Genomic DNA, 57671 nt, shown 5'->3' with positions numbered 1-57671 from the left:
CGGGCAGCTCAGGTGGGACGACTGGTGCTGGAGAGCCACTGGGATAGCTTTAGCGCCGGGGTGTTTACCTACGCCCTGACCCAAAGCCTATGGGAAGCCGAACCTGACCCTACCAGCCAGCTTTTGCTGCAGCGCACCGGGCAGCGACTGCAGCGGTGGGTAGGAGCCGACCAGCAGCCCAATCTTAGCGATCGCCTGCCGCCGCGCGGCGGCCCGGCCGCCTACAACCTGGCTCCCCAGCTACCGCCGGCGGCGGGGGTTGTGTTGCCCGGCGGCGACAGCCGACCCCTGACGGCATGGCTAGGGGGCGTTCCCCCCCAGGTGCTGCGCTACCTGCAGCCCGGCACTCGTCTGGTAGCCGAGCTGGATCAGGAGCGGTTGGTGCCGCTGGGGTTAGAATCGCGTACAGGCCTAAAAGCCCTGGTTAGACTCCTTGAGGACGACCTTGAAGACACAGAGGCGTTGCCCCCCTCGGCCCTGGCCCGACGGCCAATCTTTGAGCAGGTGCGACGTCTGCCCCAAAATATTGATTTGGTTGTGGCCCTCGACAGCCAGCTCAAGCGGGTAGAACGGGTTGATGCCACCAGCGCCCTGGCCGGGATTCCGCTGGTTTCGTCGGTAACGGCGGGTGAAAAGGCCGCCGACTGCCTGTTTGGCCGCCTGCCGATTGGGCCAACCTCCACCCTGACGGCCGCGCTGCCGGGGGGGACAGAAACGCTGCCGGGATCGGGGGGCGATGCTCGGGGAGCTTCCCAGGGAGGAGAACGCCCCGCCGAGAGCAGCTACGGGCTATTTGCGCCTAACCGCACCCTGCTGCCGGGCACCATGCTGTCCCGCGACGAAGCGGTCAAAACAGCGGTCAATCGATTGACCCCCACCCTCAAAACCCTGCTGGCCCTCAAGCTGGTGCGGCTGACCGAAAACCACGCCGCTTCTCAGGTGGGGGCGGCGGCGGTACTGGAGGCCGTGCAGCCTAAGCCCAAGCCCCTGCTAGTGCAGACGACCGAGCGCAGCCGTACCCTAACCTGGCCGGTGACTATTCGACAGGCTCAGAAGGCGGCTGTCACCGACCCCATTATGCTGCCCCGCGACTGCCGCATTAGTTACCACCTGGCCAATACCTCAACCCAGCCCCTGCACTTGCTCTGGATTAGCTTTGACAGCCGAGGCGAATGCACAGCGCTGATGACCCTTCCCGATGCGATCGCTGAGGATGGCGCAGAGGTACCCCCAGTAGCGACGCCGCTGGATCCAGGCCAAATATTTACCTTTCCCGCCGATGGAGCTGGCTGGGCCATGCCGGGGGCGGCTGTTTGGGTAGAGGCCCATATTATTTTTAGTACGCAACCCCTAGAGCGGTGTCTGGCGGCGTTGGGCAACAACCCACCCTCTTTGGCCACAGGCTTTCGTCCCGTGCGTCAGCCGCTGCGGCTGGCCCAGGCGCTACTGCAGGATCTCAGCGCCAGCACTGACGCTGACAGCAAGTCTGCCGCCAACGACTACTACGCCCTGCACCACGATCGCTGGGCCACTCTAAGCTTCCGCTACGACATTGCTTAGCCAGCATAGTTTGGCCAAACCTAGGCAATCAGCAGCCCGATGCCGCCGCCCACGGCCAGCCCGACCAGGGCGGTGATAACCAAAAGGAAGCTGGTTTTACCGCCCTTATTGCGGCGCAGCAGGCGATCGCCCAGGGTGGCCGTAGCTAAACTGCACAGCACCGCCAGCCCCACTGCCAGCAGGCTGTAGAGCATGATCTCTGCTATCGCTCGACCGAGGGTGAGGTCGTCGAGGTTGTCGGTGCCCAGGTGGTTGAGGGCAATGGAGAGCGCTGCGGCCAGAGCGGTGCCGCCGGCAATGCTGCCCAGCACCAGCAGGTTGGCGGTGAGCCAGCGAAATCGCTGTAGAGCCGCTGGGCCAGCCAGAGCCACGCTCTGAACGACAGCACCGATTGCTGCACCGAGCCACACCCAGGGACCGGCCAGGGCGGTCAAAATCATTCCGGCGGTGGTGTAGAGTAGCCCGCACAGCAGCCACAGCCCGACAATAGGGCGGCGTGAGGCGCGGCCGGAAGGACGCGATCGCGGCTGGCGATTAGGGGTAGAGCGACGACGGCGCTGGGTCGGTGAGTTCATAGCAGACAGACCATTGACCTCTGATATCCTAGGCTCTAGTTTGCCAGGAAGCGGAGCATTGTGCAGTAACCTGGTCATAATGCCCTGTCATTTCGGTAATGAGCGTTCCTTTTACTGCGCTACTTCAAGGGTTGTTGGGTGCCTCTAGTCTGCTGGTCGGAGCGGTTTTAGGAATTGCCTGGCGACCCGCGCGATCGCTGACAGCGGCGATCATGGCCTTTGGCAGCGGCACCCTCCTCTCAGCCATTGCCTACGACATTACCCTGCCCGCCTTTCAGAGCAGCGGTTTTTTGCCGCTGGTGCTCGGGTTTGCCCTGGGCGGCACCCTGTTTACCGTCATCGTTACCTACATCGACAACCAGGGCGGCTTTATTCGCCACCCGTCGTCGTCGCGGCGCTTTCTCTACCACCACCGCCAAGACGAAGCCTCCGAGGTGCTCGATCGCATCGGTCACATTGAGATGCTCCACAGCCTCTCTCCGGCTGAAATGCAGGCCATTATTCCTTTGCTAAAGCCCCTTCAGGTTGAGCCCGGCACGGTGCTGTGTTTGGAGGGGGCTCCTGGCAACTCTATGTTCTTGATTGTGGAAGGTGAGGCCGAAATTTTTAAGGGGCCGCAGCGACTCGCCGCTCTGGGCGCGGGCGAAATGTTTGGCGAAATGGCCTTGCTGACGGGCGAGGAGCGATCGGCCACGGTGCGAGCCAAAACCCCGATGGAGCTGTACGAGCTCGACAAAACCGACTTCGACGCCATGCTCACCTACGCTCCTCAGCTCTCCAGCGGGTTGAGCCGCATTTTGGCCCGACGGCTGCGCGAAACCACCCAGTCGACCGCCAAACCCGTTCTAGTCGATGACGACCAGTGGCGGCGACAGGTGCTCGACAGCGTTGAGGTCGACATTCCCATCTCTGAGCAGCAGTTCAAAGAGCTGGCCCAGAGTTCGGCCCCGCTGGCCATTTTGATTGGCACCCTGATCGACAACATCCCTGAGGCGTTGGTGATCGGCTTTCACGCGGGCACGGGCCATACCGGCGCGTCGTTTCTGATGGCCGTATTTATCTCCAACATCCCTGAGGCTATGACCAGCTCCATTGGCATGCGCCAGGCGGGCACCTCCGCGCAGCGAATTTTGGCGCTGTGGGGTGGGGCGGTGCTGCTCAGCGGGCTGATGGCGCTGGTGGGCGGTCTGATGGTCAACGTCGCCACCGACTGGATGCTGGCGGTGGCCCAGGCGACAGCGGGGGGTGCCATTCTGGCAATGATCGCCAGCACAATGATGCCTGAAGCCTACGAAATGGGCGGCGGCTCGGTAACGTTTTCCACCATTGCCGGCTTTTTGATCAGCTTCTATCTGGCCTCAGCGGCGTTTTAATACCAGCCACACCGCCTCATCCCAAAGCTGAATGGCATAACTCGATTGCATTTGGACCAAACTGTGGGAGCCAAATGGCACCTGCCCTGCCGGATGGAGAGTCACCACGCAGGACTTGGGATCAACTGCCAAAAGAGGCCCTAAACCACGCGTGGGCTGGTCTGGGGTCTGACACTCTATCGGCTTGTCGTGCTGGCTGCTGCTTACTCTGGCGGTAGCTCTGGCGGCAGCTCTGGCGGTATAGCGTCAATCAGGTTGGCCTTAGATTGTTTGAGGTCTTTCCACAGCCGCTTAATTTCGTCGTAGGCTTCGTCGGCAGACATTTTGCCGCCGGTCTCCAGATTGCACACAAAGGAAACTCGTTGGGCAAACTCCTGCAGATTAGCGTTAAAGGCTAGCTGCTGCGGAGTAAATTCGCCCCAGTACTTGCTGCGCGGGAAGAGAAAATTTTCCTTTGGGGAGGGTTGGTTGTCTGTCATGGCACCAGCGGGTGAGGGGCGTAGCTCTAACCTTACATTAAAGAAGTTTTGGCCGATTGTCGGCGAATTGGTGGCAAAGGAGACAAGTTATGTTGTCTGCAACACCAGACCCTGCCTGGAAGTAGGCCTTTTGGGCTGATAGCGGTGAATACAACGTTCTGAGTGGTGGGTCTAGGGGGTCAGCCACTGGTTTATCTGGGCTACGGCAGCCTCAACGGTATTGGCGATCGCGATCGGCCCCGTCGCTAAGCTCTGCCACAGATCGCTGGCACCAGGGGGCATCGCCATCAAAATGACGGGCCGCCGGGCCTTGAGAGCCAGGGCAATTTCGGCGGCGGTGCCTGGCCCCAGCCCGCAAGCTACAACCACCCGACTCGACAGCACATTCACCACGTTGCGGCCGTCACCCAGCCCAGTCAGAATAGGAATGTCAACCGCCGTTGACATATCGGCTCCGTCTGCCGAGGGCAGAATGCCAACGGTTAGGCCACCAGCGGCCTGAGCCCCGCGACAGGCCGCTTCCATCACGCCCACCGCCCGCCCGCCGGTGAGTACCACCCATCCGGTAGAGGCGATCGCCTTACCAAGGGCGTAGGCTAGCTCTAGCTGGAGGGGGGTGGCCGTGGCCCCTGGCCCCATGATGCCGACAACAGTTTGAGTCATTGGGTCACAGCGTTGGGAATGTCACAGGGTCTGGCACCTCCGCAAAAAAACTTGACGATCGATCCCCACCGTCGCGGGGTGGTGTCGTTTAGATTAAGTTAACCCACAGCGAAAATTTGGGTACGGTAAACCCATTCTTGTCAGATTTGGCCGCTGCCTGTTTTAGTCCGCTGCTCCTGCATTTCTATGTTTTGCCGTGCAATTTAACTTGTTACGCCTAGGTCGTTGCCGTTCTGCGCTGGGGCGCTGGGGCGGGCGGCTACTGATTACAGGTAGCCTTTTGACGGGCGGCTTTGTCTTGAGTTTGCCCCTGACGCCAGCAATGGCGGCAGAGTCGGTGACGGTGCGCCTGGGGCGACTGTCGCAAACCGTGAGCCTAGACGATCTGGAGGCGTTTGCGACCACGGGGGAGGTGCCCCAGGCGCTGCGGTTGTATCGTCCGTTGCTCAACGCCAGCCTGCGGCAGGCTCTGGAGGGCGAAATCACCCTGGAACCCGAAGTGGGCCAGGTGATTTTGGACGAAATTCTGCACACCCCCGGCGGCGCGCAGCTGCTCGATACCCTGCGGGCCATTGCTCCCAATCTAGCGGCGACCGATCTGCGCATTACCCTAGAGCAGGTGTCGACATCAGAGTCGGGGCTGACCCTGCTGAGCATTTTGCGAGCCATGCCCCAGGACACCCTGGAAATCAACGTTGGCACTCTGCTCACCCTGGCCTCGCAGTTTCGGCTGGCCCAGATGGAGAGCAAGGCCCTCAGCCGCGTGTTGCGCAAAGACCCCGCCGCCGAAACCGCTGAGCCGTTACCGCTGTTGGGCACCGATCCTTTCTCCACCGGCCCCGCTGAGGTCGAGCGGTGGGAACTGGTGCTGCGTGACCACAACCGCGATCGCAGTATTCCCATCGACATTTACTGGAGTCAGGACAGCCACGGCCCGCTGGTGATGATCTCCCACGGGTTTGGAGCCGATCGCCGCTTCTTTGCCTATCTGGCTGAGCATTTGGCCTCCCACGGGCTGACGGTGGTGTCGGTGGAGCACCCTGGCAGCAACGTGGCCGCCCTGCTATCGCTGCCCGCAGAAGAACTGCCCGAGGCGGCTGTGCACAGCCGCATTTTGCCCGCCACTGAGTTTCTCGATCGCCCCCGCGACATCAGCTTTGTGCTCGATCGATTGGAGAAAATCAACCTCTATTCCTACAGCCTGCGCAATCGCCTCAACACCGAGCAGGTGGCCTTTGTCGGTCATTCGCTCGGGGGGTACACCGGCCTGGCCCTGGCCGGGGCCGCTCTCGATCTGCGCTCGCTAGAGTCCTACTGCCAGACCCTCAATCCTGTCAATGTTTCCCCCTCTGACTGGCTACAGTGTGCGGCCCTCAATCTCCCCGTTAAGTACGCCAACCTGCGCGACGATCGCATCACTCAGCTGATCGTGGCCAACCCCCTGACGGGCCTTTTGTTTGGCGAGGCCGGACTGAGCCGAGTGCGGGTGCCAACCCTAGTGCTAGCCGGTACCCACGACACCGTGACCCCCATGGCCAGCCAGCAACTGCGCCCCTTTATGCAGCTGCCCGCCGACAAACACCTGATTACCGTGGTAGGTGGATCGCACCTGAGCGTTGGCGACCCTAACAACCTCAACGCTGACCTGGGCCGTATTCCGTTTATGCCAGCGCTGCCCGATGTCACCACCGCCCCGCTGCGCATTTTTCTGCAGGGGGTGAGCCTGAGCTTTGTCATGCAGCAAACCCCAGAGGCCGACGCCTATGCCCCGGCCCTCAGCCCGACGGTGGCCCACGCGTTCTCAACCACTACGCTGTCGCTGCGCCTGAGCCAAACCGTGCCCGAAGGGCTGACTACCTGGCCCCGACTGCGCCAAAGCGGGCTGCCCCGTCAGGATCGACTGATTAGCTATCTGCCCTCACTCCTGCATCTAGAGGGCAAGGCTATTCAAGACCAGCTGCAGGTGCTGCAGCGGCAGATGTTAGCCTACCTGCGCCACACGCCACCCTCGCTAACAGCTGTGTACTGGCCTTTCTTGGGGCCGTCAGTGCCTATGCAGGCCAATCAGCCAGGCCAACGCCCAACGGCACCGCAGTAGCGGGGTTAGTCTTGAGACCCCATCGTAAATCCGTCCGGCATAATGGTGCCGTGCACGTCGGTGCGCCGCAGGTTGGTGTAGTCAAGCTTGGCGTTGATCATCACCGCATCGGTGAGGTCGGCCCCGCTCAGGTTGGACCAGCTCAGGCGGGTGCGGTACAGGGTGGCTCCACGCAGGTTGGCCCCGCGCAGCGAACTCCAGCTCAGGTTGGCCCCGCGCAGATTGGCCCGAGACAGGTTGACGTTGACCAGGTTAGTGCTGGATAGTTTGGCCCGGCTCAGGTCAGCGGCCTCAAAATCGGCCCCCTCCAGGGTCGCTCCTGTCAGCACCGCCCCTACCAAAATGGCTTTTTTGAGAATAGCTCGGTTCATCAAGGCGCTGGTCAGGTTAGCGTGCTCTAGATTGGCCTCTTGGAGGTCGGTGGCCAGCATTCGACCACGGCTGAGGCTGGCCTCGCTGAGTACGGCCCTGTGCAGGGTGGCGTGGTCGAGCACGGCTTCGTTGAGGTTGGTTTCGCGTAGGGTGGCCTGGCTGAGGTCGGCTCGCACCAGATTGGCGCTGCGCATACCGGCTTCGCTGAGATCGGCCCCCATCAGGCGAGCATCGGCCAGGTCGGCCCCAATTAGGTTGGCTAACACTAGCGTGGCCTGCTCAAAGCTAACGTCGGTCAGCTTGGCCTCACGAAAATTGGCCCCTGTCAGAATGGCCCCCGAAAAGTTAGTATTTTGCAGATTAGACTGCCGAAAATTGGCACCGCTGAGGGTTTGCTGGCTCAGGTCGGCCCCAATTAGCTGAATACCGCGAAAGTCTCGGTTCCCGGCGGCGTAGCGCTCTAATAGATCGGTGACGGTAATTTCCGCAGGCACATCCAGGGGCTGAGTATTAGAGGGGGGAGTTTCCAAGAGGTTCCTCAACAGTGACGACAATGAGGGGTGGGGGGATATTCAGGAGAGGTACAGCGCCGGGTTGGCCTGGGCAAAACCGCAATGCTACCAGATGTCTTAGGATAACCAGAAGCCTGTTTGGGTAAACGCAAGTGCTGGCAGTATTAAGCCTATCTGAGGCAGCGCGCGCTGGCTAGGGCTTTAGGCCATATGGCGCGGTAGCCGACTGGGGATGAACGGCGGCAAGATCGGCGTCATAGAATTGGAGTTGGGTGCGGTCTCCTTAGCCTGCCCTGGGCCGCGGCAGGAAAGTCGTTAGCAGAGGCAAGGCCTAGCTTTTGGGAGCAAGTTTGAGCCTATGATTTGTTGATTCTGACTGCTTTCCACCCTTTATCTGCTTAAATCTGCTAGGGCATGTCATACATTCCGGCTCAAGTCCTGATGCTATCAACATTGCCACACCCGACCTAGAAAAATGGCTAGGGGCCGTAACCCCTGATTCTTGAAGCATTAGCGACCAATTGATGACAGCCCCTAGAACCGGGTCGGTCTTGACTAGAGAAACCAGCGTCAACTCATCTTTCTTTACTATGCCCCGATCGCTGCTTACGCTCCTGCGCCGCCGCCTGTTTTGGCTGACCCTGCTGCTCACGGTGTGGTTACTGTGCAGTGGCCAGGCCCAGGCCGGACCGATCGCCGATCGCCTGGCCGCCTTTCCAAACTGGGGCAGCAAGCCTACCCTCGCTCCGGCTCAGGGGGATCTGATTTATCCTGACTGGCTGCGGGGCGACTGGCAACTGACCAGCACCCTGGTCGACCTGGCGGCTCCCCTGGCTCCCGAACTGGTGACCCCTGGCTTTGAAGGCAACCGCGACCAGTTGGGACAGCCGGTGACCTGCCCCGTCAGGTTTGTGGCCGCCCTACCGAGGTCAAAGGGGCTGATTCCGATCGCCACAAATACGCCTCAAACCGTGGCCGATCGCGCCTTTAACGGGCTGAGCCTGGCCCGCGCCTACCTGGGCGATGGAGCGGTGAAGGCGGTGAAGGTAGACGCCAAAAACCCCAATCGCCAGCTCACTCTGTTAAACGACAACCGTCAGCTAGAGTCAACCGTAACCGCTCGCAGCGTGGAAACAGCAGACGATCGCTTCATTGCCGTAGAGCGGTTTCAGCAGGTGTTTCGGGGTGGGGCCATTCCCTATTTCAACGAGGTCGAAACCACGACTGCCTATCGTCAGGAAGCCGATCGCGTGCTGGCCGATCAGGTGACGGCGGTTTACCTCTCGCCCCAGGACCCCGACTTTCTCAAGGCGCAGAACCGGCCGGTTGCCCTCTATCGCTACCGGCTAGAGCTGTTGATGCAAACTTAGGTTAACGGTTCTCTAAGGGAGAGCCGAATCGCAGTAGCATAATCGTGGGCTATAAACGGGCCATGACTTTGTGTAAAATCCCTCCAAGCAACCTTGACGCAGTAGATTTGGCGCAGTGAATTTGACGCAATAAATTTGATGCAGTGTGTTCAACACAAACAACGGGCCGCTGCTTTACCAACAAAACCTAGCTGGCCCTGAAAGAATCTGCTCAGTGAGGCGCAGAGGTGTATAGCAACCGCCACCCAGTTAACCATTTTGAGAGACGGTTTAGGCGATAGGTAGCCAGCTAGTAGCCCCAGGTAGGGCAATTGACAACTTGGTTATGCCTCAAACGAGCTGGCTTAAGCTACGTTCTGCCTTTGCAGGAGCTTCTGCCAGCCTGACTGCCCAGCCTTAATTTCCTGAAGCTTTGACTGTTTCAACCTGCTCGAGCAAAAGCGCTGTGGTAGTGGCTGTGATGCTGCGATCGCCCAATTCTCGCCCTATTGTTCGCCTGCCTTTCCCCTGGTCTTGGGCCTGCTCTGCGTGCCCCCTGCCTACTCTATCTACTTTTTACTGGGAGCATCCCTCATGCCCAACCCCCGATCTAAACACCCCCTGCCTGCTGCCGCTAAGCCCTGCCGAGTGGCGATCGCAGGCACCATTACCAACGCCCTAACCGGCGACATTGTGCCCCAGGCTGTGGTGCGCATTACGGCGGCTCCAGCGGCCTTTGCCGAGAGGCTAATGGCGTTTTTGGTCGTTGCGATCGCCCACCGGCCCGATCTGCAGGCCGAATACAGCAACCTAATCGCGGATTGGAACCAAACCCTGGTTCCCCTGGCGACGGCCCAACGGCTGCTCGATCGCCTGGTGCCTGCCCTTGCCCTCACCCGGCCCGACCAAACCACCAGCGGCGGCGACGGCCACTACTGCTTTTTTGATTTACCGCCCGGTCAGTACAGGCTAACGGCTACCTACACGCTGCCTAACCGCTGCCATGGAACGGCCTCAACCCCGGTCGATATCGTTCAGAGCGATCGCCGGCTAACCTTTACCGAGGCCAACATCGCCATTCGACTGGAGCCAGATGCTTGTCCACTAGCGGTGGTTGGCCACACTCTGGGGTCACTGTCGAGTCAGCCGTGGGGGGAGGAGGCCGTCGCTGCAGATCCTGCCTTTGCCGCTTCGTCTAAGGCTGAAACTCGGTTTCATTGAGCAGGGCCAGGGCGGTACGCCATACCATGTAGCCATCCTGGTTGAGGTGCAGCCCATCGGTGGTCAAGTCGGCTCGCAGATAGCCGTCGCCGTTGACAAACAGCGGGTACAAATCGAGAAAGTCAACGCCGGTCTCGATGGCCACCGCCTTGAGCTGGGTGTTGACCGTGCGAATCAGCTCGGGGGGAATGGCCTGTAGGCGATCGCGGCCTTCCCAGGTGGCCGACTCGCCGCCGTGGGGCAAAACCGACTGCACCACCACCCGCGCCTGGGGGTGGGTCTGGCGCAGGTAATTGATCATCATTCGAACGTTGTAGACCAGATCTGCCTCCGAGCCGCCCCAGATCAGGTCGTTGATGCCCACCATAATGAACACCGCCTCGGGGGCCGTTTTGTCTAGCAGGTAGAGGCGATCGCGCAACCCCCCCGAGCTTTCCCCCGAAATGGCCTGATTGATCCAGGTCTTGCGCCCCGGCAGCATGTCAGCCGGAAACCACAGGGTCAGAGAATCGCCCAGCAAAATGTTTTGACGCGGCGCATTGATAGCTACCGCCGCCTCGGCCTCAGCCGCCAATAGAGCCACCCACTGCTCGTAGTCAAGGCTGTGGCGCGGCCCTAGGTCGGGTTCAAAGGGCGCTATGGGCACATACGGATCGGCCGCAAAGGCATTGGCCTGGGGCAGCACCGCATCCCCCGCCGGGCCCGGCTGCCGCAGCATGACCACGACGGTAATAAACAGCAGCCCGTTCATAACCAGCGAGAGCAGCGCCCAGGGGGGTACCCCCTGCAGATGTTGCAGCGCCGAGCGTAGCTGAGGATAGGGTTGAAGCGGTGAGGCCACGGCAATAGTCCTATGAACCTGGAGCGAGACAAGCTATGCCCCTAATGGGTCAAATTGTAGATAGATTTTCTCCTAGGAACCACTATTGCAACGAGTTTTTTTGCACACCCTAACCGGGCCGCGACCACCACTGGCCTTTGTAACTACCCAACCCGGTTTATGGCATTTGGCCAGCGCTACGGGTAGCTACACGTTGAAGCGAAACAGCATCACATCTCCCTCTTGCACCACGTACTCTTTGCCCTCACTGCGCACCTGCCCCTTGTCTTTGGCTGTAGCCATCGACCCTGCCGCTACCAGGTCGTTGTAGGCTACGGTTTCAGCGCGAATAAAGCCGCGCTCAAAGTCGGTGTGAATCACCCCGGCGGCTTGGGGGGCCACCATGCCGGCCTTAATCGTCCAGGCGCGGGTTTCTTTGGGGCCGGTGGTGAAGTAGGTTCGCAGCCCCAGCAGCTCGTAGGTAGCGCGAATCAGCGTCTTGAGGCCTCCCTCTTCAACCCCTAGAGATTCAAGAAAGTCCTTGCGCTCTTCGTCGTTGAGATCCACCAGTTCGGACTCGACCTGGGCGGAAATAACTACTACCTGAGCGTCTTCTGCCGCCGCTACGGCGCGCACCTGCTCCACCCAGGTGTTGCCGCTGGCCAGGTCGTCTTCGGAGACATTGGTGGCGTAGATGACGGGCTTGCGGGTGAGCAGCCCTAGGGGCTTGATGATCGCCTCAGCTTCGTCGTCAAGCTCCACCTGACGAGCTGTTTTGCCCTCGTTGAGCACCGGCAGAATTTTTTCTAGAATTTCTAGCTCGGCCTGGGCCTCTTTGTCGGCGCGGGCCAGCTTGCGCACCCGGTCTATCCGGCGCTCCAGCTGAGCCAGGTCAGACAGGGCCAGCTCCAGGTTAATCACCTCGATGTCGCGCACCGGGTCGACTGAACCCGAGACGTGGATGATATCGTCGTCGTCAAAGCAGCGCACCACGTGGACGATCGCATCGACTTCACGGATATTGGCCAAAAACTGGTTGCCCAGCCCCTCGCCCTGGCTAGCCCCCTGCACCAGGCCCGCAATATCGACAAACTCGACCCGGGCGGGCACGGTCTCAGCCGAACTCGACAGGTCAGCTAGCACCTGCAGCCGAGCGTCGGGTACCGCCACGATGCCCACGTTGGGTTCGATGGTGCAAAAGGGAAAGTTGGCGGCCTGGGCCTTGGCGTTGGCCACCACGGCGTTGAACAGGGTTGATTTGCCAACGTTGGGAAGCCCAACAATGCCAGCTCGTAACATGGGATAACTCTAAATGTGGGGCAACGGGGGAAGTTTGGGATTCTAAAGGTCAAGGGCCATCTCCGGCCTTAAACCCTAATCCCTGCACCTCAAACCCCTATCTAGCATAGGAGAGGATGCGACCATTGCGGAGGGGTTGCTATACCCTTGAAGCTGAGAGCAATAGGTGATTGAACAGAAGGGTGACGCTATGGCTGAAAGCAACGGCTTGGACTGGTGGCAGCGCAGCCTGCCCGCCCTGGCGGCTGGGCTGATAGCGCTGGGGCTTACCGGGTGCAATACCCTGGGGCTGTCGCGATCGCCCGAGAGCGACGAAGACATGGGCAACCAGTACGTCGATAGCGGCTTTCGCGGCAATACGCTGGTCAGCCGCATGAAGCCCGTCCGGCTGCGCCTGCAGAATGGTTGGCAGGCTGCCCCTACCGGCACCCTGCACCCCAACGCCGACCTAGAAGCCTACAACCCCGACCAAGAACTGTTTTTGGTGGTGCTGGGCGAAAGCCGGGCCGCCGTCGGGCAGGGCAACCTCGAAGAGCAGGCCAGCAACTACCTGCAAATTCTCAAAGGGGGCTTTAGTCAGGTAACTGCCAACCAGGAGCGCACGGGTGTCGATCGGGTAAATGGCTTTCCTGCCGTGCAGTATGCGGTGCGGGGCGAGGTGTCCCAGCGCCCGGTGGCCTACCTGCACACCACCGTTGAAATGGGCGAGGAGTATTACCAAGTGGTGGTGTGGGCACCTGACGATTCGCGGATGGCCAATGCCGACGCGATGCGATCGGTGGTGCAAGAATTTAGCAGTACTCAGCAATAAGCGCCGCCATTCTGTGGCCTAATAGAGGCTGTGGCTTTGATCGGCATGACGGTAAGTCTGACTATTCAAGGCCACCGACAACAGGCCCTAGACCAAGGACATCATTGCCATGCTGCGCTGGCTCACCGCCCATCTCTTTCATCGCCCTAGGCCCCAATATCGGCTGGGGCAAGCCCTGGGACTCCTCTGCGCTGCGCTGGTACTGTGGCTGGGGCTAGGCGGGCAGCCCACGGCCCTGGCGGGCCTCACCGACGACAACTATGACGGCAACATTTTTGCGCTCTATGCCGGTAATGGGTCGCTAGTACCTCCCCGCGTCAGTCTGGAGCAGTCGCTTAAGGCCGGTAAGCCTGCCATCGTTGTCATCTACGTGGACGACAGCAGCGATTGCAAAAAGTTTGCCTCGGTGATTTCTCAGCTGCAGGCCCCCTATGGGCGGGTGGCCAACTTTATCCCCACCATGGCCGACTCAATTCCGGTTAAGGCCTCCTACGAGCCGAGCGAACCGGGCTACTACTTCAAAGATGCTGTGCCCCAAACCCTAGTCTTTAACGCCCAGGGAGACCTGGTCTTTAACGAAACCGGTACGGTTTCCTATGAAGCGATCGACGATGTCATGCGTGAGGTGTTTGATCTGCTGCCCCGCAGTGAGTCAGAAGAACTACGCCGCCGCCCCATCAACGAGGTCAATACTGAATTGGTGCCAGAGCAGTAGCCAGAGCCGTGACTTAGGGCGAAGCACTGGCCTTACTTGCTGCTGAAACGTTTGCGGCGGCAAGCGTTTCAAAATTTCGCCGCACCCAGTCCATGCCCACTTCGTTGTTGAGCTTGATTTTCTGAGCTGCATTGGGGTAAATCTTGCCCAAAATATCGGCATCCTGGTCCACCACGACTCGGCCAAAATTGAGATAGGCGCGGCCCATCAGGCTAAAGGCGGGGTGCTTAGCCTGACCGAATAGCAGAATGTAGGTGCGGGTGCGGTGCTCGGCCTCGGGTACAAACAGGTGGCACTGGGCCACCCTGCCCAACGACGACTCGCCATGAAAGATGACCAGCGCTGGAAAGTGGTTTTCCATATGGGCGCTGATGGTGCCGGGCAGCAGAAACAGGTCGGGACGGCGCAGCTTTTCTAGCAGTGAGTAGGGGGCGGTGGGCATGTCGTAGAAGGCGTGCGACTCATACCCCTGGTCGACAAACCGATGAAACTGTACCTCAGCAATGCGAAACAGGTCGCGGTGGGTGCCGTTTTGATGGTTGTAGTCGTGCATGTTGAGCAGCATAAGCAGGTCGGTGTCGATCGAGCAGTCTGCTGTCGAGCCTATGAAGGTGTACTGGGATGCGATCGCATTCATCACCCCCGGAATCGGCAGCTTGGGCTCACAATCACCGTAGGACCAGACAAAATCACCCTCAACAATCAGCTCTAGGGGCTGAATCTGGGGCAGGGTTTGCTTAGCAGAACCGGGCAAGACCGTGCGCCCCTGGGCATCAAACGCCAGGGCGTGGAAGGGACAGACAACCTGGCTCGTACCGTCGTTCGCCGCTTCGCACCAGCCTTCCGACAGCATCGCTCCCATGTGCGGACAGGCGTTGGGCAGGGCGTGAATATCCCCTGCGGCATCTTTCCACATTACATAGTCATTACCGTGTAGGGAAACTTTGCGGGGCTGGTGGGTAGCCAGCATCGACTTGTGCGCCAACAGCCAGGGCGCACCGGGAAGCATGGACTGCATGGAAGCCTCCGGGGAGTATAAGATTGTGAGGAATTCGTCGTGTTTTCAAAATATGACAGATAGCTCACATTCGTCAAGCCCTCTGCGTCGCGAACCCAAGCAGCGGCGAGGCCAGCAGCGGGTCGAAAAAATTCTAGAGGCCGCCGCTCTAGTATTTGACGAGGTGGGCTATGAGGCGGCCACCACCCACCAAATTGCAGAGCGGGCGGGGACGGCGATCGGCTCGCTCTACCAGTTTTTTCCTGACAAAGCGGCGATCTTTAACGCCATGGAGCTGCGCCATATTGAGCGAGTAGAAGCCATGTGGGGCCAAGCCAATGCCCAGGAGTTTTGGCGACTGCCGCTGCTAGAAATGCTGAACCAGCTGACTGCTGGGGTAATGGCACTGTTTGAGCAGCCGGTGTCGCGGGTGCTGTTTATTGAGTTCTACAGGGCCCGCGATCGCTTCCAAACTATTGACGACAGCATGACCCAGGGTGCGATCGCCTTTCTCGCCGCCATCCTGCACCAGCGCAACCCAGACCTGCCCGACGATCGGCATAGTTTGCTGGCAGAAGTCTGCGTTCATAGCTGTAATGCTTTAATTTTGGCTGCCCTGCGCCAGCCAGACTTGGAGAGGCGCGATCGCCTGGTGCAGCAAATTCCAAAGCTGCTGGCCGCGTACCTGAGCCCCCACGTAGGCGATCAGACCCACGACCATGTAATGAATGTAATGATTTGCCCCCACTGCGCCGCTCAAGATTTAGCTAAAAACGGGCGGCGGCGGGGCAAGCAGTGCTACCTGTGCAAAGCCTGCGGCAAGCAGTTTGTAAACCCGCGCCTGGCCCCTGAACCCTATGGTTTGGAGTTATAGCTGTGGTCACTGGGAAAAGTTAGTTTTGCTCGGCTACTGCGACATAAGCTCCCAACCCAATCATGGTGCAGCCCGAAGTGATGCGCTGACCCTGCCTGAAGCGGTAGCTGGTGCGTAGCCTCTGCCCAATCGGCCCGGCGAAGGCGACAACAACGACATCAGCAGATAGGTTCAATAGGTCTGTGATTAAACCTAGAACTAGAAACTGCATGAAAACACTGCCATTTTCAACTGTAATAAACTGCGGAATAAAGGCCAGAAAGAACAAGGCCGTCTTGGGATTCAAAACCTCAGTAATGACGCCTTGGTAAAACACATTTCTTCGGCTCCGATGGCTCACTGCGGTATTAGCCGTATCGGGCATTGTGTCGCGGCTAAACAGCGTTTTGAGCCCGATATAAATCAGGTAGGCTGCCCCTGCATACTTCACCACCATAAAGGCTAGAGCCGATGTCATCAGCACGCTAGAAATGCCGATCGCTGCTGCAACCACATGCACTAGCCCACCCGTGAACAGCCCCAGTGCCGACAAAATGCCCTCAGATTTGCCTCCGTTGAGGCTGCGGGCCAGGGTATAGAGAATACCTGGCCCTGGTGTAATGCTGAGAATAAATGCCGCAGTTAGAAAGAGCGTAAAGGTGGCAAAATCGGGCATCTCAAACTCCAATAGGGGTGTTTGACTGATAATATTTGACCTTGAGTCTATCGTTCTGCTACTTGCTGCACTAAAGGGCGAAACGTTTCCACTAAAGATGGTTGAGCCGCCGCCAGGGTTGGATAGGGTTGGCGGCTGTAGTCTTTCCCCGCCTTCAGCGGAAAGGGCGCAATGTCATCCAAGGCCACCCAGGTGGCCCCGGCGGCCTGGACGATCGCCCACACCGCCGCAATATCCCAAATCTTTGGGGTCGCCTCGACCGCCCCAACCGCCCAGCCTGCCCCCACCAGCAGCAGGTTGTAGGCGGCAGATCCCAGCATGCGAATTTTGCAGGGAAAGGGCTGCTCCAGCACCGAGGTGCTGCGGGCGCAGAGGCTAAAGAACTGGGTTTTGTCGGGGGCAGCATTGCTGCTGTGAATCGGGCGACCGTTGCAGTAGGCTCCGCTGGGCATATCTAGCCCGCTTTCCCCTGGCCAGTAGCCGTAGAAGGATTGATGGAGCGGCGGCATGGCCACGTAGCCAAACACAGGTGTCCCTCGGTACAGCAGGCCCAGGGAAATGCCCCAGACTGGAACGCCACGGGTAAAGTTGGTGGTGCCGTCGATGGGGTCAATGATCCAGCACCAGTCGGTGGCGGGGAAAATATGCTCGACCTCCTCGCTGAGCACGCCGTGGTCGGGGAATTTTTCACCAATGGCGGCGCGAATGGTGTCGTCAGACCAGCGATCGCACCGCGTCACTAAGCTACCGTCGGCCTTCAAATCCGCCTGCACCTGACCAAAGTCTGACCGCAGCTTTTGCCCCACGGTGTCTGTAGTAGCCTCGGCAAAGGCCAGCACCTGATCCCAAAAGTTTTCTGACATGCTCAATCCATATCGCTTTCCAGGGCGGCGGTGATCGCTGCCTTGGCGTTGGCCTGAAATTCTTGAATATCGACCCGGCTGAGCAGCAGAATCGCCACCATCATCCCCACCGCCTGGAGGGTAAACACCAAACCGTAGGCCAAAAACGCCTGGGGCTGGCCCACTTCCCCGGTGCTGCCGAAGGCTCTGAGGATGGCGCGGCCCAGGTCGAGCACGCCGCCGCCGAGGACTGTGGCGCTACCGCGCGCGATCGCCTGAGCCAGCCCCCACGCCCCAATAAACGTGCCCGCCGTTTCGGCCACGGTCAAATCGAGCATGAGCACGATCGCCCCCAGGGTGAGAATGCCCGAGGCAATGCCAAAGCAAAAAACCGCCGTTAGCAGCACCGACGGGTTGCCCGTCAGCCCCGAGAGGGTAATGCCCAGTAGGCACAGCGCCGCCCAGCCACAGCCCGCCACCACGGTGCGCTTTTTGCCGATGCGGGGCACCACCAGCCAGCCGGTGGTGATAATGCCCAGCAGCGTGCCCATGCCAAAGGCGGCGTTGAGCTGGGTGGTTTCGGCAATGGTCATACCAAACACTTCGCCGCCGTAGGGCTCCAGAACCGCATCCTGCATGAACAGGCTGAGGCTGAGCACCAGCAAAAAAGTAAAAAACAGCCCGGTCTGGCGGCTGGCGGTGAGCACTTTGAGGGCGCGCCCCAGGGTGAGGCTGTCTTCGCGGTCTCTGAGGGAAGAGCGACTTTTGAGCCGCGAGTATTTTTTCTCGATGCCCGCCGTACTGAGAAAAGCCAGAACGCAGACCACCACCGGGGCAATCACAAACAGCCGGTTAACCAAAGCCTGCACCTGCTCGATGGGCGCGTCTATCTCAATGGGCTTGAGCACGATGGAGGTGATGATCACCCCAGTGATAATGCCGACCATCAGCATGGCCCAACCAATGCCCACCAGGCGCGATCGCGAGTCTTCGTCCGAGACATCCACCAGCAGCGCCGTAAACGGGGTCGAGGTGGCGCTTAGGGCCAGACCGTAGACCGCAAACAGCAGCCCCAGCAGCCCCACCCAGGGGTACACCGCTGGCCCCCAGCCACCCTCGGCAATGCGGTTGCCGATCTGCCACACCACCTGCAGGGCACAAAATGCCGTCACCGCCACCGAGACAATGCCCAGCCAAATGTAACCGCTGCGGTGGTAGCCAAAGATGGGCCGCGAGTCAGACATTTGGCCAAACCACACGCGGGCCGGGGCCATAAATTGATGCACCGCGATCGCGCCCGCCGCCACCAGGGCCGGTACCCGCAGTTCTTCGATCATCACCCGGTTGAGCACCCCCAGGGTGAGCAGCGACATAATGCCCAGGCCCATGTTGAACACTCCCAGGCGCAGCATCGTCAAAATGCCGAGGTTGGGTTTTGGGGTGGCCGACGAACCAGAAGCCGAAGGCGAAACATCGGGGCTAGTCATAGGGTGTCCAAAAGGCTTTGAGAGTAATCGTCGAGGGATAGTAATACCTTAGACCAGCACCGACTTAACCGCAGACAACAGCTTAAAAAAGAACCCAGGCTAGGCCTGGGTAGTCGAGTGTAAGCTCATTGTTGTCGCTGGGGATGATCAGCACCGCTGAACAGGCCACCCGCCCACAGCAGTTGCTCTAGCCAAAGCGACCCGACACGTAGTCACGGGTGAACTGTTCGCGGGGGCTGTTAAAAATTGCCTCGGTTCTGTCGTACTCCACCAGGTAACCGACCTTGCCACCTTTGCCGGTAGCCTCGGCGTTGTAGAAGGCGGTGCGGTCAGACACCCGCGAGGCCTGCTGCATGTTGTGGGTCACGATGATAATTGTGTAGTCTTCCTTGAGCTGCTTCATGGTTTCCTCAACCTTGATGGTCGAAATCGGGTCGAGGGCCGAGCAGGGCTCATCCATGAGAATAACATCGGGCTGAATAGCGATGGTGCGGGCAATACAGAGCCGCTGCTGCTGCCCTCCCGACAGGGAAAGTCCGCTCTGCTTGAGCTTGTCTTTGACTTCATCCCACACGGCAGCTTTGCGCAGGGAGGTTTCGACCAGCTCGTCCATGTCGCCCTTGTAGCCGTTGATTCGGGCTCCCCAGGCAATGTTTTCGTAGATTGACTTGGGGAAGGGGTTGGGCTTCTGAAACACCATACCGATTTTGCGCCGTAGCTCTACGGCATCCACCCTGTCGCCATAGATATCGCTGCCGTGGAAGGTGATTTTGCCCTCCACCCGACAGGATGAAATCAGGTCGTTCATTCGGTTAAAGCAGCGCAGCACCGTGCTCTTGCCACAGCCAGACGGGCCAATGAACGCGACAACTTCGTTGCGGGGAATATCTAGGTCAACGTCGCGCACAGCCAGGTTGGAGCCATAGTAGACGTTAAGGTTTTTAGCCCTAAGGGCAACGTCTGCGGAGGTCGGAGCATAGGTGTTAGACATTTGGGCACCAGGGTTGCGCTACAGTCGTCGGAGCCAAAACTCCCATCACAACTATTGCAGGCGATGGCCAAGTTTGGGGTTAAGGGAAGGCTAAGGGACCCGTTATAGGTCGGTGGTTGGGGGGATGGATTTAGGGCGATCGCACCCCGGCAGCAGAGCATGCCCGTCCTGGCCTGAATGCTGCCCCGTCAGGGCGTCTGTATTGCAATTGCCGCTGGTCTATCGCTTCGCCCTCTTTACCCGTGGAACCGCCGTTGAAACAGCCCGCTGGATCAGACGTTTGTGCCCAGAACCTTGGTCTTAGGGGCCGAACCAGCCGCTGTAGAACTGCTACCAAACCCAGTTGCCAGGCCGAATTGCTAGATTAAAACCCCTATTAGAACCCCTGTTTTTTTCTCGCAGCTGCTTTAAATCACCGAAGGGGCCTCTCTAAAGTGCTGAGATAGCTGCTTGAGATCACGGGCTAACCCCCCCTCAAACTCCTAGGATAGGCCCATAGCCCAAGTTCTGGCCCTTCTGTAAACATGTGCACAGCAAGTATTTCAGGGCTGTTTAGGCGCTTTATTCTAGAAAGGTAGGGTGTTTTGCTTAACTTAATACTGCCGCTCAATCCAGTGCCAAAACTCCCTTTCTACCGTCCATTAAGCCGTTTGCTCAGGCCCTTTTCCCTCAGCACGGTGCTGACAGCGGTGTTTGTTCTGCAAATCATCTTTGCGGTAGGGCTGCTGGGGTTTTTAAGCTTTTACCTGGGCAACTGGGCGATCGCGCTGCTGAGCGTTGGGGCGATTGGTAGCTCAGTCGTGGTGGGATTGGCGGTGGTCAACCGGGTGCTGCAGCCCCTAGCTCAACTGCGCCACGCCATTCAGGCTACGGCCCAGGGCAACTGGCAAACCCCGCTGCCGGTCGAAAGCATGGATGAGCTAGGCCAGCTGGCGTGGGCGTTTAACGCGATGGCGGCCAAACTCCAGGATTCGTTTACTGAACTGGAGCACCTCAATCGCGAAATGCAGCGCAGCGAGCGGCGCTGGCGGCAGTTTTTAGACGGTATTCCGCTGGGCATCGCCGTATACAACCGCGAGGGCACGATGGTGTTTGCCAGCCAGCAGGCCCGCGTTTTGCTCTGCCTTGAAGACATGCCCTCGGTACCTTCGCTGAGCCTCGAAGCCACGTGCATTGCCTACCGAGCCAGTACGGGGCAGCGCTACCCCACGCAGGAACTGCCCATTACCCAGGCGCTACGGGGGCAGCCCGGCTGGGCCGATGACATTGAACTGCGCCCCGGCAACCAGCCGATTCCAATTGAAATGGCCACTACCCCGATCTTTGACCAGGGGGGGCGGGTTGAGTATGCGATCGCTGCTTTCCAAGACATCACCACCCGCAAACAGGCCCAAACCCTGCTGGCCGACTACAACCAGATCCTAGAGCGTCAGGTGGCCGATCGTACCGCTGCCCTGCGCCAGGCCGAAGCCACTCAGCGGATTATTCTTGGGGCCATACCTGACCTGCTGGTGCGGTTCTCGGGCGATGGCGTGTGCCTGGATGTGATGAACGCTGGCGCGGTGAATTTGCTGGCCGACCCCAGTGAGCAAATTGGCAGGCCCATGGCCGAAGTGCTACCCGCCGATATGGCCGCTGAGCGCATGCACTACATTCAGTTAGCGCTACGGACGGGCCAGCCCCAGGTCTACGAGTATCGCTTTCGCACCGATGGTGGCTGGCACTACGAAGAGGCCCGCATCGTCCCTAGTGGTTCCGATCAGGTACTGGCGATCGTGCGCGATATTACCGAGCGCAAGCAGGCTGAGGCTGAACTTGCCCGCCAGCGGCAGTTTTTGCAGAATGTGATCGACAGCATTCCGAGCATTATTGTGGTCAAAGACCGCGAAGACCGCGTGCAGATGGCCAACCGGGCCAGCGCTGCCCTGCACGGCATCACCCCCGCCGATATGGTGGGCAAGTTTGATACCGACTTTAATCCCAATGTTTCGATTTTTGAGGCCAGTCAGCAGCGCCACATTCACCAGCAGGTGATTGACACCCAAAGACCCTACCAGGGCGAGCAGGAAATCATTAACCGGGCTGGCGCTCGCCGCTGGTACCAGGTGGTGATTAGCCCCTTTCAAGACGCCAGCGGCACCGTCAACGGCGTCATTACCAACTGCATCGACATCACCGATCGCAAGGGCATGGAAACCGCCCTAAAAGGGGCAAACGAAAAGTTAGAACGTCTGGCCACCCTTGACGGGCTCACCCACATTCCCAACCGCCGCCGCTTCGATCAATACCTAAGCCAGGAGTGGCAGCGCATGGTGCGCGAGCAGCAGCCCCTGTCGTTGATCATGTTTGACGTCGACTATTTCAAGCCCTACAACGACAGCCTGGGCCACCAGCAGGGCGACGAAGCCCTAATTGCGATCGCCGCTGCTGCCAACCGCGCCGTCAAGCGCGCCGCCGACCTGCTAGCCCGCTACGGAGGCGAAGAGTTTGCGGTGGTGCTGCCCAACACCCGCCGCACCGGAGCCGAAATCGTCGCCAAGGCCCTGCAAAAGGAAATTGCTGACCTGCAGCTGGCCCACCCCCAGTCGCCCATCGGCGACTACCTCACCATCAGCATTGGCATCGCCAGCGTGGTGCCCACCGCTGAGCAGGCTCCAGAAGACCTGATCGCCGCCGCCGATGCCGCACTGTACCAGGCGAAAAGACGGGGGCGCGATCGCTACTGGATTCGCTTGATTTAATCACTGCCAAGGGTGGCTACCTTGCTCTGGGGGTTAACAGCAACATCAGCTGGGCACTCTAGGGGCAGTCGCTGAGAGGGTTGAGTTAGCCATAGCTCAACCCTTATTCATATGAAAATTGCCTACGCCACCACCTACGATGTGCGCGATCGCGCCTCCTGGCCCCGTCGCCACTTGGGTCTCTACGGAGCCGGACAAAAAATTGCCGAGGTCTTGCAGAGTGCCGGGGCCGAGCTGGCGTTTTTAGGGCCGCTGCACCAGCGTAAAATCCCCATCACTCGCCTGAAGTGGCTGTACTACCGTCGCCGGGGGCGGAGCTACTACAGCCCTGTTGAGCCCTGGGTTGCCCCCCACTACGCTCGCCAAATTCAGGCCAGGCTGGCCCAGACACAGGCCGATCTGCTGCTTTGTCCCGAGAATGCCATTCCCCTGGCGCAGGTGCGCACCACCCTGCCGACAGTGCTGTGGACCGATGCCCTGCTAGGCAGCCTGGTTGATTTTTACCCTCATCTGACAAATCTGTGCGCGGAGACCCGGCAGCGGCTGCATACGGTGGAGCAGGCGGCGCTAGAGCGGTGCGATCGCGTTATTCTCACTTCCGAGTGGGCGGCCCAGTCGGCGATGGCGCTCTACGACCTTCCCGCCGCTAAACTGCGGATTATTCCCCGTGGGGCCAGCCGCGCCCAAGACCTGACCCAGCCTGAGGTAGAAGCCGTCATTGCCCAGCGCCCCCTAAGCCCCTGTCGGCTGCTGTTTCTGGGAGTTGATTGGGAGCGCAAGGGCGGCCCTCTGGCGCTGGAGGTGGCCCAAACCCTCAACCAGCAGGGCATAGAAACCGAGCTATGGGTGGTGGGTTGTCGGCCCCAGAGCGAGGGCGACCTGCCCGGTTTCGTCAAGCCCTACGGCTTTATCGATCGCGCTACCCCGGCGGGGGAAGCCCAGTTTGCCCACCTGCTGAGCAATGCCCATTTTTTGATTTTTCCGACCAAAGCCGACACCTTTGGCGTGGCGATTAGCGAGGCCAACGCCGCTGGGGTACCCTGTGTCGCGGCGGCTGTAGGGGGCATTCCTACCGTGCTGCGAGCTGGTGTTAATGGCAAAGCGTTTGCCTCTGATGCAAGCGCTTACGACTACGCCCAGTACATCGCCGCCACCATGGCCGACTATGCTGGCTACCAAAACCTGGCGCGGTCGTCGTGGCAGCACTACCGACAACACCTGAGCTGGGAAGCGGCCCAGCAGCAGGTCTGGAATGATTTGCAGGAGCTGGTGGGGCGCGATCGCCCCTTAGAACCTATGCCTCCAAGGGCTAATCTCCTCGCTCAACTCAACCCATTACCCACCCTCAAAAAGGGATTTTGGGCCTAGCGATTAGAAACTACTGAGCAATGCCCGCCCTTACCAGGTGGGATCTACATACAGGTTGATCACCAGCGTCTTCTGCCCTGGCGGTATCGCTGAAATACAGGCGCAGATCGGGTCTGCTTGCCCCTCTAGCTCAACTTCGCAGGCGTGGCACGACCCCATCAGGCAGCCGGTGGGAATGCTTACCCCGGCGCGATCGGCAACCGCCAGCAGAGGTTCTCCCACCTCGGCTTCGACGGTCACGCCGTCGGGCAAAAACTGAATTGAAACGCTCATGGCAGTACTGCTAAATGGCTTAGGTCTGGGCCTGCTTGAGCATGGCGACCAGGGTGTGGTGGGCATCCTCGGCCCCCTCCAGGGTGTGGTCGAAGGCCACCCGCACGGGGGTTTGCGCTCCATCAACGGTCACCGCCAGGGTCATACCCTCAGCGTCAATAGATTCCATCTGGGCGGCGGTGGCGGCGGGCTGGTTACCGTAGGCAGTGGCATAGAACAGCACTGCTTCGGCATGGTCTTTGTTCATGTGCTTGCAAATGCGATCGCTTACCGCTGGAGTAATTGGCTCAGCCATAAAAAATCCCGTAGACTACTTCAACATTGGCCATCGGTTACATGCTGTTATGATACCGCCCCTGCCTCCTTCTTCAGAGCACCCCTGGCCCACGGGCCATGTTTTTCAAAGCCCTGGGGCACACCTCACCTACCGGGTGGTCGGCCCCTGCTGCCGCCTGTTCGATCGCGATCAGCTGCCCTGGCCCTGTTGTCGCCTGCAGTGGCGAGGCAAAGAACCCAGCTGGCGGCGGATTGGCAAGCGCCTAGTGCCCGATATGGCCACGCGCAAGTCCCCCTCCTACTGCGTTGAAATCGTAGGTCAGGGCTATGGGGCGCAGTCGTTTGTAACAACTCTGTACACCGCCAAGCTCGATCGCGCGACCCAGTCCTGGTGGCATACCCGGCTGCACCGAGACGATGCTGAACTCGTCAAGGGCAGCGATCGCACTACTCGCGCCGAGGGCAAGCCGCCGAGTGAGAAAGTTTGTAACAAAATAGACATATAGATCGCCCATTCGCAGTAGTCTTATGCTCAACGCTGTGATGTTGCTATTGAGGTAAACTCTATGCCAGCTGCCTTTTTACCTTCTGTTTTGGTTCCTCTGGTAGGCCTTGTTTTTCCCGCCGTGGCGATGGCCTTCCTGTTCCTCTACATTGAGCGCGAAGACGCCGCCTAGTCCTTAACTAGAAAACTAAGACGTTCGTGCTGCAAGCCCCTTTTTCTGATTTGCTTGAGGCCCCCAAGCAAGACTTCAAGCAAGATATTCGGGCCTACTTCGACCGTATTGCTCCCGAGCTAGATCGCTGGAGTAGCCGCAATCGCTACTACTACAGTGATTTGGCTCGGCTTCATCAGTTTTTGATTCCGCCCGGCAGCCGCGTACTCGAAGTCGGCTGCGGCACGGGCGATCTCCTCCATGCCACGGCTCCAGCCTTAGGAGTTGGCATAGATTTTGCACCAGCCGTCGTTGCGATCGCGCGCCAAAAATATCCCAATCTCTGTTTCTACAACCTAGATGCCGAAACCCTAGATGCCACCCAGCTGGCCCTCGAGCATCGTCAGTTTGATTACATTGTGCTGTCGGGGGTGCTGGGCTACCTGGGCGATATTCAGGCGGTTCTACAGCGGCTACAGCCTTTCTGCCAGCCGCAGACCCGCCTCATTCTGACGTTTCACAATCACCTCTGGGAGCCGCTGCTAGGGCTAGCCGAGCGCGTGGGGCAGCGTCGGCCCCAGCCGCCCCAAAACTGGTTAAGCACCGACGATATGGCCAACCTGCTCACGGTCACGGGCTATCGTCCGCTGAAGCGCGGCAGTCGGTTTCTGTGGCCCAAGTTTGTGCCCGGCGTGGCGGGTTTGGTGAACCGCTACCTGGCTCCGCTGCCGCTGGTCAAGCACCTGTGTCTGACGACGTTTATCGTCGCTCGCCCTCAGGCTGCCCCGACCCAGGCTAAGCCCACCTGTTCGGTGATCGTGCCTGCGCGCAACGAGGCGGGCAATATTGCCGCCGCCGTGGCTCGACTGCCGCAGCTAGGCGAGCACACCGAAGTTATTTTTGTTGAAGGTCACTCCCGCGATCGCACCTGGGTCACCATTCAAGAGCTCGTGCAGACCTATCAGGGGCCGTTTACCCTCAAAGCTTTTCAGCAGACGGGTCGGGGCAAGGCCGATGCGGTACGTTTGGGGTTTGAGCAAGCCAGTGGCGACATCCTGCTCATTCTCGATGCCGATTTGACCGTACCTCCCGAAGATTTGCCCCACTTCGTGGAGGTGCTGGCCGCAGGGTATGGAGAATTTGCCAATGGCTCACGGCTGGTTTACCCTCGCTCCAAAACCGCCATGCCCTGGCTCAATACCGTAGCCAACAAAATTTTTGCGCTACTGTTCTCGTTTCTGCTAGAACAGCCCCTCAAAGACACCCTCTGCGGTACCAAGGTATTGTGGCGGCGCGACTACCAGCGCATTGCCGCTGAACGCAGCTATTTTGGCGACTTCGACCCCTTTGGCGACTTTGATCTGCTGTTTGGGGCGGCCAAACTCAACCTGCACATTGTCGAAGTGCCCATTCGCTACCAGCCGCGTACCTACGGTAGCTCAAACATCGCCCACGTCAAAGAGGGCATGATTTTGCTGCAAATGTGCCTGTATGCCTCGCGCAAGCTCAAGTTCTGGTAGTGGCGCAGCCCGAGACCAGCCCAGCCTACAACCGAACTAACCTCCCGACAGCTGACTGAGGTGGTTTTGGGCTTTGGCAGCCCAGGTCGGGTTGCCCATGGTGATGTAGAGGTTTTTGGCATACTCCAGCACGGTGCGAGCTTCGTCAAGACGGCCCAGCTGAATAAATGCCAGTCCGGCGCTGTAGTAGGCGTCGGCATAGCTACCGTTAATTTGGGTGGCGGTACGAAATGAGTCGAGAGCTGTTTCGGTTTGGCCCTGGTTAAAGCGAGCAATGCCCAAGTTGTAGTGAGCTTGAGCGTAGCGAGGGTTGAGCGCCAGGGCCTGCTGCAGTACCGCCTCAGCCTCAGCGTTTTGCTCGCTTTGGAGGTGAATGATGCCTCGCTGCAAAAACGACTCGGGAGCTTGAGGGCTATATTGCCCAGCCTTCTCTAGGGCAGACAGCGCCTCAGGAAACCGCCCCTGAGACTGGTAGACCAGCCCCAGATTGTAGTGGGCATTGCCCAGAGTTGGTTCGATCGCAATGGCCCGCTGCAGGTAGGCTTCGGCCTGGTCCAGGTTGTTGCCCTCAATCAGGGCACCGCCCAGATTGGCGTAGGCCAGGGCAAACTGCGGGTCAGCCCGAATGGCATCCCAAAACGCGGAGGCGGCCGCTTGGAGCTGTCCTTTTTGGCGCAGGGCCAAGCCAATGTTGTAGTGGGCAGCGGCCAGGTTAGGGTCTAGGGCTACTGCCTGCTGAAACTGATTCAAAGCGCTATCGATATCACCGCGTTGAATCAGTGCTAGACCCTGATTGAGGGCTGCCTCCGCTGCTGCCCCATCGGCGGCTGAAGCTGCGGGCGAGGCTGCCTGTGCATAACTCGGCACCGGGCGCACTGAGGCAGCCAGAAGGGGAAGCGCGATCGCCACAGCGACCATGCTCCTTTGCACACACCGCAACAGCTGTAGATTAGTTCGTGTCATGGCTTCCTGCTGTGCCCCTTAGCCCGATAGAACGCCCATAACAATATAGATAAGCGCTCATTTTTTCAACTGCTCTCCAGGTTCTGCCCAACGATACGGCCAAAGCCTGGTGACTAGTCTGCTTGTACTCGATAATCGAGAACTTTGACCGTAACTTTACGTGAAAAAAATCCAAATTTTCCAGACTGGTGCTTCATGTATGTGAAGTATCTGTCAGTTTGAAAGGTTTGGCAGCGGCAAATATTTACTTTTTACAGCAGCAGCACGCTAAAAGCCAGTTAGAAAACTGTCCTAACCGTGCGGAGATTCCACCCTTAGAAGTGAGGTTCTCTTTACCGCAAGTTCATTAGAACGCAATTTTACAAGCTGTGTTTCCGGATGGCTCCCCTAACTCTGCTGTGTCTTAAACCAGGTAGCCCCATGGTCACTATGAGTTCATCCACTACCCTTCCTGATTTCGACTTTGTTGCCCCCTCAATTACCCAGGAGACCGTTAACCTCCCCTTGCTTAGCGCCGTACTTGAAGGCTTTGTAGACGGCATTTTGGTGCTGTCTGAAGCTGGCACCTGTGTGCACAGCAACCAAAAGGGCAGAGCCCTTTGCCGCGATCTCATCAACGACGGTAGCTCCACCTCCCTGCCCGCCTGCCTCAAAACCTTGGGCAAGCACCTCCTAGAAAGCCGCGAACTTTACCCCGAGGTTCCTCTGGTGCTCACCCAGGAGCTGACGTCCCAATCGGGATACCAAATCCGGGTCCGTGTGCAGTGGCTCGATTTTCCAGCTACGTCTGGCTCTTACCTCCTCGTTTCCCTAGAAAATAAAACCCGCTCAGCCCACTCTTCTGCCCTACTGGAGGCTGTGCAGTACAACCTTACTCCCCGTGAGCGAGCTGTGTGGGTGCTGCGGCGGGCCAACCGCAGCTACGAGGACATTGCTAAGGAGCTGTACATCACCGTCAATACCGTAAAGCGCCACCTGAAGAGTATCTACGCCAAGCGTAGAGAGGTCACTGAAGCCATGGCCAACTAGCTGTGGCTCCAGAAACCAGGGGGCGCGAAATACCGTCAGACCTGTGTACTTCCAAAACCCTTGTTTCTGAATAATGCCGTTGGTGCTGCAACTCGCTAAGGTAAAGTCAGACACAGCTCCAGTGACCTGAAGATGTTGAAAGACAGCTTAGGCCACTGGAGCCAGCTTATCTCACCAACCACTGCCCATGCTGCCCAAGGATGACCTACTTAAATCAGCTGAAGACCCTGATTGTCTGGACCGTGTTCTAGACCAGGCCGACCAAGCGCTCAAAACCTGGGAGATTGTCGTTACCGACTTTTTGTCGCCCCCAGATCAGGTCGAGGCTAAGGCAATGCTTGAGCGGCTGACAGATGTACACAGCCTCGCCTGGGGCGGTTACCCCCAGGCCGAGCGGCAGCGACTGGCGATCGCCCGCACCGACATTCCTCTCGCTCAAAGCCAAATCCCTCTATCGTTGCTGACCATCGGCGGCAACTTTATGTTCGACCCCGCCAACCACCAAGATTTTTTGGGGTCGCTGCTGGGCACAGGTATAGACCGAAGCAAAGTGGGCGATATTATTGTGCTCGGCGAGCGTGGTGCCCAAGCGATCGTCGTGCCAGAGCTGGCAGATTCCTTGGCTCAGTCGCTGACCCAGGTGCGCTCTGTTCCCGTTAAAACTCAACCTTTAGAGTGGGAGCAACTGCGGGTGCGTGCGCCCCAGAAGAAAGATCTCACCACTGTAGAAGCCTCTTTACGACTCGATGCTGTTGCCTCAGCTGGGTTCGGTATGTCGCGCAGCAAAATGGCCGATTTGATCAACAGCGGCGATGTGCGGGTGAACTGGAAGCCAGTCACTCAAGCCAGTCACACCCTATCCACTGGGGATTTAGTAGTTATTCGAGGCAAGGGAAGACTTGAAATTGGCGACATCGCCGTCACTAAAAAAGAACGGTATCGCGTTAGTCTCACCCGCTATCTCTAATCAGTCCAACGCTTTACGTCCGTTCATATCGTCGTATCCTGGTTGGCTAAGGCTAAAAAAGGGGAAGCACATCACTGTGCTTCCCCTTTCAGGATTGGATCAAGCCGGATAAGACCAATCTGGCATGGCAAGCGTCGGCTTTGTTAAGCGCTTGCGCGCCTGGTGGCATCCCAGCAATCAGCTTTTTAGCCATTAGCTGATGTTTTTAGCTAGCTACCGGGCCAACGCAACACAATTCGGCCTGGCCTACGCAACCCCCGCCAGGAACTTTTGGGGGGCAAACATAGCGTTTTGCTCAGCCCGTAGCTTGTCGCAGAGTCGGCCTGGGGGCAGTTCGACATCGTCGTAGGTCAAAGTCTGATCCTTAGCAACATCCCGCTTTAGCTTACAACCCTCAGCTAGCCCCACCGGCAGCAAGTTTTCCGCCGCTGTAATTTCAGCAGTTTCGCACTCGCCATAGGTCATATAGCCACCGATGCAGTCGATGGTCTCACCAGCCTTCAGGTCGATTTTTGCGGTAGTTACCACATCTACCTTCGGACCAGCAATGGGGGTCATTACGGGGTCGCCAAACAGCACCACGCGGGCGACCGAAAGTGGCACCTCAAAGTGACACAGGTGGTAGGGAGTGTAGAAGCTATACAGCGGGCCCTCACCCAGCTTGTATAGGTTCAGATAATGGCGCTGTTTGGGATCGTCGTGGGTGCCAAATACATAGACCCCAGGGCCGGGTTTTACCGCGACAACATAGTCGACAATGCCACCCAGTTCCTTGAGCTGATCGACATCGTACAGCTTGGTCAGGTCGTCAATGTGGCCGGTGTAGTTGAGGTCGTACTGCTTTACCAGCTCCTCCTGGTGAAGCCTGAAGTCGTGCCCCATCATGCCGCGCTTAGCGACGGTCATGCCGGTGGCGTTGGCGACAATGGCCTGCTCAAAGGAAATTTTGGTACCGTCGGCAAAGCTGGTTACCATGTGCACGTTTTGGCCCCACTGATCCGCAAATCCCTTTTGAGTGGTGGGGTTGCGGTAGGGATCTTGCAAGCCTTTGATGTTGCCGCACACCAGCGGGGTAACGCCGATGCTTTTGACAAAGCGGTAGAGGTTCATCTCAACGCCGGGTTGGTCACCATCGCAGGCCGACAAAATCACCCCCGCCTTGTCGGCGTAGGTTTTGAGAATGGGACCGATGGTGCCGTCTAGCTCAGCGTTCATCAGCACGACGTGCTTCTTGTGGGCGATCGCTTCCATAACCACATGGGTACCAAACTCCACCGCACCGGTTACCTCAATCAGGGCATCAATGCCCTCGGCCCGGCACAGCAGCATCGGGTCATCGGTGACGGCGTAACCACCCGCTGCAATGCTCGCTTCAAGATCGCTCACAGTGGAGACAACGTTGATGTCGTCAACACCAGCTTCTTGGTAAGCCCGCTTAGCGGTGTCCACATTGCGGTTTGAAATCGCTACCAGCTCCATACCCGGCACAGAATTGAGCATTTGGTTAGCAACCCCACGCCCCATAAACCCCGCGCCGATCATCCCTACGCGAACCGGGTTGCCAGCTTCCTGTCTGGCCTTTAATGCCGTATCAACAATAAACATAGTGTCTAAACCTAAGCGAAAGATTGGTTGAAGTAGTTAAAGAAAAGCCAGTTCTTTGCCAGGCCAAGCCTGAGCGAAAGAACTGGCGACCCGTTGCCTAGCCCTTAAACGCAGGCCACTTAGAGTCTTTTTCGGAAATAACCGTCACCGGAATCGGCCACTCAATGCCGAAGGTGAGGTCGTCATATCGAATACCCTGCTCAAAGCCAGGTGAGTAAAACTCACCGACCTGGTAGATCACTTCGGCATCGTCGGTCAGCGCTTGGTAGCCGTGGGCAAACAACTCGGGCACGTATAGCGCCTTGCGGTTGTCAGCGGTTAGCTCAACGCCAAAGTGCTGCATGTAGGTAGGAGAATCGGGACGAATATCGATGATCACGTCGTAGATAGCCCCACGAGTGCAGCGCACCAGCTTGGTCTCAGCGGCTGGAGCAAGCTGATAGTGCATGCCGCGCAGCGTGCCCTTTTTGTAGTTAAAAGACATGTTGCACTGGGCCACCATGGGCTTGAGGCCGTGCTCTTCAAACTCTTTGGCACAGAAGGTACGAGCAAAGCCACCGCGATCGTCGCTACGAATTTCGAGATCGATGACGAAGGCATCTTTAAGATTAGTCGCTTCAAAGATCATGGCTAGCTCCAGAAGAAGTCTTTGTCGATTTGCTGGGTGCGAATGAGGTACTCCAGCTGCTTGAGACGGGTGAACCCGCGAGAGGTAAACATCTCTTCGGTCATGTCAATCTGCTGGAACACTTTCAGCAGTTGCTCGGCACCGCGCTTGGCATCCCAATCGCACTTAAAGCCGGGAAGCACGCTGTTGATTTTTTCGAAGGAAACGCGATAGCTGCGATTGTCGGTATCGGGTTTACCAAAGCTCAGCTGGCAATCGGGGAACGTATCGGCAACAATCGTTGCGATTTCGCGCACTTGGTAGTTGTGGTTGGTGTCGCCGACGTTGAACACCTGATTGTGAACAATGTCGCGGGGAGCTTCGAGAGCGCAGATAATAGACTTAGCAATGTCTAATGCGTGTACTAGGGGACGCCAGGGCGTACCGTCGCTGGTCATGCGAATTTCTTTGGTCGTCCAGGCCAATCCTGAGAGGTTGTTCAGCACGATATCAAAGCGCATGCGGGGAGAAGCCCCGTAGGCGGTGGCGTTACGCATGTAGGTGGGCGAGAAGTTGTCGTCCGCCATGGGCCGCAGGTCCTGCTCTACCAGGGTCTTGCACTTGGCGTAGGCGGTCTGGGGATTGACCTCAGACTCCTCGGTGACGTAGTCGTTGCCCTCGGCCACCCCATAGACGCTGCAGGAAGACATGTAGACAAATCGACGTACTCCAGCTTCCTTAGCGAGCTGTGCTAGGCGCACAGACCCTTTGTGGTTGATGTCGTAGGTGATGTTGGGGGCCAGCTTACCCAAAGGATCGTTGGACAGTTCAGCCATATGGACAATGGCTTCTACGCCCTCAAGATCAGCGGCGTCGATGTGGCGGATGTCTTTGTTCAGGGTTTTGGCTGATGTGTCAATGCCGTTGTACAGCCATCCAGCTTTGTAAAAGCCGGTATCAACTCCGACCACCTCGTAGCCTTTTTGCAGCAGTAGCGGCGCTAGCAAGCAGCCGAGATAGCCTTCTGTACCAGTAACTAATACTTTCATGGATAAAATACCTGTTTGGGTGTGACTTGTGATTGTGATTACAGTGCGACAGAGGTCGGAGCCGTGGCATTGACCACTTGAGAGGCAACCTCTTTACCGATTTCCAGAGATGATGTCGCCGCTGGGGAAGGCGCATTTAGGACGTGAATTGACCGCTCCCCATTGACGATTAAAAAGTCGTCAACCAGGCTGCCGTTGTTCATAAGCGCCTGCGCCCTTACTCCGGCATGGGTGGGAATCACGTCTTCGCTGCGAACCTCTGGGATCAGACGCTGCAGGCTCTTGACGAAAGCGGCTTTGCTGAAGGAGCGAACGATTTCGCGCAGACCTTCATCGGCATGCTTTGAGGCCAGCTTCCAGAAGCCTGGATAGGCCATTACCTCGGCAAAGTCCTTGAGGTCAAAATCGGTCTTTTTATAACCTTCCCGCTTGAGGCTAAGAACGGCGTTGGGGCCAGCGTGAACGCTGCCGTCGATCATTTTGGTAAAGTGCACCCCCAAGAAGGGGAAGCTGGGGTTGGGCACTGGATAAATAAGCGTGTTTACCAAATGCCGCTTTTCGGGTACCAGTTCGTAGTATTCGCCACGGAAGGGTACGATCTTGGCCGAGGGCTTGAGATTGGCCATCTGGGCCACTCGGTCTGAAAACAATCCGGCGCAGTTGATCAAGAACTTGGCTTTGATGGTGCCTTTATTGGTTTCTAGAACTACGTGCTGTGGGTCTAGGGAAATGCCTAAAACCTTCGTGTTTAGACGGAGATCGTTGTCGGACTTTTCAATGATCTCAATGTATTTTTGGCAGACCGCTTTATAGTTAACAATGCCGGTCGAGTCTACTTTGATGGCTGCTATACAGTTAACGTAGGGCTCGATTTCCTTGACTTGCTCTGGCGTAATCTTGCTGACGGGAATTTCGTTTTGAAGGCCGCGCTGAAACAGGTTTTCAAGGAGCGGTAGCTCTTTGTCTTGGGTGGCAACAATGACTTTGCCGCAGACGTCATGGGGAATGTCGTGCTGACGACAAAACTCTACCATTGATTGACAGCCTGCTCGGCTAAACTTTGCCTTAAAGCTGCCAGGCTTGTAGTAGACCCCGGAGTGAATTACCCCGCTGTTGTTACCGGTTTGGTGGTAAGCCCAGGAAGATTCTTTTTCAATGACGGTGATTTTGGCGCTGGGCAGCATTTGGCTCAGCCTCATGGCCGTAGCCAAGCCCACAATTCCACCGCCGACAATGGCGTAGTCGTAGGTATTGGACATTATGTTTGCTCTAGGGTTCAGTTAAGCGTGGTGCAGGAAGATTGCTTGGGCTACCAAACTTTCCAGGGGGCTTCTCCGGACTTCCACAGTCCTTCGAGATTGTTTTTGTCTCGTAGGGTATCCATAGGTTGCCAGAACCCTTCATGACGATAGGCCGACAGCTGGCCCATCTCTGCCAGTTTGGTCAGCGGCTCATGCTCCCACATAACGCTGTCATCGGCGATAAAGTCAATGACCTGGGGGTCTAGGACAAAGTAGCCGCCGTTGACGTAGGCTTCATCGCCATCGGCTTTTTCGGCGAAGGAGGCAATGGTAGTTTGCCCTTCGTGGAGAGCGATCGCCCCAAAACGACCAGGGGGTTTGACCGCAGTTAGGGTGGCAAGGGTGCCCTGTTGTTTGTGAAACTCGATCAGTTCGGTGATGTTGACGTTGCTGACGCCGTCTCCATAGGTAAAGCAGAAGGGCTCTGAACCAATGTATTCGCGAACCCGCTTGAGGCGGCCACCGGTCATGGTTGAAGCTCCGGTGTCAATTAGCGTTACTTTCCACGGTTCAGCGTTGCCGTTGTGGACATTCATTTGGTTGTAGCGCAGGTCAAAGGTTACGTCTGACATGTGCAAGAAATAGTTGGCAAAATATTCCTTGATGATGTAACCTTTGTAACCACAACAAACAACAAAGTCGTTGATGCCGTGGGCAGAATAAATTTTCATGATGTGCCAGAGGATGGGGTAGCCTCCTACCTCAACCATTGGCTTAGGTTTAATACTAGTTTCTTCGCTTAGACGGGTGCCTAGCCCACCGGCCAATATAACTGCTTTCATAAATCCTCTAAGAAATTAATAGCATTGGGGAACTTTTGTTCAACCAAACTAACAGGCTTAACTCACAAGGAAAGCTGCGAGGATAGGGCTAAACTAGCCCAACTATTCGCAGTCGATTAAATACTACTATATCTGACTCAACGGTCCTTATTCCTTAATGTCTTTATGGAATTTACTTGGGGCAAAAACAGAAAAGCTGGCTAAAACCAAGCGTCTCTGTTTTGAGTAATCTTACTGAAGTTTATGGCAGGACATTATTCCTTCTGGCTGGCTTTAGCCGTATTAACAAGTTTTTAACTTAATCGTGAAGTTGCGCACCTTAGGACTGTTAAAAACACTATTAATCTGCAATCATTGCGCGTCGGCCTGCTGCTAAATTCCCTCCATGTCACGAATAAGCGCGATCGCGTCTCTGTGGAATCGACCTAGAGGCTAGCTTAGCCCTGACCTGGACTATCATCATGAGCTATTGGTGAAGTCACATCGTGAGCATGTGAAAACCCGATAAACATAGCTAGATCAATTCTGACCAGTCTTTTGCGGGCAGGATCACTGCTAGGGTGCCCTGGCGGCAGGTTCCTCTAACGCAAAAACTGAACCGGAGATCTAGATGCGTTGGGGATTGAAACCCGCTTTAGCTAAGGCAGGGGCTGTACTCGCTGAGGTGGCCAGTAGATTTTGTAGGCATTGCCTACGACGTGAGGGCGGGGTAGAAACCCCCACACGTGGGAATCACGGCTATTGTTGCGGTTGTCTCCCAGTACGAACAGGTGCCCGTCGGGAACGATCTCAGGTCCCCATTGGTAAACAATGGGCTCTGGGGGGTAAGGTTCGGCGAGGGGGGTGCCGTTAACCCATACCTGCCCCAGCCGGATCTCAACCCGCTGGCCCGGCAGGGCAATGACCCGCTTGACCATTAGGTTGTAGAGTTCTCCGGCCTGCTCAATGGGCGTGCGCTCGGGGTTGGAAAAGACGATGATGTCACCGACAGTCAGAGGGTGATCTAAAGGCTGGGGGCGAACAAAGATGCGATCGCGCACCTCCAGCGTGGGCAGCATTGACTCGCTGGGCACAATGCACTGCACCACCTGCTGCGGTACCACAAAGGGGATGGCGCTGATCGCAAACCGGGTGACTATAACTGCTGTAAGGAGCAGCCCTAGCCAGGCCCACTGGCGCTGGCGAGTGGGGGCGGTGCGGTAGGCCAGCCCGCAACCTGCAGCCCAGATGAGGGGTGTAAGCGGCAGCAAAGCTGGGTTGAAGTTGGCCAGATAGGCTGTGAGAATCCCTAAGATTAGCAGTGTGCCCCCGATCGCGGCCTTTTGCAAGAATAAGTGCCCCAGCCCCGGCAGCACTTGAGAGAGAAAGACTGGATACCAGGGGTCGCTGGATCGATAGCGCAGGGGGCTAAACTCGTCGAGGGTAATGCCCCGTTTGGCAGCATGGTGGCTATCCCATAGGTTGAATATATAGAGACTGAGCAGGGGCACCAGGGTGATCAGCCCCCGCAGGGTATTGCCCTCGGGCGCAAAGATTGACCAGAGAATAAAGGCCAAAAGCCCCCCGTGGGCTGCAGCGATAGTCAGACCACGGGCGATCGCGCCGTCGTACATTTGCCCCGCACCGGGGAGCGCCGCTGACAGGTTGACGGCTAGCCAGGGGCTTTTTTGCGATCGCTGGCCGACCAGCACCTTGGGGGTTGCCTTCATAGACGTGCTGCCTTAGCCGTAGCGCTGCACGGCATAGGTGTGAGCTGCCCATTCTTCGGTATCGGGTAGGGCTGGTAGGGTAATGGTGGCCTCTGGGTATCGGCGACGCAGGGCCAGCCCGATTAGGTAGTCAGCAAAATGGGGATTTTTGGGCAGGAGTGAGCCATGCATGTAGCTGCCAAACACGTTTTTATAGCGCGCCCCCTCGTGCTCAGCGGTAGCGTTGTTGCCGAACCCGGCGATCGTGGTGGCTAGGGGTTCGACGCGATCGCCCAGGTAGGTTTGCCCCGAGTGGTTTTCAAACCCGACCAGGGTTTTAGGGATCTCGCGGGGGTACGCGTACAGCGTCTGCATATCGGCGTAGGTGGTGGGGGTAAGCTCAGCAACCAAATTGCCAATACATCGCTGCTTGACCTCGGTGCCGGGGGCGCGGGTGTTGACGTTGATGATGCCCAAACCACGAGTTTCTTCACCATTGCCCATTAGAAAGGTGTTGCCCATGAGCTGGTAGCCGCCACACACGCCCAAAAACACAACGCCAGCCTCGGTATCGGCTCGAATGGCGTCGTACTTGAGCTGGTGAAAGTCGTTGACAACGGCAACCTGGTCAGTGTCTTGCCCGCCGCCCATAAAGTAGAGATCGGTAGTACCAGCCTGGGCTACATCCCCCATCGACAACGTGTTTACAGTGCAGTCAATGCCCATCCACTGGCAGCGGCGGTGCAGCACAATCAGGTTGCCGGTATCGCCGTAGAGGTTGAGGTAGTCGGGGTAGAGGTGGGTGAGGGTGAGGGCGTAGGGCATGGGGTGGATGGGGTAGGCAGGTAGGTGGGTGGATGGGTAGGTGGGTTAGCTGTAGGGTGGGCAATGCCCACCACTGTCTAGGGCTTCTGTGAGGTAGACCTTAGACAACATCCAAGGTTTTGCCCATGAGCTTGCGAAATTCCAGCATGGCAGTGTAGGTGGGCAGCACAAACACCGTGTCGCCGGAGTGAGCTTTCTCAAAGGATAGATCAATGGCCTGACGGATAGATTCTGCGGTGGGGATAGGTCCGGGGGAGGCATCGAGGGCGTATTTGAGCCGCACGGCCATATCCTTGGCGCGAATGCCGGTGCAGAGAATCCAGTCAATGTTGGCTTGGTTGAGCCGCTCTAGCTCGCTATCCCACAGCCAAGAGACATCTTTGCCGTCGGCGGTGTTATCGTTGATGGCCAGAATGAGCTTGAGGTTGGGAATGTTGCGCAGCAGCTCCAGGCTGAGGCTGAAGCTAGCCGGGTTTTTGACCAGCAGCAGGCGATAGTTGACCTGTTTGCTGCCCTGCTGCTGAACCAAAATTTCTCCCCGACCAAAGGCGGGCTTGAAGGTTTTGAGCCCGGTGACGGCGGTATCTCCATCGACCCCAAGCAGGTTGGCGATCGCGATCGCAGTCAGGGCGTTATAGACATGAAAGAACCCCGGCGATACGGTTCTAGCCTGGGGAATCTGCACGGCACCGCCATTCATCTGGCCCTGGATCGCAAAGTCGGTGGTCAGGTCTTCATTGATGTGAATTTGGGTCGCTTCTAACCCCTGACCGTTGACATCGCGCGGGTTGAGCTTGCCCTCGTAGGGCAAAAACCGGGCGTACTCGGGGGCCAGCGACACGAAGTAGGTGGCATTGCCTAACCCCTGGGTAAGTCTGGCGGTGCGGGGGTCATCGCCGTTGACCACTACGGCAGCGGTGGGGCATTGGGCAATGCCGTCGCGAATTAGCTTTTCGGTGCGATCGATCTCGCCGTAGGCGTCAAGCTGGTCGCGGTAGAGATTCGTGACGGCGATAATGCTGGGCTGAAGCAGTGCAGCAATTCGAGGTAGTGTAGCTTCTTCTACCTCCAGGACCGCGTGGGTAAAATCGAGGTGACCCAGGGCGTTGCTCTGCTTCAGCAGTTCTGACAAAATACCCTGGCTGAGATTGGCCCCAGCTTTGTTGCGCAGCACCTTAACCCCTGGTACCTGGCTGATCATGGCGCTTAGCATCGTCTGGCTGGTGGTTTTGCCGTTGGTGCCGGTAATTGCTACCACAGTGGGAATTTGGCTGATCAGCGCTTCTAAAACAAAAGGAAAGTAGCGCCCGACCAGATACCCCGGCAGGGCAGTACCCGACCCCCGACCCGAGGCCCGCAGGGCCAGGGTAAGTAGTTTGGCAAAGGCAACAATAGGAATCAGCAGCAGTTGGTTCATGGCCAGGGGCGGCAGGGGATGAGGGAAAGGGTAGCAGAAGTGGGGGTGGGTGAGTAGGTGGGTAGGTGGGTGGGCGAGGGATACGTGGATGGGTAGGTGAGTGGATGGGTGGGTGAGAAAGATGGGGGGATGAGGAGTTGAGGGAGGTGTAGACGCAGACTGGCTTCTCGCGAGGCGGGAGGTGAGGGATGTAGACGTAGGGCGGCTTCATGAAGGGTGTTGGGGATTTGTAGAATGGGGAATTTTGTGGGTAGGCAGGAGGGGGTGCTGTGGATTATCGGGGGGACGGGGGAGGCGGTGCAGTTGGCTACGGCTCTAGCGGCGATACAGATTCCCTGCCTAGTGACGGTGACGACTGCGGCGGCGCTGCGGCGCTATCCAACCAGCCCTAACCTGACGGTATTTGTAGGAAGTTTGGATGCGGCGGAACTAGAGGCATTTATAAAGGTGCGGGGGATGGGGGCGGTGTTAGATGCCTCGCACCCCTTTGCGGTGGAGATTTCGCGGGGGGCGATCGCCGCTGCCCAAGCCCTCAACATTCCCTACTGGCGCTACGAGCGTCCGACCCTGGAGCGATCGCCCTCGTCTGAGTTGATTCACTCCGTTTCAGGGCTAGAGGCGATTTTAACCCCAGCCGTTTTGAGCGGAGAACGGGTACTGCTGACCCTGGGCTATCGCTGGCTGCAGCATTTTGCCCCCTGGCAGACCCAGGCCACGCTATTTGCTCGCATTCTGCCCTCACCCGTGGCTCTAGATGCAGCCCTAAAGGCCGGATTTACCTCAGATCGGCTGGTCGCTCTGCGTCCCCCCATTGGTGCAGAGCTAGAGAAAGCGCTCTGGCAGCAGTGGCGCATTACCCGAGTAATTACTAAAGCCTCTGGCGCACCCGGTGGTGAAGACACCAAACGAGCCGTAGCCAAACAGTTGGGCATTCCTTTATTTGTGTTGAATCGGCCTCAGCTCGACTATCCAGTGGTTTACCACAGCCAGGAGGAAATACTGGTCCTCTGCCAGGTTTGGTGGTCATCGCGCCCAAACCACCCCTAAGGCAACTTCWKGMAARCRWTTTSCCYANNGGTSGKCMMTGMCMRCYYTMCMKMKGCCAYSRKSGCNNMWTMANSCTNKSATTTKMMWKCGYWRRWARCKCYTWRSYYGWTWCSMYKCNYASYGTTNYKCTCTAAAGSWACTGGCGCAATAGCGTAAAACTCTTCTCCTTCCTCCCCTCCCTCCTCCACACATCCACGCATCCACCCTCTTCCCCTCCTCCTTACTGCCTAAAAAAACGCCAAATCTTCTCCTCCTCCAGGGGTGGTCAAGTCCTGCGGGGAATGCTATCCTTGGCCTTCAATTTGTGCGCTACTATGGGCTATCCCCTAGTGCTGCCGCTAGGAGTGCCTCTGCAAAAGTCGCTGTATACCGCCAAAAATAGGGATTTTTTACGGTCACGATTAATCACCTGTACCAAATTTTGATTTAGCCCCTATATTTAGTTGGTCGTTCCGTTCGCTGAATTTCATGCAAGCGTTTTGCCCAGGTCGTCCATGACAGCTTTCCCTATGCCATCAGGGCCATCACCTTCATTTGAAAGCGCTAGTAGCGCTTTGCCCGATACGCCGCCAGTGTTTGCTCTAAAGGAACTGGTGGCTCGGCTACAGCGTGAGCAGTACAAAATTCAAGATTTACTCAGCTCGCTTGGGTTTGCCCTGCGCAGCCTCAACAACCTGAATCAGTTCCTAGAGCTAATTCCCATGATTGCCAGTCGGGTGACCGATGCCAGTGGGGGTGCTCTAGTGCTGTTTCGCGCCGATGGGCAGGTGCGCCTAGAGCGGCTGCACTGCCAGAGCGAAGACCAGTGTCAGGATGTGCGATCGGCCCTGGAGGCCGCCACTCGCCAGGTGACGGCCAGCTTTCAGGCGGCTCCTGAGAGCAGCATGATGTCGATGGCGCGCAACGCTATGCTGGCCCTCGATCGCCAGGTAAACCGCTACCTGGGCGATGATTTTCAGCTGTTTGGCACCGCCATCATTGTGCAAAATGTGGAGCGGGGACGGCTGTACGTGTTTAGCCGCGACCCCGACTACGCCTGGACGGAGACCCGCCAAAAGCTGGTGCGCTTGGTGGCCGACCAAACCTCGGTGGCGATCGAAAACAACGAGCTAACAGCGGCGGTGCGCAAAAAAGAGCGCCTCGATCGCGAACTCGAAATTGGGGCCGAAATTCAGCTGCAGCTGCTGCCCCGCGAGTGCCCCGCCATTCAGGGGATGGATTTAGCCGCTAAGTGCCGCACCGCCCACAAGGTCGGCGGCGACTACTACGACTTTATCCCCACTACATTTGACCAGCTGCGACAGACTGACTCTCAACAGACGGCGGCGGCTCCCTGGAGCTTTGCCATTGGCGACGTCATGGGTAAAGGCGTGCCTGCGGGGTTAATCATGACCATGATGCGGGGCATGCTGCGTACGGAAGTGCTCAACGGCCATTCGCCGGCCCGCATTCTGCAGGATTTAAACTTTGTCATGCACAGCGACTTAGAAAGTTCTAACCGCTTTGTGACGCTGTTTTACGCCGAGTACAACCCTAAAACTCGCCGCTTAGCCTACGGCAACGCCGCCCACAATCCGCCGCTGCTGTGGCAGGCAGCCACCAACACCATCACCCGGCTCGATACCCCCGGTATGCTGCTGGGGCTGGACATGAATACCCAGTACTGCGAAGCCGAGGTCGAGCTTCAGCCGGGTGACACGGTGGTGTTTTACACCGATGGCTTTACCGAGGCCGCCAACCCCCGCGGCGAACGCTTTGAGGAAGAAAACCTGGAGCGCGCCCTGCAGTGGGCCTGCCGCAACTGCACGTCGGCGGAGGCCATTTTAGACTACACCTTTGACCTGCTCGATCGCTTCATTGGTGGCGATCGCGGTAACGACGACGACATGACTCTGGTAGTCATGCGGGTGAAGCCCGAACTACAGCTCAACCTGTTTGATAACTAGACTATTTGCGCCCCTTAGCCCAATCACTAATGCCGCCTATGGTTGGTAGACAGCGCTAGACTTTAAGTATCTCAGCACGTTTAGGCGCGTCGCTGTGCCTAACTCTAAACTCCAAAATTTGAGGATTTGTTCTGAGACACTGTATCGCGCAGGTCTAGCTATGCCGAAATCTCTCTTTTTGCGGCCTCTGGGTGCTGTTCTGGTGGGTGCTGTACTGGCTTTGGGTTCTGCTGGGGGAGTTTTCACCCCTGCGCCAGCCATCCAGTATTCTGATGGCACCGTTGGATTTTCCTACCCGCTTCGCCTGACCGACAGCTACGCCACTCGTAGTCTGGTTAGTGACGGTAACGTTACCTACTACCTCACCTTTGACTTTCCCGCCGCTGCCGTCGAACCCCTCGATCGGGTCGTGGTCAGCCTGAACGAGGGCTACGACCCCATCTTTCGCTACCGCCTCAACGCTACCGAAGCCTTTGCCAACACCCCAGAGGGGCGCGTGCCGCTGCCTCTCGGAGCGGTCAGCGAAGACCGCGACAACCGGGCACTAACCATTGCCTTTGATCCGCCCGTTCAGCCTGGGGTACCGATCACGCTAGCGCTGCGACCCGTCCGCAATCCGCGCTTTGGCGGGGTATACCTGTTTGGGGCCAATGCTTACCCCGTCGGTGACACCGCAGAACCCACGTTTATGGGCTACGCGCGGCTGAGCTTCTATGAGCGCGATCGCCGCGATCGCTGGCCCTAGGGGTTGACGAGTGGATGAGTGGGCGGGCTGACTATAATTGGTTTAGAACTGCCGATGGCTAAAGCTACCGCCGATCGCTTTTTTGTTGCCCTGCTGCCGCCTCAGCCTTTGCAGGATGAGATTACGGCTATTAAGCAGGAGATTTGGCAGCGGTTTGACAGCAAAGCTGCCCTTAAGTCGCCGCCCCACATCACCCTCCAGCCGCCCTTTTTGTGGCCGCTGCCGGAGGCACCCAGGCTGGAGGACCACCTAAAAGCCTTTGCCCAAACCCAGCCCGCTGTTCCAATTCAACTGCGGGGTTACAGCGCCTTTGCGCCTCGGGTAATTTATATCGACGTAGCCCAGACGGCGCAACTGATGGCGATGCAGCCAGCGATCGCAGCTCATTTAGCAGAAAGCTGCGGCCTTGTAGATCGCGTCGGTAAAGCCCGCCCCTTTACCCCCCACCTCACCGTTGGCTTTCGCGACTTAAGCCCCGCCGCCTTTCGCCAGGCCTGGGCCGAGTTTGAGCAGCGCCCCTTCACGGCTGACTTTGTGGCTCAAGCGCTCGCGCTGCTGCACCACGATGGCAAAGTTTGGCAAGTTTTTGCTGAGTTACCGCTACAGGCCCCAAGCCCTTAACAAGCAAGGAACAGGCCATTGTGTAGAAGTCTGTACAGAATAGAATTCCCTTGACATTGCCTCAAACCGTAGCTTATTATACAGAAGTAATCAGAAATTCGTTCATCTCGCTTTTCCCAGTGGCTAAAGTGAGACGGAAGTAGGGGTTAATAGCCCCCGAAGGAACGCGCCCCAATGTTCTGATCAAACCCTTGATCTTTTGGAGGCGACCCCATGAAACTCACCTATCGCGGTGTTAGCTACGACTACACCCCCCCCACCGTAGAGCCCAACGTAACCGATGAAGTTGGCAAGTTCCGCGGCGTAGATATTCGGTTCCGTACCGTTAAAAAAGCTCCGGTTCAGCAGCCCACCCTAGACCTGGTCTACCGCGGTGTGGTTTACCAAACCGGCACTTCTGAAGTGGCTCCCGTGGTCGAAGCGGCCCCCGTCGAGGCTCCCGCCGCTCCCGCTACTCCCGTCGTGGCCGCTGCCTTCAACACCGAAGACAGAGCCCGTATGAGCATGATGAATCGCCATCGCTCCGTGAAGCAGCGTCAGCAGTCCATGCTGGCCCGTCTGGCTACCGAAGCTGGTCTACCGGAAGATGCCGCAAAATACTGGAATCACATCCAGGGCAAGGTACACCCCAGCTTTTGGGCGACCTACAGCCGTGGCGGTGCCGCTGCTAGCTAAGCGCTAAATCCGCTATCTCCGCTAACCAATGCCTCTGCTAAAAATCTTTAGCAGAGGCATTTTTGTATAGCTGTCGCTAGCAGAGTTAGAACGTGCCAAAGTTTCCAGAGCGATGGTTATACGCCAGTTCGCCACCCGAGTTTTTGTTAATGACGGCTTCCGATATCTTAGATAGCCCAGCGAACTGACGATCGCTACATACAAAAAACTTTTGTATGTGAAACTGTGCACAGGTCTTTGTAAGCAAAAAACTGTTGCCCCAGGGGCTGAGATAAAAAGTTTTCGAACAATAGGTCATCTGTGCTTGAAGGATAATCAAACCCTGAAGTTTAAGCTTTGATTAAGCCAGTATTGGTTTTTTTGAGACGATGGAATTAGTTAATTGAGCCAAACAGCCTTGAATTTGGCCAAGTAAATGGATTTACTCAGTAACTTGCTAACCATTAGGACTGTGCTGCTGGTGTTAACTTTAGATCCTAAAAATTAATGCAGCCCTAACCTTTTTAATCAATAAAGCCTCCAGACTTAATCTCATTTTTGGGCTTTTGTGAGATTATTCCTGTGGCAATCAGGGCAAGAATAATCTGCAAAGAGAGATACTTTGCAGGGGCTTTCTGCGCCTATTTGTCTACTGTCGAAACGAATAATCTAGGAGAGCCCTTAGACCATGGCTTTTGATACAACGCAAGCGTCAGAACAGATTGCTTCCCCATCGGCAGAGCTAACGGGCTTCGCCTCGCTGCCCGCCGATACCTTTGCCGATGGCCCCGCATCCGGTGGAGATGACGGCACTGGCGTACCCATTGTCGGCAATGGCCGCACAGGTCCCTTTGACGGTCAGCCGGTGCAGGGTTTTAGCGGCGTGCAGTTTGCTCCCGGTGGCGATGGCTCAACCTTCTGGTTTTTGTCTGACAATGGGTTTGGCGCTAAGGCTAACAGCGCTGACTACCTGCTGCGGATTTACCAGGTTGAACCAAGCTTTGCTGGCTCTGAGGGCGGCAGCGGCGGTGCCGAGGTGCAGGGCTTTGTGCAGCTTAGCGATCCTAACAACCTGATTCCCTTCAACATCGTGAATGAGGGCACCACAGAGCGTCTGCTGACGGGCGCTGACTTTGACATTGAGTCTTTTGTGCTAGATGCCGATGGCAGCATTTGGGTTGGTGACGAGTTTGGCCCCTATCTCCTACATTTTGATGCGACGGGGACGCTGCTGGAAGCGCCCATTTCCACACCCAACTTCAGGCAAAACAACACCCTCAACGGTCAGGAGCCCCTGGTAATTGGCCACCGGGGCGCGAGCGGTGAGCTGCCTGAGCACACGCTAGAAGCCTACAGCCTGGCGATCGCCCGTGGAGCTGATTTCATCGAGCCCGACCTGGTTGCCACCAAAGACGGCGTGCTGATTGCCCGCCACGAGCCCATGCTGGGCGGCACCACCGACGTGGCCAGTCGCCCAGAGTTTGCCGATCGCCTCACCACTAAAGTGCTCGATGGCGTCGAAGTCACCGACTATTTTGCCTCCGACTTTACCCTGGCGGAAATTAAGACCCTGCGCGCCATCATGCCTCAGGGCTTTCGCACCCAGGCATTTAACAACACATTTCAAATTCCAACCCTAAACGAAATCATTGACCTGGTGCAGCAGGTCGAGGCTGACACTGGCAAGCAGATCGGCATTTACCCCGAGACCAAGCACCCTACCTTCCACGACGACTTGGGGCTATCGCTGGAGGAAAAGCTGGTGGAAACCCTGGTCGGCCAGGGCTTTACCGACCCCAGCCGGATTTTTATTCAGTCGTTTGAAGTCTCGAACCTGAAGGACTTAAACGCTAACCTATTGCCCGCCGCTGGCCTCGACATTCCCCTGGTGCAGCTGCTCGACGCCTTTGACGTAGCACTCGACGGCTCCCTGATTTACGAGGATGTGAATGCTCGCCCCTACGATTTCACGGTCAACGGCGATACCCGCACCTATGGCGATTTGCAAACTCCGGCGGGGCTGGCCGAAATCGCTACCTACGCCGATGGCATTGGCCCCTGGAAGCGAATGATTGTTTCTGTTGCGGGGGTTGATGCTGACGGCGACGGCAACGCTGACGATGTCAATGGCGATGGTGCGGTCAACGATGCCGATAAAACGACCACCGCCCCATCCACGCTGATTCCCGATGCCCATGACGCGGGGCTGTTTGTCCACGCCTACACCTTCCGCAATGAGGGGCGATTCTTGGCCGCTGACTACCAGGGCAACCCCAATAAAGAATATGAGCAGTTCATCAACCTGGGTGTAGATGGCTACTTCACCGACTTCCCTGGCACGGGTGACCTGGTGCGCGATCAGATGACTAGTGACGTTGTCCGCTCTCCCCAAAACCCCGAAGTGCTGGCGACCACAGCGTTTGACACCCTGACTGGCGGTGCTCCCATTGTGATTGGGCACCGGGGGGCATCCGGTGAGCGGCCTGAGCATACCCTAGAGGCCTACAAGCTGGCGATCGCCCAGGGGGCCGACTTTATTGAGCCCGATTTGGTAGTGACGCAGGATGGTGTGCTCATTGCCCGTCACGAGCCGCTGCTGGCGGTCGTTACCCTCGATGCTGACGGCAATATTCAGCGCGATGCCGATGGCAACCCCGTGATCAACAGCACCGACACCAGCACTGACGTGTACCTGCGGCCTGAATTTGCCGATCGCCTCACCGTCAAGAACCTGGATGGTCGCATAGTGGGGGGCTGGTACGCCGAAGACTTTACCCTGGCGGAGGTCAAGCAGCTCAACGCCATCGAGCGGATTCCGGCCATCCGAGGTACTGCGTTTAACAACGATGGGCTGAAGGTGCCCACCCTGGCCGAGGTGATCGACCTGGTGCAGCAGGTTGAGGCCGAAACCGGACGCAAAATCGGCATCTATCCCGAGACCAAGCACCCCACTTTCTTCGAGCAGCAGGGTTTTAACACCAGCGAAATTTTGGTCGAGACCCTGGTGGCCGAAGGCTTTACCGACCCCAGCCGGGTTTATATTCAATCCTTTGAGGTGGCAAACCTGAAGGCGCTGAGCGACACCCTCATGCCCGCCGCTGGTATTGACATTCCTCTGGTGCAGCTGTTTGGCGGCGGCGGCCAGCCCTACGACTTTGTGGTGGCGGGCGACGCGCGCACCTACACCGATCTCTCAACTCCGGAGGGTCTGGCGGAGATCGCCACCTACGCTGAGGGTATTGGCCCCAACAAGCAGCGCATTGTGCCTCTGACTACGGTGGATGCCGACGGTAATGGTCAGCCCGATGATCTAAATGGGGATGGGGCAATTAGCGACGGCGATCGCGTCACCGGCACTCCCACTAACCTAATTCAAGACGCCCACGCTGCCGGGTTGCTGGTTCACCTCTATACCCTGCGCAACGAGAGCTTCTTCCTGCCCGACAGCTATGGGGGAAATCCCATCAATGAATACAAGCAGTTCATCGAGCTAGGGGTAGACGGCTTCTTTACCGACTTCCCCGGCACCGGGTTCACCGCCCGCAGCACCTTCATCGAAGAGCCTGCGGTGGCAAATCTGGGCGGCTCTCGCGGGTTCGAGGGTATGGCCTTTAGCCCCGATCGCGCGACCCTTTATCCCATGCTTGAAGGCACCGTGGTTGGCGACCCCGCTGGCTCGCTGCGCATCTATGAGTTTGATGTGGCTAGTCGTGCCTACGAGGGGCTGGTTGGCCTGTACCAAATGGAGTCGGTTGCCAATGCGATCGGCGATTTTACCCCCATCAACGACAGCGAGTTCCTCGTCATTGAGCGCGATAACAACCAGGGCGAAGCGGCTGAGTTCAAGAAGATCTTTAAAGTCGATCTGTCTCAGATCGACAGCGAGGGCTTTGTAGCCAAGACAGAAGTGGTCAATTTGCTGAACATCAATGACCCCAACGATCTAAATAGCGATGGCTCGACCAGCTTCGATTTTCCCTTTGTCACCATTGAGGACGTGCTGGTACTCGATGCCAACACCCTACTGGTCGCCAACGACAACAACTATCCCTTCTCCGTCGGGCGGGGACCTGATATCGACAACAACGAAATCATCAAAATTCAGCTCGACCAGCCTCTCAACCTTGATGCTCGTTTGGGCGTCGCCGGGTTGTCTGGAGGCGCTACGGAGCTTGTTGATTTGACCGGTTTTGATGGTGCTGTTGCTGTGGATGTAACCTTGAGCCGCGAAGCCCGCTTTGATAACGTGCTGAGGTTTTACGAAACCGATGCCCAGGGGCGAGTAGATGGCCTCATGGCCGGAGATACAGGCTACGAGGCCGCCGTGGCCGCCAACCTGCTCGATACCGAGCTGTTTGTCAACAACCTGGTAACCACTGATATCAACGTCACCCTGCCCGGCGGCACTTACTATGCCCCTGTGCTGCTGGTGGATAGTGATGTCAATAACCTGGCGACCATCGGTGAGTCTCGCGTTCAGCGCAACGGCAACGTTTGGAGCTTTGAGGACTCGTTTGACAACGACTTCAACGATCTGGTCGTTACCATCAACTCGGCGGAGGCCGCTGCCTAAGCAACCCTAGGGGCGGTCATCCATTCACGGCTGATGGTTCAAGAATCAACCGTTATAGCCCCTAGCCTACCCTAGGCTGTTTTTTGGGGCAGCCGTGGCAACGCTGATGCAAGCCTGATGGCATCAGCGGTGCTGACGCGCCCTAGGTCAAACCCAAATCTCACCCCACTGACCCACATGGGTCAGTGGGGTGAGAACGATCGCCTGGTTAAGAATTTTCGTAAATGGTTAAACCAATAGGGTCAGTACTTTAACCCGATATCAGCTCATCTTTAAAGTTCCTGTGAGAAATTATCAAGCGGCGGTCAAGCAGTAAACGTCTCTCGACTCTTAAATCCTAAACATCCTGAGCCGCTCTAACGCAATTTGGGGAGGCACTCAGCGCTAACTCGGTTTTGGCCCTGAGGTACTAGGCCAAATCAAAGCCATCAGTCACGCCGTTCGACCTGGGTGACGCGATTTGCTGCGCCTTTTCACAATTTGCTGTAGCTGGGGTGAGCCCAGTCGAGGCGAACTGTTGACTGCCTACAGCGTGCACGGTTTCAAAGACACAATCTGTAGGGAAGCATACCAATGGCGAACAACCACGTTATCTTCATTCATCCTGACGGAGCTAGCCCGTCTCACTATGCCCTGGCTCGCTTTGTTGAGAAAGGGCCAGACGGGCGCTTGAATTGGGATAACCTTGACCAGGCTGCGGTTTACCTGGGCCATATGGAAGATACCCTGGGCGGTACTTCCAACGGTGGTGCGGTAACTCACGCCACGGGAGCCAAAGTTTACGCCGAATCCTTTGGTTTAGAGCAGGATGGCTCTGAGATTACGCCGCTGTCGGGTAATACGGGTAAAACCATTGTCGAAGAGGCGATCGACGCGGGCAAAGTCACCGCACTGGTGCAGTCCGGGGCGATCTTCGAACCGGGTACGGCAGCTTTTGTGGCCGAAACCGGTGACCTCGAAGTCGATGGCAGAACGGTAGTGCCTCGAAGCCAAACCGCTGATATTGCCAAGCAGGTGATTGAGTCTGGGGTGGACTTCATTCTGGCCGGGGGCGAAGTTACGCTGCTGCCCGTGGGTACCGATGGCTTCCACGGCACCGCTGAAGAATACGATGCGATCGCTAGCGACCCCGTCCGTCGCCCTACCGAGAACCTGATTGAGCTAGCTGAGTCACTGGGTTACACCGTGGTTTACACCCGCGATGAGCTGTATGCCCTGCTTGAGCAGTCGGCCCTGCCCCAAAAGGTGCTGGGGGTTTTTGCGCCCGTTCACACCTTTAACGATCGCCCCGAAGAGGTGCTGGCCGAGGGCGGCCTACCCCTCTATCTTGAGACGGCACCCACCATTGCTGAAATGCTGGAGGTCACCCAGCAGCTGATGGAAGCTCACCCCAACTTCGAAAACGGCTCGATCGCGATCGTTGAAGAAGAGGGGACCGACAACTTTGGCAACAACAACAACGCTGCGGGTGTGCTGGAGGGGGTTATTCGAGCTGACGCTGCGATCGGCGTAGCCCAAAACTTCCTCAGCCGCTACGAAAACACTCTGATTATCACCGCCGCCGACAGCGATGCGGGTGGTCTACAGGTGCTCGACCCCGTCGGTGCCGGGGAACCCGTGGGCACCGTCAACAACAACCCTACCCTCGAAGCCCGTCCGGTTCCTTTGGATGGCGTGGACGGCCTAGGCACCCTGCCCTTTGTGTCGGCCCCCGATGCTAACGGCGATGAATTCCCCTTCGCGGTGGGCTGGGCCGGTACCCCTGACTTCCCCGGCAGCATTGTCTCTAAGGCCGCGGGCCTCAACGCCGATAAGCTGCCCCCCACCGTCGACAACACCGGCATCTACGAGCTGATGTACGAGACCCTGTTCGATGTCGAACTGGAGTCTCGCATTCCTGACCAAACCAGAGTGGCACCCGCCCCCACCGCTGAGACCGGCAATGTCATCTTCATTCACCCCGATGGCACCAGCCCCTCTCACTACATGGCGCTGCGCAACATTGACCTCGGCCCCGACGGTCGCCTCAACTGGGACAGAATGTCCAACGCTGGGGTATACCTGGGCCACATGGAGAACCAGCTCACCGGCACCTCTAACGCCGGAGCCGTCACCCACGCCAACGGGGTCAAGGTCTTCAACGAGTCCTTTGGTTTGGAAGAAGACAACTCCGTTGTGGTGCCGGCCTCTGGCAACGTGGGCAAAACCATTCTCGAAGAGGCGATCGAGGCGGGCAAAGCCACCGCGCTAATTCAGTCAGGCCAGATGGCCGAGCCGGGTACCGCCGCCTTTGCCGCCGCCACCACCAACCGCGATGGCGACAACATCCGCGCCCGCGACAAGTACGCCGAAATCATCGAGCAAACCATTCGCTCTGGCACCAACGTCATTCTGGGCGGTGGTGAGCTATACATGCTGCCCATCGGTGAGACCGGGTTCCACGTAGACGCAGAGATGAGCGCAGCCGAAACGCGCCCCGAGCGTCGCCCCACCACGAACCTGATTGAACTGGCAGAATCGCTGGGCTACACCGTGGTCTACACCGAAGACCAGATGAACGCAGTCGTCAACGGCGACAACCCGCCCGAAAAGCTGCTGGGTGTCTTTGCCGCCGATGCCACCTTCAACGCTACCACCGAAGAAGATCTGGGGTTAAACACCGCTGATCCCCAGCCCCTCTACGTGGCAACTGCCCCCACTGTGGCCGAAATGCTGGAGGCCACCCTCAAGCTGGTGTCTGCAGATCCCGACGGGTTCTTTGTGGTGCTGGAGGAAGAGGGCACCGACAACTTTGGCAACAGCAACAATGCCGCAGGCACGATCGAAGGCGTGCGGCGGGCCGATGCGGCCATTGGTGTCGCCCTAGACTACGTCGATAACGTTGACCCCAACACCCTAGTGGTCACCGCGGCCGATAGCGATGCTGGCGGTCTACAGGTGTTTCAGTTTGCTCCCTACACCCGCCCCTCGGGGAACGAGATCTCTGAACCTGCCCTGGGGAATGAGGAACCATCGGTACCCTTTATCTACGCCAACCCCACCACTGAGGCGGGCACCCCCGTCTTTTTAGATGGTGCCACCGGCAGCACCGGCAGTCCTGAGTTTCCCTGGGAATCTTTTGCCGCTGTGGACAGCATTGATGGCCCCATGGGCAACTTTGGGGTGGCCTGGGTAGGTACCCCCGACTTCCCCGGCAGCATTGTGTCTAAGGCCTACGGTCTCAATGCTGACCTGCTGCCCTCTACCCTAGACAACACCTTCATCTACGAGATGATGTATCGCACCCTATTTGGGGATGAGGCGTTTGCCGCGCCTACGGCCGAACTGGTTGACCTGACGGGCATCGACAGCGATGTCGTTGTTGATATCACCGTGACCCGCGAAGCGACCTTTGACAACGTGCTGAGGTTCTACGCAACCGACGCCCAAGGGCGAGTGGATGGCCTGGTGGCCGGGGATGCTGGATACGAGGCCGCCGTTGCCGCCAACCTGCTCGACGCTGAGCTGTTTGCCAACGACTTGGTGACAACCGATGTCACCCTCACCCTGCCCGGTGGCACCTACTACGCCCCTGTGCTGCTGGTGGATGGTGACATCAACAACCTGGCGACTATCGGTGAGTCTCGCATTCAGCGCGACGGCAACGTGTGGCGCTTCGAAGACCTGTCTGACAACGACTTCAACGACCTGGTCATTACGATCAACTCGGCTGAGCCTGTTGCGGCGTAGGGGAGCTTGACCACCTAAAGTTCACCCCTTGGCCCCTGCGCTGAACTCAGCGCAGGGGCTTTTGCTGTGGTTACTGGCTTTAGCAGAACCTAGGTCACTACCAGTTGGGGCCGCGGGTGCTGGCCCTGGTACACGTAGAACCGGACCGGACCGGGGGGGTGGAGCTGTGGGGACAGCACGCCCTAGGGACAGTACAAGGTGTCACGGGTGTTGCGCCCTGTGACCGGATTGGTGCCCTGGGCGACGGTGCAGAGCATTTTGTTCACCTTAGGGTCGAGCAGCACATCGGTAAAGTCGGCCCCGTCGATGGTCGCTTCGCGAAAGTCGGTGCCAAAGGCATAGGCCCCTTCCAGAATGGCGTTGGTGAGGTTGGCCTGAAAAAAGCGGGCACCGTCGAGGGTGGCTCCGGTCATATCGGCCCCTTCCATGTTGGCACGGGCCAGGGTGGTGTCAAACAGGCGCACGCCGCGCAGGTTGGCGTGGCTCATATCGGCGTCGGCCATATCGGCGCGGGTATAGTTATTGTCACGCAGGTCCTGGTTCGACCAGTCGGTTTTTCTCAAGTTTTGGCGATCGTAGTTGGTGGCTGCAGCCGGGCTGACCCAGCCAATGCATAGGGTCAACACCATCAGCGTGGCTACAATTATCCGACACAGACGGGTTTGACTAACCATGGCTGCCAATGTATTCAAACTAGAGCTACATCGTTAATTTTACAGGTTGACCTGGGCCAATACCAATCCCTCCGCCTGTAGGGGGCCGTGCGCCCCAGCGGCAACCTTCTGGAATGGGGGCGGCTCCTCTGTAGTTATGGGTAGTTATTGGTGATGGAGAGTCGCCTGCTGCCTAGCGGCGGTGACTTGGGTTAGGTATACCCCACCATTCATTTGTCCCCGGAGCACAGCGCTATGGCCACCGACTACGTTTTGTTTGTTCACGGCGTTAAAAGCCGCCAGCCCGAAGTGTTCGACCGCACTACTCAGCAGCTGCTCCAGAGCGTGCAGCGAACCATGGGTAGCAACGGGCGCACCCTGAAGCCCGTCCCGGTGTTTTGGGGAGATTTAAACGTGCAGCCCCAGGCCACGCTGCGCCAGGGGCTAGAGGCCTCCCCCCAGTGGAAAAACCTCTGGCTGACCGACTTTAGGGTGAAAGAAGTGATTGAGTTTGCCGGCGATGCCGCCCTGTACCTGAGCCGCCACGTGGGTGCTCAGGTAGTGCAGCGGTTTCACCAGCGGGCGCTGCCGGTGTTGCAGGGGGCTCAACCGGGCGATCGCCTCCACCTGGTCACCCACAGCCTGGGCAGCGTGATTCTCTTTGACCTGCTGTTTGCCGCCCGCTGGGATGACCCCAGCCTGGACAAAGACGCCAGCACTCGCCAGACGCGGTCAATGGTGACCCAGCTGCGCAATGCTCTGTTTGGTCTGGGGCAACAGCCTGGCCAGGGGCTGCCCGTCGCCAGCGTGCACACCCTGGGGTCACCCATTGCTCTGTTTAGCCTGCTGTCGGTAACGGGTGATAGCACCCACGACTTGACCAAGGAGCTGCGATCGCTGCTGCAAACCTCCTACTACCAGCGGGGCAAGAAAGCTCTGCCCTGGTACAACTACCTGCACCCCGGCGACCCCATTGCCTACCCCCTGCAGGGGCTGATGCCCCGGCTGATGGGCAACGCCCAGCTCTACGTGCACCTGCGAGATGTGGTGACTGAGCACCGAGGGCTGCCGATTACCTGGGGGCGGCTGCCGCTGCTGTGGGGCGGCGATGCCCACAGCGGCTACTGGACCAGCAGCATCGTAGTTAAAACCCTGGCGGACGCGCTGCGGTAGCTGAATTGACCGACAGGGAGTGAACCTGGAGCAGAGGAGGGCTTTAAACGCAAAATGGGAACTACTCTAGGCCGAAAACAGCCGACTGAAATCGTTGTTCTGGGGCAGTTTGAGCCGAAACACCTCGGTCAAAACGGTTTTTAATTCCTCTACGGAAGTCAGCTGGCGTTTTTCGGTTGTTCCAGCCAAAAAATGGGTGGCCAGTTCGGTATTTCGCAGGCCGTAGCGGCGATCGCGCTCAACTCGGGCCGCGATCAGGTTGTTGACAAAGATCGAGTTGGGATAGGTGGAGACGTGCCAGTTGCTCACCTCGTAGTCGCAGGGGTGCTGCGGTTGTAAATCAAACTGATACAGCGGTTTCCAAGCTTCGGCAATCTGCGCCTGGAGCGTAAAACGTTCCCCGTCCTGAAGGAGCCGAAAGCGCTCGTGGGGGGTCTCCTGCACCAGGTCTGGCACGAGCCGCAGCGGGGCCGTCAGGGTTAGCCCGCCAAACCCCACATCGGTAAGGTAAGCCTGCCCGTCAATGTTTACCAGCAACACCATGTGGCTGCGGGGGGTAATAGTATCGGGGGGCAAATTCCACAGCACCCGAGCCCCCAGCCCCGTAACTTGAAACCCCAGGGTCGTGAGCACCGATCGCAGCAGCCCGTTTTGCTCAAAGCAGTAGCCGCCGCGTCCACCATAGATGAGCTTTTGCTCTAAAGTCGGCAAATCTAGCTCCACCGGCTGGCTCAAAAATGAGCTGAGATTTTCGAAGGCGATCGCCTGGGGGTGGCGCTGGTGAATGCCTTGCAGCGTAGCCAGGGTAGGGGCATGGGAACCCTCGTAGCCAATGCGTTGAAAGTAGGCCTCCAGGTCAGCGGCAGCAAGGGGGGGAGCTAAGGACATTGACGATTCCTACAGCGTAGCTTTCTAGTCTAAATCGCTCTGAGGCAGTTGGTGGGTTGTTAAGGTCAGGGGCTACATTACAGCCTCAAACGGCTTAGGCCACGCACTGATCTTGGGAACAGCGTTGTTAAAATTCTATTGCTCAAATTCGTAGACGCAACATGGCTGGAATCGTTTATAGACCGTCGCAGCCGGGAGACGAACACCAGATTGCCGGGTGCATGTGGGCTTCTGCGGATCTCTGGGAGCTTACCGATGGCACGCCAGAAAGTGTCGCTGAATGGCTAAAGCTGTGTCATCCAGACGAGTTAAGGGACAGGATTTTGAGCCCCGAGAAGACGCTGGTTGCCCTATGGAATGAGGTGGTCATTGGTTTTATCGCCTTTAAGCGCGGCAACCACTTGTCCCTGTTGTTTGTGCGACGAGAATTTTCTGGGCGAGGAATTGGTCGGGAGCTCTTCAGCCAGTGTGCTCACGGTTTAGAAACCGTCACGGTGAACGCTGCTGAGGCCGCAGTGGGCTTTTATCAAAAAGTAGGGTTTCAGCAAAGCGGCGATCGCTTCTTCAAATTTGGCATCTGGGGAACACCTATGACGTGGGTTAAGCCTAGGGCTAACTAAACTACGCCCAAACCGAGTACCGCCATTGCGCCGCGCCCGGTTTCAGTGTTGAATCGTTCTGTTAGCGTCCTTTTATAATGGGCATTTTGCGCGCCCCTGCCATGAGCGTCGTTCTCTACAACACCCTGAGCCGCCAAAAAGAACCCCTCGAAACCCTAGAGCCAGGACGGGTGAAGATGTACTGCTGCGGCGTCACGGTGTACGACTACTCGCACCTAGGCCATGCCCGCTGCTACGTGGCCTGGGATACGGTGCGGCGCTACCTGCTGTGGCGGGGCTATGCCGTCCACTACGTGCAAAATTTCACCGATATCGACGACAAAATTCTCAACCGGGCCAAGACTGAGAACTCCACCATGCAGACCGTGGCGGAGCGCTACACCCAGGCCTACCTAGAGGACATCGCCAGACTAAACGTGATGGAGGCCGACGAGTACACCTACGCCACCCAAACCCTAGACGGCATTCAGCGGCTAATTGGTGAGCTAGAGCAAAAGGGCTACGCCTACCCCGCTGCTGGCGACGTGTACTATTCTGTGCGCAAGTTTGAGGGCTACGGCAAGCTCTCGGGCCGCAAGCTCGACGACATGCAAGCCGGGGCCAGCGGCCGAGTGGCGGCGGAAGAGGCCATTAAGCAAGACCCCTTCGACTTTGCTCTGTGGAAGGGCGCTAAGGAAGGCGAGCCCTTCTGGGAGTCGCCCTGGGGGCCGGGCCGACCGGGTTGGCACATCGAGTGCTCGGCCATGATCCGCGATCGCCTCGGCGACACCATTGACATCCACGTCGGCGGCAGCGACCTGGTGTTTCCTCACCACGAAAACGAAATCGCCCAGTCAGAGGCCGCTACCGGACACCCCCTCTCCCGCTACTGGATGCACAACGGCATGGTGAATGTAGGCGGCGAGAAGATGTCGAAATCCCTTGGCAACTTCACCACCATCCGCGATCTGCTGGATGGTCCTAACGGGCCTGACCCGATGGCGGTGCGGCTGTTTTTACTCCAGGGCAATTACCGCAAGCCGGTCGATTTTACCGATGAATCCATTGCTGCCGCCCAGACTAGCTGGGGCACGCTCAAGGACGGTCTGCTGTTTGGCTACCAGTACGGGGCCAAACTGGGCTGGGCCGATGTTGAGGATTCAGCTTTTGGGGATCCTTCTGCCATGCGGATCGATCGCGACAGTGCCCCTGTCCAGGCCTTCCAAACCGCTATGGATGACGACTTCAACACCGCTGGGGGGTTAGCCGTACTGTTTGACCTGGCCAAAGACCTGCGCCGAGCGGGCAACGTCATCACCCACACGGGCGAGGCCGACACCGGCAGCGCCACTCTGCGCCAGCGATGGCAAACCCTGGTGTGCCTGGCCCAGGTGCTAGGGCTAGAAGCCCAGCCCGACGTAGAATCGGCCAGCGAGGGGGGACTGTCGGATGCGGAGGTTGAAGACCTGCTGACCCAGCGGCGCGAGGCCAGGGCGGCGAAGAACTTTGCAGAGGGCGATCGCATCCGCGACGTGCTCCAAAATGCAGGCATTACCTTAATCGATAAGCCCGGCGGCGTTACCGAGTGGCACCGTTAATGCCGCCCCTCTAGGATGGAACAAAGACGTCCTTAGTCTTAACTTGCCAGTCCAAACGCTAACATTGGTCTTGCCCATGCTGCCAACCATTACTCCCGACATTCTTGATCTGCCTGCTGGCACGCGGGTAGAGTTTCCGGCGACCTTTGCTGAGTACGAGGCCCTGCTAGATCGATTGGGCGATCGCGCTGCTGTACGCCTACGGTTTCGGGACAATCACATTCTGCTTATGGCCCCTCTCCCCGAACACGGCAACCAAGCCGATAGCCTGTCAGATTTAGTCAAAGTGCTGCTGCGCAAGACGGGCCAAGACTGGCAAGGGTATGGGGTGATGACCCTGCGCAAAAGCGGCGTACCCGGAGTCGAACCCGACGCCTGCTTTTACATTGAAAACTGGCAGGCGGTGCTGGGCAAACCCCGGTTAGATTTAGACATCGACCCGCCACCGGATCTGGCCCTGGAAACCGATCTAACGTCAATCACTCGCATCGAAGACTACGTGCCCTTTGCAGTGCCCGAAGTATGGATTTACAAAGCAGGACGGCTAACCATCTATAGCTTTGTCGCAGGCCGCTACCTGGAGCAGGAGGGGAGCCAGATCTTTCCTGATATTCCTGTGGGCGACCTGTTGCCAAGGTATGTCAAACGAGCCTGGACGATAGGCTCAAGCCGTGCCCTGCAGGAG

At 57.9% G+C, this 57671-nt stretch carries 49 protein-coding genes, 1 pseudogene and 1 riboswitch (2 of these 51 cut by a window edge); of the genes and pseudogenes, 26 read left to right on the top strand and 24 right to left on the bottom strand.

All coding sequences use genetic code 11. The features are described from left to right. Positions 1-1560: the 3' portion of a caspase family protein gene (locus tag IQ265_RS05295; protein ID WP_194051308.1), read on the top strand. 768 nt of this gene lie to the left of the window's left edge; the window shows 1560 of its 2328 coding nt (coding positions 769-2328); its start codon lies beyond the left edge, outside the window; its stop codon occupies positions 1558-1560. A 20-nt stretch (positions 1561-1580) separates the two neighbouring features. Here the strand turns inward: IQ265_RS05295 and IQ265_RS05290 are convergent, their stop codons facing one another. Beyond that, positions 1581-2135: a hypothetical protein gene (locus tag IQ265_RS05290; protein WP_194051306.1), complete on the bottom strand. Its 555-nt coding sequence runs from the start codon at positions 2133-2135 to the stop codon at positions 1581-1583. Between the two features lie 98 nt (positions 2136-2233). Here IQ265_RS05290 and IQ265_RS05285 point away from each other — a divergent pair, with 98 nt between their 5' ends. Then, positions 2234-3508 carry a cyclic nucleotide-binding domain-containing protein gene (locus tag IQ265_RS05285; protein ID WP_194051304.1) on the top strand — a complete coding sequence of 425 codons (1275 nt, stop codon included), beginning with the start codon at positions 2234-2236 and terminating at the stop codon, positions 3506-3508. Positions 3509-3711: 203 nt separating this feature from the next. On the opposite strand, the gene IQ265_RS05280 is transcribed toward IQ265_RS05285, so the two are convergent. Together IQ265_RS05280 and IQ265_RS05275 are read right to left on the bottom strand one after the other, a co-directional pair. Beyond that, positions 3712-3987, bottom strand: a complete 276-nt coding sequence (locus IQ265_RS05280) for a hypothetical protein (protein WP_194051302.1) — start codon at positions 3985-3987, stop codon at positions 3712-3714. Between the two features lie 171 nt (positions 3988-4158). Then, complete coding sequence (locus IQ265_RS05275) at positions 4159-4650, bottom strand: TIGR00725 family protein (RefSeq protein WP_194051300.1); 492 nt, start codon at positions 4648-4650, stop codon at positions 4159-4161. A 196-nt stretch (positions 4651-4846) separates the two neighbouring features. Between IQ265_RS05275 and IQ265_RS05270 the strand changes: the two genes are divergently transcribed. Continuing rightward, positions 4847-6748: an alpha/beta hydrolase gene (locus IQ265_RS05270; protein ID WP_194051298.1), complete on the top strand. Its 1902-nt coding sequence runs from the start codon at positions 4847-4849 to the stop codon at positions 6746-6748. A gap of 5 nt (positions 6749-6753) precedes the next feature. Here the strand turns inward: IQ265_RS05270 and IQ265_RS05265 are convergent, their stop codons facing one another. Continuing rightward, the gene (locus IQ265_RS05265) at positions 6754-7650 is read right to left on the bottom strand and encodes a pentapeptide repeat-containing protein (RefSeq protein ID WP_194051296.1); all 897 of its coding nucleotides are present in this window, start codon (positions 7648-7650) and stop codon (positions 6754-6756) included. Positions 7651-8222: 572 nt separating this feature from the next. Between IQ265_RS05265 and IQ265_RS05260 the strand changes: the two genes are divergently transcribed. Both IQ265_RS05260 and IQ265_RS05255 read left to right on the top strand, forming a co-directional pair. Then, positions 8223-9002, top strand: a complete 780-nt coding sequence (locus IQ265_RS05260) for a DUF6816 family protein (RefSeq protein WP_194051950.1) — start codon at positions 8223-8225, stop codon at positions 9000-9002. 573 nt (positions 9003-9575) lie between these two features. Then, the gene (locus tag IQ265_RS05255) at positions 9576-10202 is read left to right on the top strand and encodes a carboxypeptidase-like regulatory domain-containing protein (RefSeq protein ID WP_194051294.1); all 627 of its coding nucleotides are present in this window, start codon (positions 9576-9578) and stop codon (positions 10200-10202) included. Here IQ265_RS05255 and IQ265_RS05250 read toward each other — a convergent pair. Next, positions 10177-11043, bottom strand: a complete 867-nt coding sequence (locus IQ265_RS05250) for a GDSL-type esterase/lipase family protein (protein ID WP_194051292.1) — start codon at positions 11041-11043, stop codon at positions 10177-10179. The two genes, IQ265_RS05255 and IQ265_RS05250, sit on opposite strands and share 26 nt — an antisense overlap. 186 nt (positions 11044-11229) lie before the next feature. Continuing rightward, a complete protein-coding gene (gene ychF / locus IQ265_RS05245; RefSeq protein WP_194051290.1) occupies positions 11230-12321 on the bottom strand; it encodes a redox-regulated ATPase YchF in 1092 nt (363 codons plus the stop codon). A gap of 190 nt (positions 12322-12511) precedes the next feature. On the opposite strand from ychF, the gene IQ265_RS05240 reads away from it, so the two are divergent. Both IQ265_RS05240 and IQ265_RS05235 read left to right on the top strand, forming a co-directional pair. Next, complete coding sequence (locus IQ265_RS05240; RefSeq protein WP_194051288.1) at positions 12512-13132, top strand: hypothetical protein; 621 nt, start codon at positions 12512-12514, stop codon at positions 13130-13132. Positions 13133-13241: 109 nt separating this feature from the next. Continuing rightward, entirely contained in the window at positions 13242-13847 is a 606-nt protein-coding gene (locus tag IQ265_RS05235) for a thylakoid membrane photosystem I accumulation factor (RefSeq protein WP_194051286.1), read from the top strand. 13 nt (positions 13848-13860) lie between these two features. Here the strand turns inward: IQ265_RS05235 and IQ265_RS05230 are convergent, their stop codons facing one another. After that, positions 13861-14865, bottom strand: a complete 1005-nt coding sequence (locus tag IQ265_RS05230) for a Rieske 2Fe-2S domain-containing protein (RefSeq protein WP_194051284.1) — start codon at positions 14863-14865, stop codon at positions 13861-13863. Positions 14866-14917: 52 nt separating this feature from the next. On the opposite strand from IQ265_RS05230, the gene IQ265_RS05225 reads away from it, so the two are divergent. Then, positions 14918-15718, top strand: coding sequence for a TetR/AcrR family transcriptional regulator (locus IQ265_RS05225; RefSeq protein ID WP_228037605.1), 801 nt, complete (start codon positions 14918-14920; stop codon positions 15716-15718). Positions 15719-15737: 19 nt separating this feature from the next. On the opposite strand, the gene IQ265_RS05220 is transcribed toward IQ265_RS05225, so the two are convergent. From IQ265_RS05220 to pstB, 4 genes are all read right to left on the bottom strand, one after another. Beyond that, positions 15738-16373 (bottom strand): LysE family translocator, encoded by a 636-nt coding sequence (locus IQ265_RS05220; RefSeq protein WP_194051280.1) that lies wholly within the window; start codon positions 16371-16373, stop codon positions 15738-15740. Between the two features lie 47 nt (positions 16374-16420). Then, positions 16421-17236 (bottom strand): inositol monophosphatase family protein, encoded by an 816-nt coding sequence (locus IQ265_RS05215; RefSeq protein WP_194051278.1) that lies wholly within the window; start codon positions 17234-17236, stop codon positions 16421-16423. Positions 17237-17238: 2 nt separating this feature from the next. Then, positions 17239-18702, bottom strand: a complete 1464-nt coding sequence (locus IQ265_RS05210) for a BCD family MFS transporter (RefSeq protein WP_194051276.1) — start codon at positions 18700-18702, stop codon at positions 17239-17241. 187 nt (positions 18703-18889) lie between these two features. Next, positions 18890-19693, bottom strand: coding sequence for a phosphate ABC transporter ATP-binding protein PstB (gene pstB / locus IQ265_RS05205; protein WP_194051274.1), 804 nt, complete (start codon positions 19691-19693; stop codon positions 18890-18892). A gap of 650 nt (positions 19694-20343) precedes the next feature. Between pstB and IQ265_RS05200 the strand changes: the two genes are divergently transcribed. Together IQ265_RS05200 and IQ265_RS05195 are read left to right on the top strand one after the other, a co-directional pair. Next, a complete protein-coding gene (locus IQ265_RS05200; RefSeq protein WP_194051273.1) occupies positions 20344-22434 on the top strand; it encodes a diguanylate cyclase in 2091 nt (696 codons plus the stop codon). A 111-nt stretch (positions 22435-22545) separates the two neighbouring features. Continuing rightward, on the top strand, positions 22546-23802 hold the full coding sequence (locus IQ265_RS05195; RefSeq protein WP_194051272.1) for a glycosyltransferase: 1257 nt from the start codon (positions 22546-22548) through the stop codon (positions 23800-23802). A 30-nt stretch (positions 23803-23832) separates the two neighbouring features. Here IQ265_RS05195 and IQ265_RS05190 read toward each other — a convergent pair whose 3' ends face one another. Both IQ265_RS05190 and IQ265_RS05185 read right to left on the bottom strand, forming a co-directional pair. After that, entirely contained in the window at positions 23833-24075 is a 243-nt protein-coding gene (locus tag IQ265_RS05190; RefSeq protein ID WP_194051271.1) for a 2Fe-2S iron-sulfur cluster-binding protein, read from the bottom strand. Positions 24076-24094: 19 nt separating this feature from the next. Next, positions 24095-24370, bottom strand: coding sequence for a DUF2470 domain-containing protein (locus tag IQ265_RS05185; protein WP_194051270.1), 276 nt, complete (start codon positions 24368-24370; stop codon positions 24095-24097). A gap of 49 nt (positions 24371-24419) precedes the next feature. Between IQ265_RS05185 and IQ265_RS05180 the strand changes: the two genes are divergently transcribed. The 3 genes from IQ265_RS05180 to IQ265_RS05170 are packed head-to-tail and all read left to right on the top strand — an operon-like array spanning position 24420 to position 26527. Next, on the top strand, positions 24420-24857 hold the full coding sequence (locus IQ265_RS05180) for a hypothetical protein (RefSeq protein ID WP_194051269.1): 438 nt from the start codon (positions 24420-24422) through the stop codon (positions 24855-24857). Between the two features lie 60 nt (positions 24858-24917). After that, on the top strand, positions 24918-25028 hold the full coding sequence (gene psaI, locus IQ265_RS05175; RefSeq protein ID WP_194051268.1) for a photosystem I reaction center subunit VIII: 111 nt from the start codon (positions 24918-24920) through the stop codon (positions 25026-25028). A 50-nt stretch (positions 25029-25078) separates the two neighbouring features. Then, positions 25079-26527, top strand: coding sequence for a glycosyltransferase (locus IQ265_RS05170; protein WP_194051949.1), 1449 nt, complete (start codon positions 25079-25081; stop codon positions 26525-26527). Between the two features lie 36 nt (positions 26528-26563). Here IQ265_RS05170 and IQ265_RS05165 read toward each other — a convergent pair whose 3' ends face one another. Continuing rightward, the gene (locus IQ265_RS05165; RefSeq protein WP_228037604.1) at positions 26564-27490 is read right to left on the bottom strand and encodes a tetratricopeptide repeat protein; all 927 of its coding nucleotides are present in this window, start codon (positions 27488-27490) and stop codon (positions 26564-26566) included. A gap of 429 nt (positions 27491-27919) precedes the next feature. On the opposite strand from IQ265_RS05165, the gene IQ265_RS05160 reads away from it, so the two are divergent. Both IQ265_RS05160 and IQ265_RS05155 read left to right on the top strand, forming a co-directional pair. Further along, entirely contained in the window at positions 27920-28519 is a 600-nt protein-coding gene (locus tag IQ265_RS05160) for a helix-turn-helix transcriptional regulator (RefSeq protein ID WP_194051267.1), read from the top strand. Positions 28520-28706: 187 nt separating this feature from the next. Beyond that, positions 28707-29486 (top strand): photosystem II S4 domain protein, encoded by a 780-nt coding sequence (locus IQ265_RS05155; RefSeq protein WP_194051266.1) that lies wholly within the window; start codon positions 28707-28709, stop codon positions 29484-29486. Between the two features lie 246 nt (positions 29487-29732). Here IQ265_RS05155 and IQ265_RS05150 read toward each other — a convergent pair whose 3' ends face one another. The 8 genes from IQ265_RS05150 to IQ265_RS05115 form a co-directional block, all read right to left on the bottom strand. Next, entirely contained in the window at positions 29733-31091 is a 1359-nt protein-coding gene (locus tag IQ265_RS05150; protein WP_194051265.1) for a Gfo/Idh/MocA family oxidoreductase, read from the bottom strand. A 97-nt stretch (positions 31092-31188) separates the two neighbouring features. Continuing rightward, the gene (rfbC, locus tag IQ265_RS05145) at positions 31189-31719 is read right to left on the bottom strand and encodes a dTDP-4-dehydrorhamnose 3,5-epimerase (protein WP_194051264.1); all 531 of its coding nucleotides are present in this window, start codon (positions 31717-31719) and stop codon (positions 31189-31191) included. Between the two features lie 2 nt (positions 31720-31721). Next, entirely contained in the window at positions 31722-32747 is a 1026-nt protein-coding gene (locus IQ265_RS05140) for an SDR family oxidoreductase (protein WP_194051263.1), read from the bottom strand. A 38-nt stretch (positions 32748-32785) separates the two neighbouring features. Further along, complete coding sequence (gene lhgO, locus IQ265_RS05135) at positions 32786-34006, bottom strand: L-2-hydroxyglutarate oxidase (RefSeq protein ID WP_194051262.1); 1221 nt, start codon at positions 34004-34006, stop codon at positions 32786-32788. A 50-nt stretch (positions 34007-34056) separates the two neighbouring features. Beyond that, positions 34057-34830, bottom strand: coding sequence for a glucose-1-phosphate cytidylyltransferase (gene rfbF, locus IQ265_RS05130; protein ID WP_194051261.1), 774 nt, complete (start codon positions 34828-34830; stop codon positions 34057-34059). Positions 34831-35468: 638 nt separating this feature from the next. Further along, entirely contained in the window at positions 35469-36539 is a 1071-nt protein-coding gene (lepB, locus tag IQ265_RS05125; protein ID WP_194051260.1) for a signal peptidase I, read from the bottom strand. Between the two features lie 12 nt (positions 36540-36551). Further along, complete coding sequence (locus IQ265_RS05120; RefSeq protein ID WP_194051259.1) at positions 36552-37343, bottom strand: glutamine amidotransferase; 792 nt, start codon at positions 37341-37343, stop codon at positions 36552-36554. A gap of 100 nt (positions 37344-37443) precedes the next feature. After that, entirely contained in the window at positions 37444-38760 is a 1317-nt protein-coding gene (locus IQ265_RS05115) for a Mur ligase family protein (protein ID WP_194051258.1), read from the bottom strand. 234 nt (positions 38761-38994) lie between these two features. Between IQ265_RS05115 and IQ265_RS05110 the strand changes: the two genes are divergently transcribed. From IQ265_RS05110 to IQ265_RS05080, 7 genes and pseudogenes are all read left to right on the top strand, one after another. Then, positions 38995-39807, top strand: coding sequence for a cobalt-precorrin-6A reductase (locus IQ265_RS05110; RefSeq protein ID WP_228037603.1), 813 nt, complete (start codon positions 38995-38997; stop codon positions 39805-39807). 494 nt (positions 39808-40301) lie between these two features. Further along, the gene (locus IQ265_RS05105) at positions 40302-41753 is read left to right on the top strand and encodes a PP2C family protein-serine/threonine phosphatase (protein ID WP_194051257.1); all 1452 of its coding nucleotides are present in this window, start codon (positions 40302-40304) and stop codon (positions 41751-41753) included. Positions 41754-41913: 160 nt separating this feature from the next. Further along, positions 41914-42498: a DUF2808 domain-containing protein gene (locus IQ265_RS05100; RefSeq protein WP_194051256.1), complete on the top strand. Its 585-nt coding sequence runs from the start codon at positions 41914-41916 to the stop codon at positions 42496-42498. A 54-nt stretch (positions 42499-42552) separates the two neighbouring features. Next, the gene (locus IQ265_RS05095; RefSeq protein ID WP_194051255.1) at positions 42553-43119 is read left to right on the top strand and encodes a 2'-5' RNA ligase family protein; all 567 of its coding nucleotides are present in this window, start codon (positions 42553-42555) and stop codon (positions 43117-43119) included. A gap of 97 nt (positions 43120-43216) precedes the next feature. After that, a riboswitch (Glutamine riboswitch) is annotated at positions 43217-43290 on the top strand. A 42-nt stretch (positions 43291-43332) separates the two neighbouring features. Continuing rightward, positions 43333-43794: a DUF4278 domain-containing protein gene (locus IQ265_RS05090; RefSeq protein ID WP_194051254.1), complete on the top strand. Its 462-nt coding sequence runs from the start codon at positions 43333-43335 to the stop codon at positions 43792-43794. Between the two features lie 721 nt (positions 43795-44515). Next, positions 44516-48346, top strand: a pseudogene (locus IQ265_RS05085) (glycerophosphodiester phosphodiesterase family protein); the annotation flags it as partial. Between the two features lie 573 nt (positions 48347-48919). Next, positions 48920-52075, top strand: a complete 3156-nt coding sequence (locus IQ265_RS05080; RefSeq protein WP_194051251.1) for an alkaline phosphatase — start codon at positions 48920-48922, stop codon at positions 52073-52075. A gap of 182 nt (positions 52076-52257) precedes the next feature. Here IQ265_RS05080 and IQ265_RS05075 read toward each other — a convergent pair whose 3' ends face one another. Further along, complete coding sequence (locus IQ265_RS05075) at positions 52258-52749, bottom strand: pentapeptide repeat-containing protein (protein ID WP_194051249.1); 492 nt, start codon at positions 52747-52749, stop codon at positions 52258-52260. Positions 52750-52983: 234 nt separating this feature from the next. On the opposite strand from IQ265_RS05075, the gene IQ265_RS05070 reads away from it, so the two are divergent. Next, entirely contained in the window at positions 52984-53901 is a 918-nt protein-coding gene (locus IQ265_RS05070; protein WP_194051247.1) for a hypothetical protein, read from the top strand. 66 nt (positions 53902-53967) lie between these two features. On the opposite strand, the gene IQ265_RS05065 is transcribed toward IQ265_RS05070, so the two are convergent. Then, on the bottom strand, positions 53968-54789 hold the full coding sequence (locus IQ265_RS05065; protein WP_194051245.1) for an arylamine N-acetyltransferase: 822 nt from the start codon (positions 54787-54789) through the stop codon (positions 53968-53970). A 161-nt stretch (positions 54790-54950) separates the two neighbouring features. On the opposite strand from IQ265_RS05065, the gene IQ265_RS05060 reads away from it, so the two are divergent. From IQ265_RS05060 to IQ265_RS05050, 3 genes are all read left to right on the top strand, one after another. After that, positions 54951-55409 (top strand): GNAT family N-acetyltransferase, encoded by a 459-nt coding sequence (locus IQ265_RS05060; RefSeq protein ID WP_194051243.1) that lies wholly within the window; start codon positions 54951-54953, stop codon positions 55407-55409. 101 nt (positions 55410-55510) lie between these two features. Beyond that, complete coding sequence (gene cysS / locus IQ265_RS05055) at positions 55511-56986, top strand: cysteine--tRNA ligase (RefSeq protein ID WP_194051241.1); 1476 nt, start codon at positions 55511-55513, stop codon at positions 56984-56986. A 76-nt stretch (positions 56987-57062) separates the two neighbouring features. Further along, positions 57063-57671 carry the 5' portion of a Uma2 family endonuclease gene (locus IQ265_RS05050; protein WP_194051239.1) on the top strand. Its footprint extends 21 nt past the window's final position, so the window shows 609 of its 630 coding nt (coding positions 1-609); the start codon lies at positions 57063-57065; its stop codon lies beyond the right edge, outside the window.

The sequence above is a fragment of the Nodosilinea sp. LEGE 06152 genome (assembly GCF_015207525.1).
Taxonomy (GTDB): domain Bacteria; phylum Cyanobacteriota; class Cyanobacteriia; order Phormidesmidales; family Phormidesmidaceae; genus Nodosilinea.
The sequence above is the reverse complement of the archived record's forward strand: the minus strand, read 5'-3'. Positions and strand labels throughout refer to the sequence as shown.

Bases quoted from the DNA above. Each gene is read 5' to 3' on its own strand.
- IQ265_RS05100 (WP_194051256.1), top strand. From the start codon at position 41,914: ATGCCGAAATCTCTCTTTTTGCGGCCTCTGGGTGCTGTTCTGGTGGGT.
- cysS (WP_194051241.1), top strand. From the start codon at position 55,511: ATGAGCGTCGTTCTCTACAACACCCTGAGCCGCCAAAAAGAACCCCTC.
- IQ265_RS05195 (WP_194051272.1), top strand. From the start codon at position 22,546: ATGAAAATTGCCTACGCCACCACCTACGATGTGCGCGATCGCGCCTCC.
- IQ265_RS05160 (WP_194051267.1), top strand. From the start codon at position 27,920: ATGAGTTCATCCACTACCCTTCCTGATTTCGACTTTGTTGCCCCCTCA.
- IQ265_RS05255 (WP_194051294.1), top strand. From the start codon at position 9,576: ATGCCCAACCCCCGATCTAAACACCCCCTGCCTGCTGCCGCTAAGCCC.
- IQ265_RS05275 (WP_194051300.1), bottom strand. From the start codon at position 4,650: ATGACTCAAACTGTTGTCGGCATCATGGGGCCAGGGGCCACGGCCACC.
- rfbC (WP_194051264.1), bottom strand. From the start codon at position 31,719: ATGATCTTTGAAGCGACTAATCTTAAAGATGCCTTCGTCATCGATCTC.
- IQ265_RS05155 (WP_194051266.1), top strand. From the start codon at position 28,707: ATGCTGCCCAAGGATGACCTACTTAAATCAGCTGAAGACCCTGATTGT.
- IQ265_RS05220 (WP_194051280.1), bottom strand. From the start codon at position 16,373: ATGCCCGATTTTGCCACCTTTACGCTCTTTCTAACTGCGGCATTTATT.
- IQ265_RS05105 (WP_194051257.1), top strand. From the start codon at position 40,302: ATGACAGCTTTCCCTATGCCATCAGGGCCATCACCTTCATTTGAAAGC.
- IQ265_RS05165 (WP_228037604.1), bottom strand. From the start codon at position 27,490: ATGACACGAACTAATCTACAGCTGTTGCGGTGTGTGCAAAGGAGCATG.
- IQ265_RS05260 (WP_194051950.1), top strand. From the start codon at position 8,223: ATGCCCCGATCGCTGCTTACGCTCCTGCGCCGCCGCCTGTTTTGGCTG.
- IQ265_RS05095 (WP_194051255.1), top strand. From the start codon at position 42,553: ATGGCTAAAGCTACCGCCGATCGCTTTTTTGTTGCCCTGCTGCCGCCT.
- IQ265_RS05235 (WP_194051286.1), top strand. From the start codon at position 13,242: ATGCTGCGCTGGCTCACCGCCCATCTCTTTCATCGCCCTAGGCCCCAA.
- IQ265_RS05285 (WP_194051304.1), top strand. From the start codon at position 2,234: ATGAGCGTTCCTTTTACTGCGCTACTTCAAGGGTTGTTGGGTGCCTCT.
- IQ265_RS05090 (WP_194051254.1), top strand. From the start codon at position 43,333: ATGAAACTCACCTATCGCGGTGTTAGCTACGACTACACCCCCCCCACC.
- IQ265_RS05120 (WP_194051259.1), bottom strand. From the start codon at position 37,343: ATGCCCTACGCCCTCACCCTCACCCACCTCTACCCCGACTACCTCAAC.
- IQ265_RS05185 (WP_194051270.1), bottom strand. From the start codon at position 24,370: ATGGCTGAGCCAATTACTCCAGCGGTAAGCGATCGCATTTGCAAGCAC.
- IQ265_RS05140 (WP_194051263.1), bottom strand. From the start codon at position 32,747: ATGAAAGTATTAGTTACTGGTACAGAAGGCTATCTCGGCTGCTTGCTA.
- IQ265_RS05065 (WP_194051245.1), bottom strand. From the start codon at position 54,789: ATGTCCTTAGCTCCCCCCCTTGCTGCCGCTGACCTGGAGGCCTACTTT.
- IQ265_RS05070 (WP_194051247.1), top strand. From the start codon at position 52,984: ATGGCCACCGACTACGTTTTGTTTGTTCACGGCGTTAAAAGCCGCCAG.
- IQ265_RS05115 (WP_194051258.1), bottom strand. From the start codon at position 38,760: ATGAACCAACTGCTGCTGATTCCTATTGTTGCCTTTGCCAAACTACTT.
- IQ265_RS05230 (WP_194051284.1), bottom strand. From the start codon at position 14,865: ATGCAGTCCATGCTTCCCGGTGCGCCCTGGCTGTTGGCGCACAAGTCG.
- IQ265_RS05110 (WP_228037603.1), top strand. From the start codon at position 38,995: ATGGGGAATTTTGTGGGTAGGCAGGAGGGGGTGCTGTGGATTATCGGG.
- lepB (WP_194051260.1), bottom strand. From the start codon at position 36,539: ATGAAGGCAACCCCCAAGGTGCTGGTCGGCCAGCGATCGCAAAAAAGC.
- lhgO (WP_194051262.1), bottom strand. From the start codon at position 34,006: ATGTCCAATACCTACGACTACGCCATTGTCGGCGGTGGAATTGTGGGC.
- IQ265_RS05280 (WP_194051302.1), bottom strand. From the start codon at position 3,987: ATGACAGACAACCAACCCTCCCCAAAGGAAAATTTTCTCTTCCCGCGC.
- pstB (WP_194051274.1), bottom strand. From the start codon at position 19,693: ATGTCTAACACCTATGCTCCGACCTCCGCAGACGTTGCCCTTAGGGCT.
- IQ265_RS05060 (WP_194051243.1), top strand. From the start codon at position 54,951: ATGGCTGGAATCGTTTATAGACCGTCGCAGCCGGGAGACGAACACCAG.
- IQ265_RS05080 (WP_194051251.1), top strand. From the start codon at position 48,920: ATGGCGAACAACCACGTTATCTTCATTCATCCTGACGGAGCTAGCCCG.
- IQ265_RS05225 (WP_228037605.1), top strand. From the start codon at position 14,918: ATGACAGATAGCTCACATTCGTCAAGCCCTCTGCGTCGCGAACCCAAG.
- IQ265_RS05150 (WP_194051265.1), bottom strand. From the start codon at position 31,091: ATGTTTATTGTTGATACGGCATTAAAGGCCAGACAGGAAGCTGGCAAC.
- IQ265_RS05290 (WP_194051306.1), bottom strand. From the start codon at position 2,135: ATGAACTCACCGACCCAGCGCCGTCGTCGCTCTACCCCTAATCGCCAG.
- rfbF (WP_194051261.1), bottom strand. From the start codon at position 34,830: ATGAAAGCAGTTATATTGGCCGGTGGGCTAGGCACCCGTCTAAGCGAA.
- IQ265_RS05215 (WP_194051278.1), bottom strand. From the start codon at position 17,236: ATGTCAGAAAACTTTTGGGATCAGGTGCTGGCCTTTGCCGAGGCTACT.
- IQ265_RS05240 (WP_194051288.1), top strand. From the start codon at position 12,512: ATGGCTGAAAGCAACGGCTTGGACTGGTGGCAGCGCAGCCTGCCCGCC.
- IQ265_RS05190 (WP_194051271.1), bottom strand. From the start codon at position 24,075: ATGAGCGTTTCAATTCAGTTTTTGCCCGACGGCGTGACCGTCGAAGCC.
- IQ265_RS05180 (WP_194051269.1), top strand. From the start codon at position 24,420: ATGATACCGCCCCTGCCTCCTTCTTCAGAGCACCCCTGGCCCACGGGC.
- psaI (WP_194051268.1), top strand. From the start codon at position 24,918: ATGCCAGCTGCCTTTTTACCTTCTGTTTTGGTTCCTCTGGTAGGCCTT.
- IQ265_RS05075 (WP_194051249.1), bottom strand. From the start codon at position 52,749: ATGGTTAGTCAAACCCGTCTGTGTCGGATAATTGTAGCCACGCTGATG.
- IQ265_RS05210 (WP_194051276.1), bottom strand. From the start codon at position 18,702: ATGACTAGCCCCGATGTTTCGCCTTCGGCTTCTGGTTCGTCGGCCACC.
- ychF (WP_194051290.1), bottom strand. From the start codon at position 12,321: ATGTTACGAGCTGGCATTGTTGGGCTTCCCAACGTTGGCAAATCAACC.